This window comes from Dickeya sp. MK7 (genome assembly GCF_000406305.1).
GTDB classification, from domain to species: Bacteria; Pseudomonadota; Gammaproteobacteria; order Enterobacterales; family Enterobacteriaceae; genus Dickeya; species Dickeya fangzhongdai.
The window spans coordinates 469,150-526,058 of sequence record NZ_CM001984.1 but is presented as its reverse complement, the minus strand read 5'-3'; the positions used below and the strand labels follow the sequence as shown (position 1 = coordinate 526,058).

53 protein-coding genes and 1 other RNA gene (2 of these 54 only partly in view) are annotated in these 56,909 nt (G+C 58.2%); 28 read left to right on the top strand and 26 right to left on the bottom strand.

What is annotated here, in order from left to right; genetic code table 11:
• The 8 genes from DXXMK7_RS02475 to prfC form a co-directional block, all read right to left on the bottom strand.
• Positions 1 to 363, bottom strand: the 5' portion of a protein-coding gene (locus DXXMK7_RS02475; protein WP_038917714.1) for a methyl-accepting chemotaxis protein. Its footprint begins 1,356 nt before the window's first position; the window shows 363 of its 1,719 coding nt (coding positions 1–363); its start codon is at positions 361 to 363; its stop codon lies off the left edge, out of view.
• A gap of 371 nt (positions 364 to 734) precedes the next feature.
• A complete protein-coding gene (locus DXXMK7_RS02470; RefSeq protein WP_038917713.1) occupies positions 735 to 1,493 on the bottom strand; it encodes an SDR family oxidoreductase in 759 nt (252 codons plus the stop codon).
• A gap of 41 nt (positions 1,494 to 1,534) precedes the next feature.
• Positions 1,535 to 2,254 carry a 4'-phosphopantetheinyl transferase gene (locus DXXMK7_RS02465; RefSeq protein ID WP_038917712.1) on the bottom strand — a complete coding sequence of 240 codons (720 nt, stop codon included), beginning with the start codon at positions 2,252 to 2,254 and terminating at the stop codon, positions 1,535 to 1,537.
• A gap of 245 nt (positions 2,255 to 2,499) precedes the next feature.
• Positions 2,500 to 3,336: a TatD family hydrolase gene (locus DXXMK7_RS02460; RefSeq protein WP_049842610.1), complete on the bottom strand. Its 837-nt coding sequence runs from the start codon at positions 3,334 to 3,336 to the stop codon at positions 2,500 to 2,502.
• 40 nt (positions 3,337 to 3,376) lie between these two features.
• Positions 3,377 to 3,565, bottom strand: coding sequence for a stress response protein (locus DXXMK7_RS02455; protein WP_038920779.1), 189 nt, complete (start codon positions 3,563 to 3,565; stop codon positions 3,377 to 3,379).
• A gap of 88 nt (positions 3,566 to 3,653) precedes the next feature.
• Positions 3,654 to 3,815, bottom strand: coding sequence for a DUF1328 domain-containing protein (locus DXXMK7_RS21540; RefSeq protein WP_071605144.1), 162 nt, complete (start codon positions 3,813 to 3,815; stop codon positions 3,654 to 3,656).
• Between the two features lie 164 nt (positions 3,816 to 3,979).
• Positions 3,980 to 4,618, bottom strand: coding sequence for a molecular chaperone OsmY (osmY, locus tag DXXMK7_RS02450; protein ID WP_038917711.1), 639 nt, complete (start codon positions 4,616 to 4,618; stop codon positions 3,980 to 3,982).
• Between the two features lie 339 nt (positions 4,619 to 4,957).
• On the bottom strand, positions 4,958 to 6,547 hold the full coding sequence (gene prfC, locus DXXMK7_RS02445) for a peptide chain release factor 3 (RefSeq protein WP_038662740.1): 1,590 nt from the start codon (positions 6,545 to 6,547) through the stop codon (positions 4,958 to 4,960).
• Positions 6,548 to 6,956: 409 nt separating this feature from the next.
• Here prfC and DXXMK7_RS02440 point away from each other — a divergent pair, with 409 nt between their 5' ends.
• From DXXMK7_RS02440 to tam, 3 genes are all read left to right on the top strand, one after another.
• The gene (locus tag DXXMK7_RS02440; RefSeq protein WP_038917709.1) at positions 6,957 to 7,847 is read left to right on the top strand and encodes a hypothetical protein; all 891 of its coding nucleotides are present in this window, start codon (positions 6,957 to 6,959) and stop codon (positions 7,845 to 7,847) included.
• 119 nt (positions 7,848 to 7,966) lie between these two features.
• Positions 7,967 to 8,917, top strand: a complete 951-nt coding sequence (locus tag DXXMK7_RS02435) for a hypothetical protein (protein ID WP_038917708.1) — start codon at positions 7,967 to 7,969, stop codon at positions 8,915 to 8,917.
• Positions 8,918 to 9,049: 132 nt separating this feature from the next.
• A complete protein-coding gene (gene tam / locus DXXMK7_RS02430; protein WP_038917707.1) occupies positions 9,050 to 9,826 on the top strand; it encodes a trans-aconitate 2-methyltransferase in 777 nt (258 codons plus the stop codon).
• 14 nt (positions 9,827 to 9,840) lie between these two features.
• Here tam and DXXMK7_RS02425 read toward each other — a convergent pair whose 3' ends face one another.
• Positions 9,841 to 10,521: a YtjB family periplasmic protein gene (locus DXXMK7_RS02425; protein ID WP_038917706.1), complete on the bottom strand. Its 681-nt coding sequence runs from the start codon at positions 10,519 to 10,521 to the stop codon at positions 9,841 to 9,843.
• Positions 10,522 to 10,650: 129 nt separating this feature from the next.
• On the opposite strand from DXXMK7_RS02425, the gene serB reads away from it, so the two are divergent.
• From serB to nadR, 3 genes are all read left to right on the top strand, one after another.
• A complete protein-coding gene (gene serB, locus DXXMK7_RS02420) occupies positions 10,651 to 11,628 on the top strand; it encodes a phosphoserine phosphatase (protein WP_038917704.1) in 978 nt (325 codons plus the stop codon).
• Positions 11,629 to 11,732: 104 nt separating this feature from the next.
• Entirely contained in the window at positions 11,733 to 13,118 is a 1,386-nt protein-coding gene (gene radA, locus DXXMK7_RS02415) for a DNA repair protein RadA (protein ID WP_038917703.1), read from the top strand.
• 103 nt (positions 13,119 to 13,221) lie between these two features.
• Entirely contained in the window at positions 13,222 to 14,478 is a 1,257-nt protein-coding gene (gene nadR / locus DXXMK7_RS02410; protein ID WP_038917702.1) for a multifunctional transcriptional regulator/nicotinamide-nucleotide adenylyltransferase/ribosylnicotinamide kinase NadR, read from the top strand.
• 13 nt (positions 14,479 to 14,491) lie between these two features.
• Here the strand turns inward: nadR and DXXMK7_RS02405 are convergent, their stop codons facing one another.
• From DXXMK7_RS02405 to zapA, 3 genes are all read right to left on the bottom strand, one after another.
• A complete protein-coding gene (locus DXXMK7_RS02405) occupies positions 14,492 to 15,106 on the bottom strand; it encodes a 5-formyltetrahydrofolate cyclo-ligase (protein ID WP_038917701.1) in 615 nt (204 codons plus the stop codon).
• A gap of 52 nt (positions 15,107 to 15,158) precedes the next feature.
• A non-coding RNA gene (gene ssrS / locus DXXMK7_RS21535) (6S RNA) lies at positions 15,159 to 15,341 on the bottom strand.
• Between the two features lie 82 nt (positions 15,342 to 15,423).
• Complete coding sequence (gene zapA, locus DXXMK7_RS02400; RefSeq protein ID WP_012883229.1) at positions 15,424 to 15,753, bottom strand: cell division protein ZapA; 330 nt, start codon at positions 15,751 to 15,753, stop codon at positions 15,424 to 15,426.
• A gap of 334 nt (positions 15,754 to 16,087) precedes the next feature.
• On the opposite strand from zapA, the gene DXXMK7_RS02395 reads away from it, so the two are divergent.
• Genes DXXMK7_RS02395 through ubiI form a run of 4 tightly spaced genes read left to right on the top strand, consistent with a single transcriptional unit; the run spans position 16,088 to position 20,449 of the window.
• The gene (locus DXXMK7_RS02395; protein ID WP_038917700.1) at positions 16,088 to 16,672 is read left to right on the top strand and encodes a YecA family protein; all 585 of its coding nucleotides are present in this window, start codon (positions 16,088 to 16,090) and stop codon (positions 16,670 to 16,672) included.
• A 39-nt stretch (positions 16,673 to 16,711) separates the two neighbouring features.
• Complete coding sequence (gene pepP, locus DXXMK7_RS02390; RefSeq protein WP_038917699.1) at positions 16,712 to 18,040, top strand: Xaa-Pro aminopeptidase; 1,329 nt, start codon at positions 16,712 to 16,714, stop codon at positions 18,038 to 18,040.
• Positions 18,037 to 19,215, top strand: coding sequence for a 2-octaprenyl-6-methoxyphenyl hydroxylase (gene ubiH, locus DXXMK7_RS02385; protein ID WP_038917698.1), 1,179 nt, complete (start codon positions 18,037 to 18,039; stop codon positions 19,213 to 19,215). The genes pepP and ubiH overlap by 4 nt, the downstream gene beginning before the upstream one ends.
• A gap of 22 nt (positions 19,216 to 19,237) precedes the next feature.
• Positions 19,238 to 20,449 (top strand): FAD-dependent 2-octaprenylphenol hydroxylase, encoded by a 1,212-nt coding sequence (gene ubiI / locus DXXMK7_RS02380; protein WP_038917697.1) that lies wholly within the window; start codon positions 19,238 to 19,240, stop codon positions 20,447 to 20,449.
• 38 nt (positions 20,450 to 20,487) lie between these two features.
• Here the strand turns inward: ubiI and DXXMK7_RS02375 are convergent, their stop codons facing one another.
• The gene (locus DXXMK7_RS02375) at positions 20,488 to 21,522 is read right to left on the bottom strand and encodes a hypothetical protein (protein ID WP_038917696.1); all 1,035 of its coding nucleotides are present in this window, start codon (positions 21,520 to 21,522) and stop codon (positions 20,488 to 20,490) included.
• A gap of 408 nt (positions 21,523 to 21,930) precedes the next feature.
• On the opposite strand from DXXMK7_RS02375, the gene DXXMK7_RS02370 reads away from it, so the two are divergent.
• The 7 genes from DXXMK7_RS02370 to DXXMK7_RS21525 all read left to right on the top strand — a co-directional run bounded on the left by DXXMK7_RS02370 (position 21,931) and on the right by DXXMK7_RS21525 (position 28,614).
• The gene (locus DXXMK7_RS02370; RefSeq protein WP_038917695.1) at positions 21,931 to 22,473 is read left to right on the top strand and encodes a DUF1440 domain-containing protein; all 543 of its coding nucleotides are present in this window, start codon (positions 21,931 to 21,933) and stop codon (positions 22,471 to 22,473) included.
• A gap of 218 nt (positions 22,474 to 22,691) precedes the next feature.
• Positions 22,692 to 24,320: an ABC transporter substrate-binding protein gene (locus DXXMK7_RS02365; RefSeq protein WP_038917693.1), complete on the top strand. Its 1,629-nt coding sequence runs from the start codon at positions 22,692 to 22,694 to the stop codon at positions 24,318 to 24,320.
• A complete protein-coding gene (locus DXXMK7_RS02360; protein WP_038662791.1) occupies positions 24,298 to 25,263 on the top strand; it encodes an ABC transporter permease in 966 nt (321 codons plus the stop codon). The genes DXXMK7_RS02365 and DXXMK7_RS02360 overlap by 23 nt, the downstream gene beginning before the upstream one ends.
• Positions 25,264 to 25,294: 31 nt before the next feature.
• Positions 25,295 to 26,134, top strand: coding sequence for an ABC transporter permease (locus DXXMK7_RS02355; RefSeq protein WP_107760757.1), 840 nt, complete (start codon positions 25,295 to 25,297; stop codon positions 26,132 to 26,134).
• Positions 26,131 to 27,831, top strand: coding sequence for an ABC transporter ATP-binding protein (locus tag DXXMK7_RS02350; RefSeq protein WP_038917691.1), 1,701 nt, complete (start codon positions 26,131 to 26,133; stop codon positions 27,829 to 27,831). Before DXXMK7_RS02355 ends, DXXMK7_RS02350 begins: the two co-directional genes overlap by 4 nt.
• A 313-nt stretch (positions 27,832 to 28,144) precedes the next feature.
• The gene (locus DXXMK7_RS22965) at positions 28,145 to 28,303 is read left to right on the top strand and encodes a hypothetical protein (RefSeq protein WP_231348833.1); all 159 of its coding nucleotides are present in this window, start codon (positions 28,145 to 28,147) and stop codon (positions 28,301 to 28,303) included.
• A gap of 26 nt (positions 28,304 to 28,329) precedes the next feature.
• Positions 28,330 to 28,614 (top strand): hypothetical protein, encoded by a 285-nt coding sequence (locus DXXMK7_RS21525; RefSeq protein WP_071605142.1) that lies wholly within the window; start codon positions 28,330 to 28,332, stop codon positions 28,612 to 28,614.
• 18 nt (positions 28,615 to 28,632) lie between these two features.
• Here the strand turns inward: DXXMK7_RS21525 and rhaR are convergent, their stop codons facing one another.
• Both rhaR and rhaS read right to left on the bottom strand, forming a co-directional pair.
• Positions 28,633 to 29,487 (bottom strand): HTH-type transcriptional activator RhaR, encoded by an 855-nt coding sequence (gene rhaR / locus DXXMK7_RS02340; protein ID WP_038917689.1) that lies wholly within the window; start codon positions 29,485 to 29,487, stop codon positions 28,633 to 28,635.
• A gap of 37 nt (positions 29,488 to 29,524) precedes the next feature.
• A complete protein-coding gene (gene rhaS / locus DXXMK7_RS02335; RefSeq protein WP_038917687.1) occupies positions 29,525 to 30,361 on the bottom strand; it encodes an HTH-type transcriptional activator RhaS in 837 nt (278 codons plus the stop codon).
• A 347-nt stretch (positions 30,362 to 30,708) separates the two neighbouring features.
• Between rhaS and rhaB the strand changes: the two genes are divergently transcribed.
• The 5 genes from rhaB (at position 30,709) to DXXMK7_RS02310 (ending at position 36,699) form a co-directional block, all read left to right on the top strand.
• Entirely contained in the window at positions 30,709 to 32,181 is a 1,473-nt protein-coding gene (rhaB, locus tag DXXMK7_RS02330) for a rhamnulokinase (protein ID WP_038917686.1), read from the top strand.
• The gene (locus DXXMK7_RS02325; RefSeq protein WP_038917685.1) at positions 32,178 to 33,434 is read left to right on the top strand and encodes an L-rhamnose isomerase; all 1,257 of its coding nucleotides are present in this window, start codon (positions 32,178 to 32,180) and stop codon (positions 33,432 to 33,434) included. The genes rhaB and DXXMK7_RS02325 overlap by 4 nt, the downstream gene beginning before the upstream one ends.
• A 9-nt stretch (positions 33,435 to 33,443) precedes the next feature.
• Complete coding sequence (gene rhaD, locus DXXMK7_RS02320; protein ID WP_038917684.1) at positions 33,444 to 34,271, top strand: rhamnulose-1-phosphate aldolase; 828 nt, start codon at positions 33,444 to 33,446, stop codon at positions 34,269 to 34,271.
• Between the two features lie 178 nt (positions 34,272 to 34,449).
• On the top strand, positions 34,450 to 34,764 hold the full coding sequence (rhaM, locus tag DXXMK7_RS02315) for an L-rhamnose mutarotase (protein ID WP_038917683.1): 315 nt from the start codon (positions 34,450 to 34,452) through the stop codon (positions 34,762 to 34,764).
• A gap of 345 nt (positions 34,765 to 35,109) precedes the next feature.
• Complete coding sequence (locus DXXMK7_RS02310; RefSeq protein ID WP_038917681.1) at positions 35,110 to 36,699, top strand: methyl-accepting chemotaxis protein; 1,590 nt, start codon at positions 35,110 to 35,112, stop codon at positions 36,697 to 36,699.
• A gap of 86 nt (positions 36,700 to 36,785) precedes the next feature.
• Here the strand turns inward: DXXMK7_RS02310 and DXXMK7_RS02305 are convergent, their stop codons facing one another.
• Complete coding sequence (locus tag DXXMK7_RS02305; RefSeq protein WP_038917680.1) at positions 36,786 to 37,592, bottom strand: IclR family transcriptional regulator; 807 nt, start codon at positions 37,590 to 37,592, stop codon at positions 36,786 to 36,788.
• A 1,326-nt stretch (positions 37,593 to 38,918) separates the two neighbouring features.
• On the opposite strand from DXXMK7_RS02305, the gene DXXMK7_RS02300 reads away from it, so the two are divergent.
• On the top strand, positions 38,919 to 39,557 hold the full coding sequence (locus DXXMK7_RS02300) for a carbonic anhydrase (RefSeq protein ID WP_038917679.1): 639 nt from the start codon (positions 38,919 to 38,921) through the stop codon (positions 39,555 to 39,557).
• Positions 39,554 to 41,023, top strand: coding sequence for a SulP family inorganic anion transporter (locus DXXMK7_RS02295; RefSeq protein ID WP_038917678.1), 1,470 nt, complete (start codon positions 39,554 to 39,556; stop codon positions 41,021 to 41,023). The genes DXXMK7_RS02300 and DXXMK7_RS02295 overlap by 4 nt, the downstream gene beginning before the upstream one ends.
• A gap of 56 nt (positions 41,024 to 41,079) precedes the next feature.
• Here DXXMK7_RS02295 and DXXMK7_RS02290 read toward each other — a convergent pair whose 3' ends face one another.
• Complete coding sequence (locus DXXMK7_RS02290; RefSeq protein WP_038917676.1) at positions 41,080 to 41,790, bottom strand: HD domain-containing protein; 711 nt, start codon at positions 41,788 to 41,790, stop codon at positions 41,080 to 41,082.
• 418 nt (positions 41,791 to 42,208) lie between these two features.
• Here DXXMK7_RS02290 and DXXMK7_RS02285 point away from each other — a divergent pair, with 418 nt between their 5' ends.
• The 3 genes from DXXMK7_RS02285 (at position 42,209) to DXXMK7_RS02275 (ending at position 45,041) form a co-directional block, all read left to right on the top strand.
• A complete protein-coding gene (locus tag DXXMK7_RS02285) occupies positions 42,209 to 43,441 on the top strand; it encodes an MFS transporter (RefSeq protein ID WP_038917675.1) in 1,233 nt (410 codons plus the stop codon).
• Positions 43,442 to 43,832: 391 nt separating this feature from the next.
• Complete coding sequence (locus tag DXXMK7_RS02280; protein WP_038917674.1) at positions 43,833 to 44,363, top strand: chorismate mutase; 531 nt, start codon at positions 43,833 to 43,835, stop codon at positions 44,361 to 44,363.
• A 174-nt stretch (positions 44,364 to 44,537) separates the two neighbouring features.
• Entirely contained in the window at positions 44,538 to 45,041 is a 504-nt protein-coding gene (locus DXXMK7_RS02275; RefSeq protein WP_033568499.1) for an Lrp/AsnC family transcriptional regulator, read from the top strand.
• 60 nt (positions 45,042 to 45,101) lie between these two features.
• Here DXXMK7_RS02275 and DXXMK7_RS02270 read toward each other — a convergent pair whose 3' ends face one another.
• The 8 genes from DXXMK7_RS02270 to DXXMK7_RS02235 form a co-directional block, all read right to left on the bottom strand.
• Positions 45,102 to 46,118, bottom strand: a complete 1,017-nt coding sequence (locus DXXMK7_RS02270; RefSeq protein ID WP_038917673.1) for a 1-aminocyclopropane-1-carboxylate deaminase — start codon at positions 46,116 to 46,118, stop codon at positions 45,102 to 45,104.
• 242 nt (positions 46,119 to 46,360) lie between these two features.
• Positions 46,361 to 47,293, bottom strand: a complete 933-nt coding sequence (locus tag DXXMK7_RS02265; protein ID WP_038917672.1) for a LysR family transcriptional regulator — start codon at positions 47,291 to 47,293, stop codon at positions 46,361 to 46,363.
• 392 nt (positions 47,294 to 47,685) lie between these two features.
• Positions 47,686 to 49,104 (bottom strand): M20 family metallopeptidase, encoded by a 1,419-nt coding sequence (locus DXXMK7_RS02260; RefSeq protein ID WP_038920778.1) that lies wholly within the window; start codon positions 49,102 to 49,104, stop codon positions 47,686 to 47,688.
• Between the two features lie 40 nt (positions 49,105 to 49,144).
• On the bottom strand, positions 49,145 to 50,008 hold the full coding sequence (locus tag DXXMK7_RS02255) for an ATP-binding cassette domain-containing protein (protein ID WP_038662849.1): 864 nt from the start codon (positions 50,006 to 50,008) through the stop codon (positions 49,145 to 49,147).
• Positions 50,005 to 51,030, bottom strand: coding sequence for an ABC transporter ATP-binding protein (locus tag DXXMK7_RS02250; protein ID WP_038917671.1), 1,026 nt, complete (start codon positions 51,028 to 51,030; stop codon positions 50,005 to 50,007). The genes DXXMK7_RS02255 and DXXMK7_RS02250 overlap by 4 nt, the downstream gene beginning before the upstream one ends.
• Before the next feature lie 37 nt (positions 51,031 to 51,067).
• Positions 51,068 to 51,994, bottom strand: coding sequence for an ABC transporter permease (locus DXXMK7_RS02245; protein ID WP_038662855.1), 927 nt, complete (start codon positions 51,992 to 51,994; stop codon positions 51,068 to 51,070).
• A 9-nt stretch (positions 51,995 to 52,003) separates the two neighbouring features.
• Positions 52,004 to 52,921 carry an ABC transporter permease gene (locus tag DXXMK7_RS02240; RefSeq protein ID WP_038917670.1) on the bottom strand — a complete coding sequence of 306 codons (918 nt, stop codon included), beginning with the start codon at positions 52,919 to 52,921 and terminating at the stop codon, positions 52,004 to 52,006.
• A gap of 46 nt (positions 52,922 to 52,967) precedes the next feature.
• A complete protein-coding gene (locus DXXMK7_RS02235; RefSeq protein ID WP_038917669.1) occupies positions 52,968 to 54,500 on the bottom strand; it encodes an ABC transporter substrate-binding protein in 1,533 nt (510 codons plus the stop codon).
• A 743-nt stretch (positions 54,501 to 55,243) separates the two neighbouring features.
• On the opposite strand from DXXMK7_RS02235, the gene DXXMK7_RS02225 reads away from it, so the two are divergent.
• Positions 55,244 to 56,680, top strand: coding sequence for an alpha/beta hydrolase (locus DXXMK7_RS02225; protein WP_038917667.1), 1,437 nt, complete (start codon positions 55,244 to 55,246; stop codon positions 56,678 to 56,680).
• A 92-nt stretch (positions 56,681 to 56,772) separates the two neighbouring features.
• Here the strand turns inward: DXXMK7_RS02225 and DXXMK7_RS02220 are convergent, their stop codons facing one another.
• Positions 56,773 to 56,909: the end of an MFS transporter gene (locus DXXMK7_RS02220; RefSeq protein WP_049842612.1), read on the bottom strand. 1,201 nt of this gene lie beyond the right edge of the window; only the last 137 of its 1,338 coding nucleotides appear in the window; the start codon falls outside the window, past its right edge; its stop codon occupies positions 56,773 to 56,775.

Genomic DNA, 56,909 nt, shown 5'->3' with positions numbered 1-56,909 from the left:
TTCACGATTCTGGTAGGCGGCAAAGCTGTCCGCCGACTGCTTCAGGCGACCTTCCGCCTGCTGAATACTGCTGCTGGCGGTGTCTTTATCGCCCTCTTTGGCGGCGGCGGCGGCCTGAATCAACATCAGGCGAGCGGTACGTAAATGGTTGGAACTGTTGGAAACCCCCAGACGGACCTGAATTTCCGCCGTCACGTCGTTAAGGGAGCTGTTGCTGCGCATCAGAAAATGGACGGAAAAGCCAATCGCCAGTGCAAACAGGATCAGGATAACGCCGATAATCGAGCTGAACATCGGCATCAGCCGCCAGTTGTGCCAGAAACTCACACCGGACGACGAAGGAGGCAGAGTAGTTGTATTCATCATTTTTTCCTTTAAGAGGGCACATGGTCGCTGAATTTATACAAAACATTACATTAGTTATCGGCGTGTTAACGTCAGAGATTAATCTGTCCAACGGGAAAAAAACCGGAGAAAAGCCGCATTCGTAGAATAAGGAAATGAATAAATAGACATCAAACAACTGATTTTAAAAGATAAAATAAAATCACTACAAAATATATGGAAAAAACACCGGCAATAGCAGATTAAAATTAAGGCGGTTGCCCAAACCGTAACTCATCAGAAAACATGAAATATTACATCCGGACACAATATTACCCCCAGATACCGTGTTGCCTCCGGATAACCGACCGGGAGAGAGGCCGTCAGCCATCCCCCTAACCGACTACGTTTTAATTGCCTGTGTCCGGGTCAAGATTGAATGCCCGAAAACGCTCGGCGTAAGCGCCTTCCCGTTCGGCAAATCGCAACGCGCGAGCGCGTTCCACCACGATCTCGTCGGCCTCCGGCTGCTGCGACAGCAAAGCCAGCGTTTCATCAATAAAGTCCGGCAACGGCATGGCGCGCGGGTCATAGCCCCATTCGCCCTGCAATCCGGTCTGCACCCAGGGCGGAATAATTTCGATGACCTGCACCGGCGTCTGGCGCAACTGACAGCGCAGCGCATCGGTATAGGCATGCAGCGCCGCCTTGCTGGCACAGTAAGTCGGGGTAATCGCCTGCGGCAGAAACGCCAGTTCCGACGTCACATTCAGCACTGCCGCGTGCGGCTGATGCAGCAGATGGGGTATCAACGCGCCGGTCAGCCACAGCGGCCCCAGCAAATTGGTCGACACCGTGTCGTTGATAAGTTGCGGATCCGGTTGGGTAAGATCTTCACGCCGCTGAATACCGGCGTTATTGATCAACACATTGAGCGCCGGATAATCCCGCGCCAGCTGATCGACAAAGGCGCTGATGGCCTCAGGATCGCGCTGATCCAGTACCTGCCAGACCATGCCGGGGAAGGCGGCGGCGGCCTGGCGCAGCGTCGCCTCGCGCCGCCCGGCGATGATCACCTGGTTGCCGCGCTGGTGAAACGCCGCCGCCAGCCCCAGCCCAATGCCCGAGCCGCCGCCGGTAATCAGTATCGTGTTGCCGGTCATCTTCATGTTCGTCGCTCCCTGTTGTCATGACGTCAATGGCATCCTGTTCAGTCAAACAGAAACGTGGTGATATCGCTTTCCCGCAATTGGTAGGTTCCCGAGAAACGGCGCCCCGCCAGATAATCTGGCGACAGGTCGGTCAGCAACTGCAACGTGAAGGTCTGCTGTACGGTATCCAGCCCGACCATGCGGACATCCAGAAAATCGAAGTAACGTTTTACCTGTGGATACAACGCCTTGTACAGGCTCTCTTTGGCGGAAAAACTCAGCGTCAGCATACTGGCGAAGCTGATGGGGTTGTGGGAATGCAGCCAGTCATACTCAATCTCATCGGCGATGCCGGGCCACAGGTTATTGGCGCGCTCGGCGTTCATCCGGGTTTCGATATCCAGCCCGACGCAGGACGCATCGTGGCGGCATTGATGCGCAGCGCACAGCACACTGTCGACGTTGTGGCTGAGCGATCCGATGATACGCTCCGGCCACTGCGGCGAGCGATCGGCCGCGCTGGTCAGCACATAGCCATTCACCCCCAGCCGGGACAGCACCATTTTTGCCAGATAACGCCCCGCCAGATATTCCGCCCGACGTTTCGGCACCGAGCGGGTGATTTCCGCCGGGACGGGAATACCTGCCCGGGAAAACAGATCATCGCGGTACGCCGACAGGTCGAAATAACAGCGCGCACAATGCCCAGGGTAAGTGGTTTCATTCCCGGCCTGACGGACAGTCAACCATTCGATATTTTTGATAAATGAAGAAAGCATGTCACTGCACTCTGCAACCGGGTGTGAGCCGTCCACGAGCAGGCCCTCCGGTAAATAAGACGATGTATCGCCGACTGAACGTGAACGCATCCGGCGAAACACCAACCGCCGCCAGCGGCGAGAAAACCCAGCCCAGCATCCGTTTAATCGACAACCGGGAGTCATTGACCCCGTCGCCGATGTCGCCAAGGATACCGTAAAGTAAAGCAACTAATGCAATAAACGCCAATAGTATGGCGGCGGCATCAGGCGGATTGATGCGGCTCCGGCGACTGCAACCCCGGGAACAGCCGCAGGGTATTGGCGAGAATGGCGCCCGCAATGACCTGCGGCCATTCCGGACGTAATTCGCACAGCGTTTCGAACACCGAAGTAATACGCTCCGGGCGATTCGGTTGCCCCTGAAACCCGCACACCGGCATATCCGGCGCATCGGTTTCCAACAGCAGCCGGTCGAGCGGCAGGCGCGCAATCGCCTGCCGAGTCTTGTTGGCGCGCGGATAGGTAATAGTGCCGCCCACGCCGATGTAGTAGCCAAGGCGGATAAACGTCATGGCCTGATCGTAGCTGCCGGCAAAACCATGCACTACGCCGGTACAGGGAACCGGGTAACGGCGCAGTATTTGCGCCAGTTGATCGTGACTACGACGGGAATGGAGAATAACCGGCAGATCGCGCCGGGCCGCCAGCTGAAGCTGCGCGCCCAGAAACGCTTTCTGCCGTTCAAATTGCGGTTCCGGCATGTAGAGATCCAGGCCGATCTCGCCCACCGCCACCAGACGGGGATGCGGCTGCGCCAGCAGGGACGCCAGTTCGGCCAGATGGGCGTCCTGATGCCCGGCGATATACAGCGGATGCAGCCCCAGCGCGGCGTACAGGGCAGGCCAGCGCTGGCTGAGTTCCAGCACCCGTTCAAAATGTTCGGCGGCCACGGCCGGCACAATCAGGCGGTGTACGCCCGCCTGCGCCGCCCGCGTCAGGCTGCCCGCGTCATCCTCAGCGAACAGGGGAAAATCAAAATGGCAATGGGTATCGATAAACCCGACGCTCGCTGCCTGCGCGCGATCGGGCTCGGCCGCCATCGCGTCATCGGATAAAGAGTGGGTGGGCAACGGTTATCCCTCAGTGCAAACGGTCATGCTCCGAGGATACCTTGTCCTGCTCTTTTCCGTAATATTCCTGCATCACACCGGCCAGAAAACCGTGGTTTCCCGACACCCAGGCGCCGTCGCTGTCAAAGCACTCGGCCCACAGTTCCCACAGACACCCTTTCCACTGCTTCCATCTGCCGATGGCGACATCCAGATTCATCATGATGACCCCCAGAACAGGACAAACGTCGGACAAAAAACAGCACGGACAGTGTGGCGGAAAAATATGACAACCGTATGGCTTCAAGCTATCGCCGGCGTCGCCCCATAAACAGGCTGAGCAGGAACAGGATAATCCCCACCACAAAGACGATTTTAGCCGCGGCGGCGGCAGTACCGGCGAGGCCGCCGAACCCGAAAGCGGCGGCAATGACCGCAATAATCAAAAAGATAATGCCCCAGCGAAACATCAGACCTCCTGGCGAGCGAACAGGCGAGGGAGTCGCCGCCAGTACGTACGCCCCTGAACCGGGCTGCGTATGCCGGGCGGCGTCCATAGTCAGTCAGAAAGGGAATAACGGCGGCGAGCATCGCGCCGCCGCTCTGCCGCCGGTGCTCCCGGCGGCAGAGCGCATCAGGATTTCACCGTCAGCGCGTTCTTGACGCTTTTGACGCCGCTTACGGCTTTAGCGATGGCTTCCGCCCGATCGGCCTGCGCCTGACTCGTCACCTGACCGGTCAGCAGCACCACGCCGTCGTGGGTTTCAACCTTAACGTGACGGGAAGGAACAATGTCATCCGCCAGCAGTTTGGCCTTGATGGTGCTGGTGGTGAGGGTGTCGTCGGCATACGCGCCGACCGACTGCACGCCGCTGTTATCCTTCACCTGCAATTTATCACTGACCGACTTGACCCCTTCGGTCTGGGCGGCGATTTTCACCGCGCCGGTCGCCATCTGCTGGCTGCTGATAAAACCGCTGAGCGTCACCACGCCATCGCGGGTGGAAACGGAAATGTCATTGCTGTCGAGCGTTTCATCTTTCAGCAGCGCGCTTTTCACCCTGGCGGTGAGGGTGCTGTCATCCACAAAGCCCGCGGCCTGTTGTACGGAACTATCGATTTTTTTACCGGCGGTATCTGCGATACGCTGCGCCTGTTGCACCAGCGTTTGCTGCTCAGCCTGCGCCTGACCGCCCGCCAGTACCGTCCCCAGAACCACCGTCGCCAGCGAAAATGCAAATTTAGTCGAAAGTGCAATCTTGGTCTTTTTCATCGATACCTTCCTTATCGTTATTGCCTGTTTCACAACAGGTTTACCCATTAGCCCGAAGCGATTCGTCATGATTCGTCAGATTATCTCGTTAACTAAAAGTATAAAATCAACATAACAAACCACTACGAAAACCAATAGCAGTTAAATAAACCAAATACGTAACACACCGTTAACTATAGCCAATGAGAGTGAAAAGCCCAGCGCAGAGCGGCCGGCTGGCGGTGATTTCAGATTTGTCCGTGGCGGAAAAACCGCGGGGAAGGCAGCAACAACAGATTGATCGTTAAGGAATAAGCAGAAAGCAGCCCACTCCGGACGGAGTGGGCGATAAACCGGCGATTAATGCTCGCGGGTTTTATGGAACCGTACGTCAGGATAACGTTCCTGCGCCAGGTTGAGGTTAACCATGGTCGGCGCCACATAGGCCAGATTGTCGCCGCCATCAAGCGCCAGATGCTGTTCGTTCTTGCGCTTGAACTCCTCGAATTTCTTCACGTCGCCGCACTCGACCCACCGGGCCGTGGAGACGTTCACCGACTCGTACACCGCTTCCACGTTGTATTCGGTTTTCAGGCGCGCCACCACCACGTCAAACTGCAGCACCCCAACCGCACCCACGATCAGATCGTTGTTGATCAGCGGACGGAACACCTGCACCGCGCCCTCTTCGGAAAGCTGCACCAGCCCTTTCAACAGCTGTTTCTGCTTGAGCGGGTCACGCAGGCGGATACGACGGAACAGTTCCGGCGCAAAGTTGGGAATACCGGTGAATTTCAGCTCTTCGCCCTGAGTAAAGGTATCGCCGATCTGGATCGTACCGTGGTTGTGCAAGCCAATGATGTCGCCCGGATAGGCTTCTTCCACGTGGGAACGGTCGCCCGCCATGAAGGTCAGCGCGTCGGAGATCACCACGTCTTTGCCGGTGCGCACCTGACGCAGTTTCATGCCTTTATCGTACCGGCCGGACACCACGCGCATGAACGCCACGCGGTCGCGGTGTTTCGGGTCCATATTGGCCTGAATCTTGAACACAAAGCCGCTGAACTTCTCTTCGTCGGCGCTGACCACGCGCGCGTCGGTCTTACGCGGCATCGGCGCAGGCGCCCATGCCACCAGCCCATCCAACATATGGTCCACGCCGAAGTTGCCCAGCGCGGTGCCGAAGAACACCGGCGTCAGTTCGCCGTTCAGGAACGCGTCCTGTTCAAACTCGTGGGAAGCGCCTTTTACCAGTTCCAGCTCATCGCGCAACTGCGCGGCCAGATCCTCGCCCACCGCCTGATCCAGTTCCGGATTATCCAGCCCTTTGACGATGCGCACGGCCTGAATGGTGTGGCCCATGCCGCTCTGATAAAGATAGGTTTCATCTTTGTAGAGGTGATAGACGCCCTTGAACAGCTTGCCGCAGCCGATCGGCCAGGTAATCGGCGCACAGGCGATGTTCAGCTCGCTTTCCACTTCATCCAGCAGCTCCATCGGGTCGCGGATGTCGCGGTCGAGTTTGTTCATGAAGGTCAGGATCGGCGTGTCGCGCAGACGGGTAACTTCCATCAGCTTACGGGTCCGATCCTCAACGCCCTTGGCGGCGTCGATCACCATCAGGCAGCAGTCGACGGCGGTCAGCGTACGGTAGGTATCTTCGGAAAAGTCTTCGTGCCCCGGCGTATCCAGCAGGTTGACCAGACATTCACGGTAAGGGAACTGCATCACCGAGGTGGTAATCGAGATACCACGCTGCTTTTCCATTTCCATCCAGTCGGATTTGGCGTGCTGGCTGGAGCCGCGTCCTTTCACCGTACCGGCGACCTGAATCGCCTGTCCGAACAGCAGCACCTTTTCCGTAATGGTAGTTTTACCGGCATCGGGGTGAGAGATAATGGCGAATGTCCGACGTTTCGAGACTTCGCGTGCGTATTCACTTGGAGACATGTTATTCAGGCTTCTTAATAGTTAGCCGCCCGACACGCGCATCGCACGCCGCATCAGGCAAAGCGGAAAATACAGACATCAAGCTGTATAATGCCAATCAGTTAAGCCATCAGCACACGCAGTAAGCGCAGCCGCATGGCTGAGAGATTCTATTAAGCATTTTTACACGCGTTTTCCCCCACACAGGCTTAAATGACAGGCATAAGTAGCGACAGACATAAATAAGCCGTCCATTTTCCCCGATTTGCCAGCCCGGCACAATCAATCATAACGTAAACACGATCGACCATAACGCAAACAGCGCATTAGGCCCGTCGCCTGATAATAACATTCAGAAACATTTGTAAAGATCTGTTTTACACTTACCGATAACAGACAGGTTAACGCTTATCATAATTAAGGAGAGAGCATGAGCCTGTCTGTCGACAATACGGGTTATAGCAGTTCTCAGACCCAGATTAACGCACCATCCGCCGGCGCTTCGTCCAACGGCGATCCGGTAAAAATCGATCCTCTGACCGGAAAAACGATTGAACTCCCTACCAGCATCAAAGTATCCGAAGAAACGCTGGCGCGCTGGCGCAGCGCCACGCCGCTGAATGAAACACTGAGTAAAGAAACACTGAGTAAAGAAGAACAGGAAAAACTGACGCTCGCCATTCGCGACCTGCGCAACGATGTGATTACGCGCACCTCCTCCGGCGTCAGTCTGAACAACCTGCTGTTTCGCGACCCCATCACGTCCAGCGACGGCCTGACGTTTAGCAGCTGGGCCAATAACATCAAAGCCGACAGCGGCATCAGCAAGGAAGACCTCCTGACGCTGGTCCACGATGTGCTGGCCTACGGCTTCGCCAATCAGCAGAGCAATATCACCAGCGCCATGCAACTGAGCGTGAAAAAAGCCGAACTGACCGCGATCAAAGACAAGTATCTGGACAGCAGCTACCAGCAGCAGGCGGAAGCGGCCATCAACAGCTACGTCAATCAGAAAATCAGCGATGAAGACACCATCGGCAAGGCGTTGATGGAAGGCGAATACCGCATCGGCATCGAAGTGGGCGATACCGCTCGCGCGGTGTGGGCACAAAGCCAGCTACAGAAATACGACGCCGGCACCAGCGATTTTCAGGTCAAACGCCAGCAAATCTTTGCGCTGGCGAGCGGCGGCAACGTGGACGGCTGGTTCGACAGTTTCAGCCATTACCTGCAGGCCTCGTCCTACGGCAGCGACTGGGAACAGCAGAACATCGATGCGCTGCAGAACCAATGGCAGCAGTTCCGCCAGCGTCTGGGGTAATACGCATCACGCTATTAACGATCCACGCCGATAATAACATTTAGAAACATTTGTAAAGATCTAATTTACACTTACCGATAACAGACAGGCTAACGCTTAATTGCATTTAAGGAGAGAGTATGAGCTTGTCTGTTATCAATACGGGTTATAGCAATTCTCAAACCCAGAGCCTTACCACGTCAGCCACTAACACCTCAGTCGGCAATCCGGTCAAAATTGTCGATCGGAATGGAACCACGGTTGACTCCGCCGCTACCGAGCTATCCGAAGAAGCGCGGGCTCACCTGCGCGACCTTATCGACAAGGCAAACACCAAGTACGCACAGCAAGGCACGTCTCTTGAAGAGGAACTGGCGAAACAGCTGCGCGATCGCAGAGAGGCCAGTGCGATCCCTACCGGCAATTCCGGCGATCCGACGCAGTCAGTCAATCTGGTTGGTACGCCAATCGTGATGATCCCGGGGGTTAATATGAACCACCCGCTGTTCACCGACCGTTTTCTGACCGACGAATCCGCGGTATTCGGCGTCTGGGCCAATAACCTCAAGGCCGACAGCGGCATCAGTAAAGATGACTTTCTTGATCTCGTTCACAGCGCCTTGTCTGATACCCCACTGCCCACCTGGAGCAGCGTCACCGACAACCTGGAGTTGCCGATCAAACAAGCCAAGCTGGAAGCGCTGAAAAACCGCTACATCGACAGCAATTACCAGCAGCAAGCCAGTCAGGATATTACGCAGTACGTCAGTGACCGGATCGCCGCTTTCGACAGGATGGAGAAAGGCACGCTGGAGAGTGTATATCAATACAGTACCGACACCGGCGATACCCAACGGGCAGAGGCGGCACAGCGTGAGCTGCAGAAAAACAGTGAGGGTATCTCGACCAGTCAACTGGAACGCAAGAAGGTGTTTGCGCTGACCGAATCCGGCAGCGTCGATAGCTGGTTCGATCAATTCCGCAATTATGTATCCAGAACCTTCGCCGACCCTTACACCAAAAGCGACTATCTGTCGGCCATCGGCCAGTTCCAGGCGCAATGGCAACAGTTCCAGCAACAGTTGGGGTAACCGGCGCCCCGCAGCGCAATCAAAGATCGATTGTGCTGCATTCCCCGACGGCGGATGGAAAAAACCGCCACAACTTCTTATGCTGCTATTCCTCGGCTTTACCCATCGCACCCACCTGCAGAGGATATGGCTATGCAAGACTGGAACCCCGAGCTTTACCTGCGCTTTGCCGGCGAACGTACCCGCCCCGCCCTTGAACTGTTATCCCGCATTTCACACCCTGCTCCTATTGCCATCACCGATTTGGGCTGCGGCCCCGGCAACAGTACCGAGCTATTGCATCAGGCCTGGCCGCAGGCGCGGGTCACTGGCGTGGATAACTCAAGCGCCATGCTGCAACAGGCGCGACAGCGTCTGCCGGGCTGCACGTTTCAGGAGGCGGATATCGCCAGTTGGCAGCCGGATACGCCGCAGGACATCATCTACGCCAACGCCTCGCTGCAATGGTTGCCGGATCATGACCAACTGCTGCCTGCGCTGATCGAACATCTGACGCTGGGCGGAGTGCTGGCGGTGCAAATGCCGGATACCCTAAGCCAGCCCACACATCAACTGATGCGCAAAATCGCCGCCGAAGGGCCGTGGTGGGAACGATTCGGTGATGTGGACAAGGTCAGGCAGGCGTTGCTCAGCACCGGGCAGTACTACGATCTGTTGGTCAGTCACGGCTGCGACGTGGATATCTGGCACACCACCTACTATCACGTGATGAGCGGGCCGCAGGCAATCATCGAGTGGTTGAAAGGCACCGGTCTGCGCCCGTTTCTGGCGGAACTGAACGAGCAGGAACAGCAGGATTTTCTGCAACAATACCAGCTGGGCCTGCAAACGGCCTACCCGGCTCAGGCGGACGGCAACAGCCTGCTGACCTATCCGCGCCTGTTTATGGTGGCGACCAAACGCCAGTGATACGACAGCCCAACTCAGGGTTTGCGGGTCTGATCGCCATCCTGCGTGGACGGCTCATCGTCGTTAGCCGGTTCATCATCCTGCGCCGACGCGTTGGCAGTCAGCAAATAAGGAGACTGCTGCCAGCGGGAACGGCGATGCTGCAGCAGGGTGCGGGCCAAAATAATGCCGATGGCCAGCGCCATCAGAATCATCAATCGCAGAATGTTGGTGGTGTTGTCCACCTGGCGGGCTTCGGTCGCCAGCACGTGGGTATCCAGCGTGATGCGCAGAAAACCGATCGGCCCGTCCTTACTGTTGATCGGCTCCACCAGTTGGTGGTTGAAGTAGCTGCCGGCGCGGCTGCCATCCAGCGCCAGCCGGTCGCGCACCTCAATCTGTTCGCCGGCGCGCGCCACCAGCGTGCCGTCCTGCTGGTACAACGCGGCATCCAGAATACGGTTGTGGTCGGTGAGCTGTCGCAGCGTTTCCCCGATTCTGCCGCTGTTGTCACTGTTGCTTTCCATCAGCGGCGTCAGACTGAACGCCACCTGCTTCACCAGCGTGCGCGCCAGTTCTTCCACCTGCTCGGAACGGGCCATTTGATGACTGAGGCTGAAATAGGACGCGCCCTGCAGCAACACCACCAGCAGAGCCAGACAGATCAGCACAATGGCCGTACGATGTAAGCGAAATTTTATCCGGGCCCGAACCATGGGAATACCTGCGCGATTTGGATACTTTCATGTTGCCAGAAGCGTTGGCGATAGGATAGCTTGTTGCGTTGATTTGTGACCGTCCACCCCGTCAATTCTTCACTACCCGCAGGAAAGGATATTTAACCCATGTCGAACCGTTTGACCTATAGCGATCTGCCCGATGAGATCAACTGCTGGCCAAATTTACCGCTGTCGTTGAGTGACGACGAGGTGATGCCGCTCGACTACCGCGCCGGCAATACCGGCTGGCTGATGTACGGCGACGTGCTCGACAAATATCTGTTATCCCGCATTCAGCGCCGTCTGGATGAGCCGCTGGTGATCGTCAGCGCCTGGAGCGTAGATGATTATCAGGTGGTACGGTTGGCCGGCATCCTGACGCCGCGCATCACCAAGGTAGCCCACGAACTGGGGCTGGACGTGACGCCAATGTACAACACCCCGAGTCTGCGCTCGCCCGGTCTGCTGGTCATGGACATGGATTCCACCGCGATCCAGATCGAATGTATCGATGAGATCGCCAAACTGGCGGGCACCGGCGAGCAAGTGGCCGAGGTCACCGAGCGCGCCATGCGCGGCGAGCTGGATTTCTCCGCCAGCCTGCGTCAGCGCGTCGGCACCCTGAAAGACGCGGACGCCAACATTCTGCGCCAGGTGCGGGACGCCCTGCCGCTGATGCCCGGCCTGAAAAGCATGGTCAAACAGTTGCAGGACGCGGGCTGGCATCTGGCCATCGCTTCCGGCGGCTTCACCTATTTCGCCGACTACCTACGTGATGAACTCGGGTTGGTGGCGGCGGTCGCCAACGAAATGGGCATGCGCGACGGCAAACTGACCGGCGACGTGGTCGGCCCGATCGTCGATGCGAAATATAAAGCCGATACGCTGCGTCAGCTGGCGGAAAAGCTTTCGATCCCGCTGCACCAGACAGTCGCCATCGGCGACGGCGCCAACGACCTGCTGATGATCAAGGCGGCCGGGCTGGGTATCGCTTACCACGCTAAACCCAAGGTCAACGAACAGAGTGCGGTCAGCATCCGCCATGCCGACTTGACCGGCGTACTGTGCATTCTCAGCGGCAGCCTGAGGCATGAAAAAGGCTGAGCCACGCCATACCGAGATGCAGTGCAGTAAAGAGCACTGATGTAGTAAAGAGCAGATGCAGTAAAGAGCAGATGTAGTAAAGAGCAGTAAAAAGGAGGTAATTCATGGCCAAAGCCGTCAAACGCGCCTTTGTCTGTAATGAATGCGGGGCCGACTATCCGCGTTGGCAGGGGCAGTGCAGCGCCTGTCACGCCTGGAATACCATCACCGAGGTGCGTCTGGCCGCCGCGTCCTCCTCGTCACGCAACGACCGTTTCTCCGGTTACGCCGGGGACAGCGGCAACGTCAGCCGGGTACAGAAACTGTCGGACATCAGCCTGGAAGCGCTGCCGCGTTTCTCCACCGGTTTTCAGGAATTCGACCGGGTGCTGGGCGGCGGCGTAGTACCCGGCAGCGCCATTCTGATCGGCGGCAACCCCGGCGCCGGCAAAAGTACCCTGTTGCTGCAAACCCTGTGCAAACTGGCCGAACAGATGAAGACCCTGTATGTCACCGGCGAGGAATCCCTCCAGCAGGTGGCGATGCGCGCTCACCGTCTTGGCCTGCCCGCCCAGCACATCAATATGCTGTCGGAAACCAGCATCGAGCAGATCTGCCTGATTGCCGAACAGGAACAGCCGAAACTGATGGTGATCGACTCCATTCAGGTGATGCATCTGGCGGACATTCAGTCGTCTCCCGGCAGCGTGGCGCAGGTGCGGGAAACCGCCGCCTACCTGACACGCTTCGCCAAAACCCGCGGCGTCGCCATCATCATGGTCGGCCATGTCACCAAAGACGGCTCGCTGGCCGGCCCGAAAGTGCTGGAGCACTGTATCGACTGTTCGGTGCTGCTGGACGGCGACGCCGACTCCCGTTTCCGCACCCTGCGCAGCCACAAAAACCGCTTCGGCGCCGTCAACGAGCTGGGCGTCTTCGCCATGACCGAACAAGGGCTGCGGGAAGTCAGCAACCCGTCCGCCATCTTCCTGAGCCGGGGCGATGAAATCACCTCCGGCAGTTCGGTGATGGTGGTATGGGAAGGCACCCGGCCGCTGCTGGTGGAAATTCAGGCGCTGGTGGATCACTCGATGATGGCGAATCCGCGTCGGGTAGCGGTCGGGCTGGAACAGAACCGGCTGGCGATCTTGCTGGCGGTGCTGCACCGTCACGGCGGGCTGCAAATGTCGGATCAGGACGTATTCGTCAACGTGGTGGGCGGCGTCAAGGTAACGGAAACCAGCGCCGACCTGGCGCTGCTGCTGTCGCTGGTGTCCAGTTTCCGCGATCGGCCGCTGCCGCAGGATCTGGTGGTATTCGGTGAAGTCGGGCTGGCCGGGGAAATTCGCCCGGTGCCGAGCGGTCAGGAACGCATCACCGAAGCCGCCAAGCACGGCTTTAAACGCGCCATCGTGCCGTTTGCCAACATGCCGAAAAAACCGCCCGCCAACATGCAGGTGATGGGCGTGAAAAAACTGTCGGACGCGCTGGCGATCCTTGATGATCTGTAATTTCCATTAGGCTTTGCTCGTCAGAGCCTTAATATGGCAGAGCGTTAACATCGTAACGCGTTAATATAGCAGAGCGTTATCCGCCACATCGGAGTATCAGACCATGTCTCCCTACGATTACCTGAAAACAGCCATCAGACAAAAAGGCTGTACCCTGCAACAGGTCGCCGATGCCGCGGGTATGACCAAAGGCTACTTAAGCCAGTTGCTCAACGCCAAAATCAAAAGCCCCAGCGCCCAGAAGCTGGAGTCGCTGCACCGTTTTCTGGGGCTGGAATTTCCTTATCAGCAAAAAAGCATCGGCGTGGTGTTCGGCAAATTTTATCCGCTGCACACCGGCCACATTTACCTGATTCAGCGCGCCTGCAGCCAGATAGACGAACTGCACGTGATTCTGGGCTATGACGAGCCGCGCGACCGCCAACTGTTCGAGCACAGTTCCATGTCGCAACAGCCGACCGTCAGCGACCGCCTGCGCTGGCTGCTGCAAACCTTCAAATATCAGAAAAATATCCACATTCACGCCTTCAACGAACAGGGCATGGAACCCTATCCGCACGGCTGGGATGTGTGGAGCCGCGGCATTAAGCAGTTCATGTCGGAAAAAGGCATCGACCCTAGCTACGTCTACACCAGCGAAGAGCAGGACGCGCCGCAGTACAAGGAACATCTCGGCATCGAAACCGTGCTGATCGACCCTAAACGCTCCTTTATGAGCATCAGCGGCGCGCAGATCCGTCAGGATCCGTTCCGCTACTGGGAATATATCCCCACCGAGGTGAAACCGTTCTTCGTGCGCACCGTGGCGGTTTTGGGCGGCGAGTCCAGCGGCAAGTCCACGCTGGTCAACAAGCTGGCCAATATTTTCAATACCACCAGCGCCTGGGAATACGGCCGCGATTACGTGTTCTCCCACCTGGGCGGCGACGAAATGGCGCTACAGTATTCGGACTACGACAAAATCGCGCTCGGCCAGGCCCAGTACATTGATTTCGCCGTGAAATATGCCAACAAAGTGGCATTTATCGACACCGACTTCATCACCACGCAGGCGTTTTGCAAAAAATACGAAGGCCGTGAGCATCCGTTCGTACAGGCGCTGGTTGAGGAGTACCGCTTTGATCTGGTGATTCTGCTGGAGAACAACACCCCCTGGGTGGCGGACGGCCTGCGCAGTCTGGGCAGCGCGGCGGATCGCAAGGCGTTTCAGGACGTGCTCAAAAGTATGCTGGCGGAAAATAACGTGCCGTACGTCCACGTCACCGAATCAGACTACGACAGCCGCTTTCTGCGCTGCGTGGAGCTGGTGCAGCAAATGCTGGGGCACGACCGGCAAACGCCGATGCCGGCGGCGAGTTAATCCCGCCGCGCCTTCACCAGCGCCAACTGCGGGACGGGGTGATAATTTCCGGCAACGGCACATCCCAGCTTTCCACCGGCAGTACATCCACCTGCTGACAATCGTGCGCCAGCCCGATGGGATACGGACCGCGTGACCGCCAGTGCTGCAACGTGCGGTCATAAAACCCGCCGCCCATGCCAAGCCGCTGCCCGGTGGCATCGAACGCCACCAGCGGCGTCAGCAGCACATCCAGTTGCTCAACCGGCAACACCTGGCGCACATCCAGCCGCGGCTCCTGAATCTTCAGCCGGTTCCACACCAGTTCGGTATCCGGCGCATAACGCAAAAACAGCAGATGCCCGTTGCAGAACGGATGCAGCACCGGCAGGTAAACCTGTTTTTGTCGCTGCCATAACACGTCGATCAACGGCCGGGTATCCAGCTCGCCGTCAAACGACAGAAACAGCGCCACCCGACTGGCGTCGCCAAAACGCGGGTGCGCCATCGCCCGTTCGGCGGCCTGTGCGGCAAAAGCGGCTTGCTGTTCACGATTTAACGCGCGACGACGCTGACGAACCTGCTGACGGATTTGCTGGCGTAATGCCGCTACGGAAGAAAGGTCGGAAGAAGCACTGGCTGGATTCATGCGCAGTCACTTTCATGCAATTAACATGCAATCAAAGGGGAATAAACGAGAGGGAATCTCCGAGATGCCGCCGCAGGCTGTAACCCTTGAACCCTTGGTTCAAGGTGAACGCAACGTCGCAGTCTTAAGGCTTCTCGGTCGAACCGAGCATGCTCACCAACCACGGATCGTTACATTCTGTTGGTTGAAATATCGGCTCAGGGGACTTGCCCGCTGACGAACATCTCAGAGAAATTTTGTTCTTTCAAGGCTACCTTATCATGTCTGGCAGCGATGTGTTACCCCAAAAAACCGTACTTTTGTCAAAACGAGACACGCTACTCAAATTGCGCGCCCTGACGCTCGGTAATACGGCCCTGCTCCAGCAACGCCTGTTCAATCGTCTGCTGCAACATGCGAATACGCTGTTCCATATTGGCGGCATAATCGCGGGTTTTCAATCGCTCCTGCGCCAGCTCGTGGCACACGTTGAGCGCCGCGATGAACACCAGTTGCTCCGTGTTCGTCACCCGGGTACGAACCTTGAGGTCCTGCAACCGCTGGTTAAGATCCTCCGCAGCCTGATTCAGCGCATCCTGCTGTTCTGGCGGACAATTGACTCTTAACGAACGGCCAAAAATCTGAATATCTACCGGTTGTGCAGACATGTCACCTTCCTGCCTTATTTCGTTTCACGCCCGCATGAGGGACATCCGCTGCGCGGCCCGTGACGGGGCCGGGAAAAAGCGGGCGCTACTATATATATCCACAATAGAAGATACAAGCCCTTTATACCCGCCATACTTCAAGCCGCAGAGGCGTTGGCTGCGCTCACTCACCCGAATCACTTACCTGAGTAAGCTCATCGGGATTCGCTCACTTGCCGCCTTTCTGTCGCTTGAAATCTATTGGGTATCTGGTCTGGCGACGGAGCTTGCTGGTATAGCAGCGGAGCTTGGTGGTAGCATAACACGAACGACCTGCCAACGACGATGAATGCTCATGTCTATACAGAATACACTCCCCGGTTACGAAGCTATCGACCAGCTACTGCAACAGCATCAGGTGGCTCTGACCGCCGCCGAAATGCACGGACTGATAAGCGGCATGCTGTGCGGCGGCAACCATGATGATAGCTGGAAAACGCTGACGTTCGAACTGACCAACGACGGCATGGCCTTCCCGCAGACGCTGGCCCAGCCGCTGCAACATCTGTATCAGGCTACCCGCGACGCGCTGGAGGACGACGGCTTTCTGTTTCAGCTGTTCCTGCCGGACGACACGCTGGAGCACGTCAGCGTATTCGACCGCGCCGACGCGCTGGCCGGCTGGGTCAACCATTTTCTGCTCGGCCTCGGCGTCGTCCAGCCCCGCCTTGGCAAAACGCAGGGCGAGCTGAAAGAAGCGATTGACGATCTGCGCAACATCGCCCAGCTCGGTTACGACGAAGACGAAGATAAAGATGAACTGGAGCAGTCGCTGGAAGAAGTGATCGAGTATGTACGGGTAGCGGCCATCATGTGCCATAACGAATTTACCCGTCCGGTGGTCACTGCGCCGGAGCAAAAAAAACCGACACTGCATTAACACACATTCTGCATTTGATGCCCTTTTCAGGAGCAGGTAATGAATCAACAAGAATACCTCCGCCGCCGTCTGGCCCTGCTGGACAAGATGGCGCCCGGCAGCGCGGCTATCCTGTTTGCCGCGCCGGAAGCGCAACGTAACGCAGACAGCGACTACCCTTACCGCCAGAGCAGCGATTTCTGGTATTTCACCGGCTTCAATGAGCCGGAAGCGGCCGTGCTGCTGATCAAAAGCGACGAGAATCACCATCACAGCGTGCTGTTCAACCGGGTACGCGACGTCACCGCTGAAATCTGGTTCGGCCGTCGCCTCGGCCAGGAAGCGGCCCCCGCCAGGCTGGGCGTAGACCGCGCGCTGCCGTTCAGCGAAATCGGTGAACAGCTGCATCTGCTGCTCAACGGCCTGGATGTGGTCTACCATGCGCAGGGCGAATACGCCTATGCCGACAAGCTGGTGTTCGCCGCGCTGGAAACCCTGCGCACCGGCGGTACGCGCAAAGGCTTCCACGCGCCGGCGACGCTGACCGACTGGCGGCCGTGGGTACACGATATGCGCCTGTTTAAATCGCCGGCGGAAATCGACATCCTGCGCCGCGCCGGTGAAATCAGCGCGCTGGCCCACACCCGCGCCATGGAGAAATGCCGCCCCGGTATGTTCGAATACCAGTTGGAAGGGGAAATCCACCACGAATTCAACCGCCACGGCGCGCGCTACCCGTCCTATAACACCATTGTCGGCAGCGGCGAAAACGCCTGCATTCTGCACTACACCGAAAATGAATGTCAGATGCGCGACGGCGATCTGGTGCTGATCGACGCCGGTTGCGAATATCAGGGCTACGCCGGCGACATCACCCGCACCTTCCCGGTCAACGGCAAATTCACTCCGGCGCAGCGCGCCATTTACGACATCGTGCTGGAATCGGAAGTGCGCGCTATCGAGATGTTCGCGCCGGGCCGCAGCATCCGCGAAGTGAACGAGGAAGTGGTGCGCATCATGCTGCGCGGCCTGATCAAACTCGGCCTCCTGCAAGGCGACGTCGACACCCTGTTCGCCGAGCAGACGCACCGCCAGTTCTTCATGCACGGCCTGAGCCACTGGTTGGGTATGGATGTGCATGACGTCGGCGACTACGGCACCGCCGATCGCGGCCGTACGCTGGAGCCGGGCATGGTGCTGACGGTCGAGCCGGGTCTGTACATCGCGCCGGACGCCGATGTGCCGCCGGAGTATCGCGGCATCGGCATTCGTATCGAAGACGATATCGTCATCACCGAGAACGGCAATGAAGTGCTGACCGGCGACGTGGTGAAAGATCCGGACGAGATTGAAGCATTAATGGCAAGGGCGGCAGGACAAGCCTCATGACCGTCATGATTGTCGGCGGCGGAATGGCGGGCGCAACGCTGGCACTGGCGATCTCCCGCCTGTCGGGCGGCCGGATCCCGGTGGATCTGATCGAAGCTCGCTCGCCGCAGGAACACCACCACCCCGGCTTTGACGCCCGCGCCATCGCGCTGGCGCAGGGCACCTGCATGCAACTGGACGCCATCGGCGTCTGGCAGGCGCTCGCGCCCGTCGCCAGCCCTATCGCCAGCGTGCACGTCAGCGATCGGGGGCATGCGGGACGGGTGCGGTTACAGGCCAGCGATTACCGGGTGCCGGCGCTGGGCCACGTGGTCGAACTGCACGACGCCGGCAAACGGCTGTTTTCACTGCTACAGAACGCGCCCGGCGTGCGGCTGCACTGCCCGGCAACGGTGGTGGAAGTCAACCGGGAGGCTGACGGCGCATCGCTGCTACTGGACAACGGCGCCCGCCTCAGCGGGCAACTGCTGGTGGCGGCCGACGGCTCCCGTTCCCAACTGGCGCAACACGCCGGCATTCAGTGGCAGCAGGCGCCGTATGGACAGGTGGCGATCATCGCCAACGTCGCCACCGCCGAAGCGCATCAGGGTCGCGCCTATGAGCGCTTCACCGAGCACGGCCCGCTGGCGCTGCTGCCGATGAGCAAAGGCCGCAGTTCGCTGGTGTGGTGCCACCCGCTGTCACAACAGGCCGAGGTGGATAACTGGAGCGACGCGCAGTTCCGCCAGCAGTTGCAGCGCGCTTTCGGCTGGCGGCTGGGTGCGATAACCCAGGTCGGCGATCGCCACAGTTATCCGCTGGCGCTGGTGACCGCCAGTCAGCATATCAGCCACCGTCTGGCGTTGGTGGGCAACGCGGCGCAAACCCTGCACCCCATCGCCGGGCAAGGATTTAACCTCGGTCTGCGCGACGTGATGACGCTGGCGGAAACGCTGACGGCCGCTGTTGAACAGGGCGAAGACCCGGGCAGTCAGGCGGTGTTGCAACGTTATCAGCGCCGCCGCCAGCCGGATCAACACACCACGGTAGCCTTGACCGACGGGCTGGTGCGTGTCTTCTCCAACCACCTGTTCCCGATGGAAGTCGGGCGGAATCTGGGGCTGATGGCGATGAACAGCCTGCCGTTGCTGCGGGATGTGCTGGCGCGGCGCACGCTGGGTTGGGTGGAACGTTAACACAGACAGGAATTCATGCTCTATGCAATCATTTGATGTGGTCATCGCGGGCGGGGGAATGGTTGGACTGGCGCTGGCCTGCGGTCTGCAAGGCAGCGGCCTGAGCGTCGCCGTGTTGGAAAAACAGACCGCGACCGAACCGCTGGCGAACGGCCCGCACGCGCTGCGCGTCTCCGCCATCAATGCCGCCAGCGAGGCGCTGCTGCGCAAGCTCAACGTCTGGCCGGGTATTGCCGCGCAGCGGCTGAGTCCTTACAACGAAATGTATGTCTGGGACAAAGACAGCTTCGGCAATATCCGTTTTTGCGGGGAAGAGTTCGGCTTCTCCCGTCTCGGCCACATTATTGAAAACGACGTCATCCAGTGGGCGCTGTGGCAGCAGGCAAGCCAGTCGCGGGACATCACCCTGCTGGCGCCCGCCGCGCTGCGGCAGGTCGCCTGGGGCGAAAACGAAGCCTTCATTACGCTGGAAGACGGCAGCATGCTCACCGCCCGGCTGGTGGTGGGGGCGGACGGCGCGCACTCCTGGCTGCGCCAGCACGCCGACATTCCGCTGACTTTCTGGGATTACGGCCATCATGCGCTGGTCGCCAACATCCGCACCGAGCGGCCGCACGGCGCCATCGCCAGCCAGGTGTTCCACGGCGACGGCATTCTGGCGTTTCTGCCGCTGAGCGATCCGCACCTCTGTTCGATTGTCTGGTCGCTGCCGCCGGAACGCGCTCAACAGCTGCGCGAGCTGCCCGCCGACGAGTTCGCCAGGCAGTTGGCGATGACCTTCGATATGCGGCTGGGGCTGTGCCAGCTGGAGGGCGACCGTCAAACCTTCCCGCTCACCGCGCGCTATGCCCGCAGCTTTGCCGCCCATCGGCTGGTGCTGACGGGCGATGCGGCGCACACCATTCATCCGCTGGCCGGCCAGGGCGTCAACCTCGGATTTATGGACGTGGCGGAGCTGATTGCCGAACTCAAGCGGTTGCAAGCGCAGGGCAAAGACATCGGCCAGCACCTGTATCTGCGGCGCTACGAACGGCGTCGCAAGCACAGCGCCGCGCTGATGCTGGCGAGTATGCAGGGCTTTCGCACCCTGTTCGCCGCGTCCCATCCGGTCGGCGGCCTGCTGCGCGACATCGGCCTGAAACTGGCGGACACGCTGCCGGGCATAAAACCGACTCTGGTGCGTCAGGCGATGGGGCTTAACGATCTACCGGACTGGCTGGATCATGCCGGCTGATCCATGCCGCATAACCTGAGAATATCAGGCCGCGTGCATTATGGCGCGGCCCGCAAATCCCGCAGTACGACCCGCTCGCCGGCAAAGAAATAGGTATATTCAAACAGTTGCTGTTTGCCATCGCCGTTCTTCCAGTCGGTATATTCCACGATGCCTCGCACCACCTTCTGACCGTTCACTTGATCCAGCAGCGAAAAAGAAAAATAAGGCCGGGTTCCCAATTTTTCCTGAATACGTTCGCGGATAACCGAATCGCCCAGATAAAAACCAAGCGGTGAAATATAGACGCCATAGGTGCGATAAAAATAATTTTCGCTAATCTGCCGGGCAATAACCTGATAGCAGCGATCATAGAGCGGGGTCTTTTTTTCTTCGACAATGCCCGGCGCGGGAGAAACAGTATTATCGATACCATAAGCGACAGCGCCGCCATCCGCCAGACTGATGCGATAGGTATAACGCTCGCCGCCGATCGGTTCATTAATGCCGTGATAGTGTTTTTTCAATACGCCGGCGTACTTGTCTTTCAGGCTGGCGTCGTAAATCCGGATCGTCGGTTTGGGATCGCGATTCTGCGCCAGCGCGGCCGCCAGCGCTTTCAGACTGGCGTCTGACATAAAAAACCGATCCTGACCAAGCTGTGAAAGATCGGCAAAATAAGCCACCAGCCACTCATCCCGATCCTGCAAATCCTCACCTGCCAGCGAGAAAAAATCGCCCGTCAGATTCAGTTTCAGCAACCGATCGAGGTACGCCTGCTGTCGTTTGACGAACGCTGTCTTCTCTGCCCGTTCCGCCTGCACCCGCGCCACAAACTGCGCCGGTGCGTCGGTTTCGGCAAAGCGGACCATAAAGGTCTGGTCGTCGCTGCGATCGAGCAGGTAGAGCGCATACGCGCCTTGCCAGGATTTAAACGGTTCCGAGGGGGAAAGCCGGGTCATATCGAGGTACTGCAACTGCTCGCCGAACTGGGCGCGCAGCATCTTTTTATAAGGAGCGGGATTGGAAAAACGGATACAGGACGCCAGTAACGGCACGACCAGCAACATTGCCAGCCACATCACTTTTCTCATTGATCATCCTTGTCAGGCGCAGATGTTATTTTCGTCTGAATAATGTCCAGGCAGTTACGCAGCATTCAGATTTCATAATAACAGTAAAATAAGCACCACCAATTATTTTCGCCACATTCGATAACGCATTAATATTTACAGACGGAATTATCCATTCCTCAGATAAATCACAATACATTTTCATTACAAGAAGCCACAGCATTTAATATCTGTCGCATTAAAAGAACATCTATCATGATTGGAAAAAACAATTAACACATCAGATAGATAGCCTTGATGACTAACACTCGAACATCGTGATTTAAAGGCGTATGCTATCGGCAAAGACGATCGTAACTATTTAAAGGAGAGTGAATTATTCACTGTTCGTCTTTTCTTTTTTTTGTTTTATTCCCAAGGAGAAATACCATGCAGGCTCGTACCGTTAAGGAAAAAATTATATTGGCGGTGATGATTGGCATTATTGCCGGCATCATTTGCGCGATCGCCAAATTCGGCTGGGAAATTCCCTTCCCGCCTCGTACCCCGGAAAGGGATCTTACCAACCCGCCTCAGCAGCTATTGCAACAGCTTGGCATGTCGTTTGATCTCTCGCATCTGACCTATCTGTTCAACGGCAATCCGCGGCCGATCATGAGTTTCATCATGCATTTCGGCTTCTCGATTACCTTTACCGTGCTTTATTGCGTAGCAGCGGAATTCTGGCCGCGCATCAAGCTCTGGCAAGGCGCTTTTTACGGTCTGGTGCTGTGGGCCGTCTTCCATGTGGTGCTGCTGCCGCTGTTCGGTACCGTACCGGCACCGTGGGACCAGCCGCTCGCCGAGCACTTCTCAGAAATCTTCGGCCACATGTTCTGCTTCTGGGTTGCCGAACTGGCGCGGCGCGATCTGCGTAACCGCATCACCCACCAGTCAGAAGACAACGCGCTGACTACACAACACGCGCACTGAGTTTCCTGCCTCATCAGGCCATCTATTCAGGATGGCCTTTGTTCTCATGCTTTATGAAGCAGCTTTATAAAAACGACCTTAATAAAAACAGTCTTCTTTTATATCCTTTTGGGAATTAAAAATAATTTTTTATGCTTTTACACACTTCCGGCAACTCCCTAGAGTAGGTTGTTAAGACTACACTCCTTATTACTATGCTAATTTCGAGGACTCAGGGAATGGCGACATTATCTCCGGCAAGCAAAACATCACGGATCTCCTTACTCACCGCAGGGCTGCTGTCTCTGGCGGTGGGCGCATCGCCTTTCGCCCACGCGGCGGACGCCACCGTTACGCCCGTGCAAGGCGGCACGCTGAATATCGGGCTGGGCAGCGATACCCCGGTCATCGATCCATCCATCACCGCTTATTCCGTGGCGGCGCTGGTCGCCCGCAACGTGGTGGATTCGCTGGTTGGTCAGGCGGAAGACAACCGTTTTACGCCCTGGCTGGCCGAACGCTGGGAAATCGGCGACAACAACACCCGTTATACCTTCCACCTGCGTAAGGACGTGACGTTCAGCGACGGCACCAAACTGGACGCGGCGGCGGTAAAATACAACCTGGACCGTATTCTCGACCCGAAAACCACCTCCAGCTACGCCAAGTCCCTGCTGGGGCCAATCGACAGCATTACCACGCCGGACGACTACACGCTGGTGATCAGCTATAAGAGCCCGTTCGCCGCGCTATTGCAGGGGCTGAGCCTGCCGTATTTGGGCATTCAGTCGCCGACGTACCTGAAAAACACTCCGAATACCAGCAACACCATCGTCGGCTCCGGTCCGTTCATTCTGGAATCCTTCGTAAAAGGCAGCGGCAGCCGCCTGAAAAAACGTCCGGATTATCACTGGGGACCGGGCTATGCCGCCCACACCGGTCCGGCCTATCTGGATAAAATCGAATTTAAATATCTGCCGGAATCCTCAGTGCGCCTTGGCGCGTTGAGCAGCGGCCAGGTGCAGGCGATTGACGCCGTGCCGCCCGCCAACGCCGCCGCGCTGAAAAAAGACAACCGTCTGGAACTGATCGCCCGCGAGAACCCTGGCGTTAACCGGGTGCTTTACCTCAACACCTCCAAAGGCCCATTCCAGGATGTCAGCGTGCGCCGCGCCTTCCTGCACGCGGTGGATGCCGCGTCAGCGACAAAAGTGGCGTTCTTCGGCACCCTGAAAGCCGCGGATAATATTCTTGGTCCTTCCACGCTGTATTACGACAAGTCAGCCGCATCGCTGGGCGGTTTTGATCTGAAGAAAGCCAACCAGTTGCTGGATGACGCAGGCTGGAAAACCAAAGACGGCGAAGGCTACCGCACCAAAGACGGCAAACGCCTGACCGTACATTTCGTCTACAGCACCGGTTCATCGGAAGCAGCGGAAATCACCCTGTTCCAGGCAGTGCAGTTCCAGGTGAAACAGGCCGGTATCGATGTCCAGCTTAATCCGGTGGACAGCGGGGGCTTCATCAGCCGCACCAACGATAACGACTACGACATCGCGTCCAACTACTTTGTGCGCGCCGAGCCGGATATCCTGCGTACCGTGTTTGATTCCAACTATATTCCCCCCAACGGCAACAACTTCAGCCGCACCCACTCGCTGGATGACAAGCTGAGAAAAGCCATCGGCGCCAGCGACGCCGAGCGTCAGCAGCTCTACAGCCAGATCCAGCACGAACTGCTCGACCAGGCTTATGCCGTGCCGCTGTTCGTCCCGGCCTACCAACTGGGCCTGTCGAAGAAAGTACAGGGCATCAGCTGGGCCACCAACGCTAAACCGAACTTCTATGATGTCTGGATTAAACCGTAACCTGGCCGTCACGGCTCTCCAGCGACTCTTCACCATCGTGGCTGTGCTCTGGGGCGCAGCCACGCTGACGTTTATTGCCGTCAAGCTGATCCCCGGCGATCCGGTGGCGATCCTGAGCGGCGGCGATAACGTGGTGGATGAGGCGTACCGGGCAGCGCTGATCAAGCAATTCGGGCTCGATCAGCCGCTGTGGATGCAATACCTGCGCTACTGCGGACAAGCGTTGCAAGGCGATTTCGGCATCAGCTATCAGTACCGGCAGCCGGTAGTGGCGTTGATTGGCGACGCCATGCGGGAAACCGTCCAGCTGGCGCTCAGCGCGCTGGTGCTGGCGCTGCTGCTGTCGATCCTCAACGCCTTGCTGACCGCCGGACGCCATGCCCGGCTGCGGGCGCTGATGTCCTGGCTGGAACTGACGCTGCTCAGCACGCCGGTCTACTGGGTCGGCATCGTGTTGCTCAGCGTTTTCAGCTTCCGTCTGCAATGGTTCCCGGTAATGGGCAACGACGGGTTGATATCGCTGGTGCTGCCGGTTGTCACCCTGAGTCTGCCGCTGGCTGCTCTGCTAAGCCAGGTGCTGCGCGACGGGCTGGAAGAGGCGCTATCGCAGCCGTTCGCGCTGACGGTGCGCACCCGCGGCGTCAGCGAAACCTGGCTGCGCGTTCGGCACGGCCTGCGCCACGGCGCGCTGGCGGCGTCAACCCTGACCGGCACCCTGCTGGCGGGCGTGCTGAGCGGCTCGGTGCTGACCGAAACCGTGTTCGGCCGCGCCGGCATCGGCCAGATTACCCTGCACGCCATCGAAAGCCGCGACATGCCGCTGGTGCTGGGGCTGGTGATGCTGTCCGCCCTGCTGTTTGTGGTCATCAACCTGCTGGTGGATGCGCTGTATCTGATTATCGACCCCCGTTTGAGAAAAAAGGCGAACGCCCATGAGCAGTGAACCTTTAACCAGTCGTGAGCCTCTGACGCTGATGCATACCCCTTATCGCACGGTCTATCGTAGCCCCTGGCTGGCGCCGGCAACCCTGCTTCCTGCCGCCGCCGTACTGCTTTTACTGCTGGCGGTGTTTTTCCCTACGCTGTTCACCCACCGCCTGCCGGATGAGATGGACATGGGGGCGGTGCTCCAGCCGCCCAGCGCGGACCACTGGTTCGGCACCGACCCGCTCGGGCGCGACGTGTTCACCCGCGTCGTCTATGGCACGTCACTGTCGCTGAGTATCGGCGTCGGCGCGATGTTAATCGCCTGCCTCGGCGGCGTGCTGCTGGGCACTTTGTCGGCGCTGGCGCCGTTGCCGGTACGCCGCGTACTGGTGCGGCTGCTGGATATCATGCTGGCGTTTCCGGAAATGCTGCTGGCGCTGCTGGTGATCGCGGTGCTGGGGCGCGGCCCGGAAAATACGCTGCTGGCGGTAGGGCTGGCCGGCGTCGCCAGCTATGCGCGGCTGGTGCGCTCGCAGGTGCTGCAGGTGAAACTGTCCGGCTACGTGGAACACGCTGTCGCGCTGGGCGAGCATCCACTGTACATCGTGGTGCGCCATATCATTCCCAACACATTACGGCCGTTGCTGATTCTGGCGACCATCGGCGTCGGCAACGCGGTGCTGTCCGCCTCTGCGCTGAGTTTCCTCGGGCTTGGCGTGGTGCCGCCCACGGCGGAATGGGGCGCGTTGCTGGCCGACGGCCGCAACTTCCTGGATATCGCCCCCTGGGTCAGCCTGTTTCCCGCCAGCGTCGTTGCGCTGTCGGTAATCGTCATCACCCTGCTGGGCCGGCGTTTGCAGGCCATTTTGGCTAAGGGGGCAGCATGAGTCAGTCTGCTTTGCAGCCGTTGCTACGCGTCGATGGATTAAACGTGACCTTCCCCAGCCCGCACGGGCCGGTGGAATCGGTGCTCAACCTGTCGTTTCAGGTTAATCCGGGTGAAATTCTGGCGCTGGTGGGCGAATCCGGCTCCGGCAAATCGGTCACCGCCCGAACGCTGGTCGGGCTGGCGGGTGAACGGGCGCAGATTCAGGCCAACGCTATCGAACTGGTGCGCCACGACGGCAGCCGGTGCGACCTGCAAAAACTCAGCGATCGGCAGTGGCAACAGGTGCGCGGCCGGGAGATCGGCTTCGTGCTGCAAGACGCGCTGGTGTCGCTCGATCCGTTACGGCGCATCGGGCAGGAGGTGGCGGAACCGCTGCTGACCCATAAACTGGCGTCGCGTAACGATGTGGCGACGCGCGTCGCTGAGTTGCTGGCCCAGGTCGGTATTCCCGATCCGGCCAACCGCGCGGCGCAGTACCCGCATGAACTGTCCGGCGGGCTGCGCCAGCGGGCGCTGATCGCCTCGGCGCTGGCCGCCGGGCCAAAACTATTGATCGCCGACGAACCCACCACCGCGCTGGATGCCACCGTCCAGCAGCAGGTACTGAAACTGTTCACCGCGCTGGCGCAGGCCGGACACGGCGTGCTGCTGATCACCCACGATCTGGCGGTGGTGTCGCAGGTCGCCGATCAGGTGATGGTGATGCAGAAAGGTACGCTGGTGGAACGCGGCCCGGCGCGACAGGTGCTGTCCGCTCCCCAGCACCCTTACACCCGCAGGCTGCTGGCCGCTATCCCGACCGCCGCCACCCGCGGCAACTGGCTGGCGGGAGAAAACCCGCTTAGCCCGCAGGCGTCGACTCTGCTCTCTTCCGCCGGCGAATCAGGCGAAAAGAACGGGCTGGCGTTGCAGGTAGACGGCGTATCCGTCTCGTTCAAACGCCCGGACGGCAGCCGTATGACGGCGGTGAACAACATTTCGCTGACGGTGGAACGAGGTGAGACGCTGGGCATTGTCGGCGAATCCGGCTCCGGCAAGACCACGCTGGGGAAAGTGATTCTGGCATTGCAGCAACCGGACAACGGTGAAGTGCGCCTGTCCGGCCAACCGTGGAGCTCGCTGGCCGAACGAGAACGCCGCCCGTTACGCGCCCGTATTCAAACCATCACGCAGGATCCGCTCAGTTCGTTCGATCCGCAGTTCACCATTGAGCAGATCCTACAACAACCGTTGCGCCTACGGCGCGATCTCAGCCCGCCTGTCCGCCAGCAGCGTATTCTTGCTCTGCTGGAACTGGTGGGGTTGTCGCCGACGCTGCTCTCCAGACGACCACAATCGTTATCCGGCGGGCAGCGCCAGCGCATCTCCATCGCCCAGGCGCTGGCGGCGGAGCCGGATGTGCTGATTTGCGACGAACCGGTATCGGCGCTGGATGTCACCACTCAGGCGCAGGTGCTGGACCTGCTGGTGGCGTTGCAGCAACGCTTGCAACTGTCGATGGTGTTTATCTCCCACGATCTGGGGGTGGTACAACACATGAGTCACCGGATTGCGGTCATGAAAGACGGCGACGTGGTGGAACGCGGCACCGTGGAGCAGATTTTTAACCAACCGCAACACCCGTACACCCGGCAATTACTTTCCACCGTCGCCCCGGTAGCGATTAACCGACAAAATAACGATATTTACGCCTGACGTTATTTCAGCGCGCCATCATGTACGTTACGTTTTCAATTAAAATGAAAATGTAGTGCATGATGGCGCCCATTACGTCCAGAACGGCAACCTAAAATCACTTCAGCATAAAATGCTCCAGCCACGGCAATAAATACCTTTGATAGACGTGCTAATCTATAGGCAGCGCGTTGTGACAACGCCAACAAGAATATTAAGGTCGTGACTGATGACAATATTTTCCCGTAGGGTGTTTAAGACTCTATTATTTTTCACCCTTTATTACCTATCACTGAGGTATATCCATCCCTACCCGATAACATTCACGCGGAACATGACCGACCGGCTTGTCACGGTTGCCAACGGTCTGGGATTCCATGATCCGGAGTGGTTTTACCTGCTGGCAGTACTGCTGATTAATATGGTTATCACCGTGGTGTTGTACGGGTTAGGTATGCGAGCATGGAAATACCATCAATCCATGAAACGTTAACCAGAAAAATAAAAATATAATCACTAATGACCACATTTACCCGCAGAGCACTAAAGTCGATTTTATTTATTATTTTATTTTTCTTATCGGTACGTTATGTTCATACCTACCCCGTTCCTATGACCAAAGATCAAGTAACGTTGCTGTTTAGGCTGTCTGATGCTCTCAGTATCCGCGATCCTGAAGATCTTTATATTTCGGCAATGATGGTTATTGAATTAATCACAGCAATACTGGCCTATTTACTTATCATAAAACTCTGGCGTTATTATCACACCTCACGCTCAACACGTCAGCCGTCATCGAAATAACGATAGCCGCCCACCATCTCACGCTTTGCCACCAACCTGAAAACGCTGCCGGTAACCGCTCGGCGTGACGCCGAACGCCTGATGGAACACCACGGAAAAATAGTTGCTGTCGTCAAAGCCGCATTCGGCCGCCACTTCGCTGATGGTCTGGCGATTGTGGCGCAGCAGCTCCATCGCCCGGCACAGCCGTAACTGGCGCAGATACTGCGCAACGCTCATGCCGGTCTGCTGTTTGAAGCGACTGCGCAGGCTGCGCATGCCGATGTCGTGCAACCGGCAGAAATCCTCCAGCCGGAACGGCCGGGCGATGCTGGCGCGTAACGCATTCATCAGCAGGTCCAGCTGTTGGGCGTCGGCCAGTTGCGTGCTGTCCGGCGCGTAGCGATAACGCAGCGCCAGCAACGCAATCTGCAACAGCAGCACTTCGCTGAGCTGTAACGACAGCGGGTCCGATTTCATGCATTCCTGCGTCAGATTTTCCACTTTGTCGCGCAAGGTATCCATGCTCTGGGTCGCCAGCCGCCAGTAGCGTTGTTGCTGCGGCACCTCGCCGCCCGGCAGCAGGTTTTGCCAGTCGGTGGGCAGCGTCAGGCGGTCACGGATATAAAGGATATTGTCCAGCTCCAGGTCATGCACCGATTCGTAGCTGTGACGGTCGCGGGCGGTGACATAGAACAGGTCGCCGCAGGTAATACGGTAGGGAACATCATTCCACAGGTGCAGGCCATTGCCGCGCCAGACGATCACCAGCTCGTCGAAGTCGTGATGATGCAACGGAAACGCCGGCTGCGGGCTGCGCTCCGCCACCGTGACCGTATTCTTGTCGGTAAGAAAGTAATCTTCCGTTCGTAACTTCAACCCGCGGGATGGCACAGCCTGTCGCCCCTATAACGCCTACTGGGATAGGCTCTTAGTCCTCACACAGCGCCTGATGGCGCAACGTTTTGGGGGCCAGCGAAAAGGCTTTGCGAAACTGCGTGGAAAAATGATTGCTGTCGCTAAAGCCGCAATCATGGGCGATGGTGGTGATGGAGTCATCGCTGTGCTGCAACCGACGCCGGGCCTCCAGCAGCCGCAACCGGTTCAGATAGCGCTGCGGCGTCATGCCGGTGTGCTGCTTCAGTTGCCGGTGTAGCGTACGCAGCGACAGCGAAAAGCGGTCCGCCAGCGTTTCCCAATCCACCTCTTCACAAAAGTTGTGCTGCAACCAGCCCAGCAACGCCTGGATGCCCTGCTGTGCGCTGCCGTCGCCCTGCGTCTGGAAACGCTTTTGCCGCAGCAGCACCAGAATTTGCAGGAACAGGCTTTCGCTGGCGGCGATATCCTCCGGCTGATCATGATGCGCCAGCGCCGCCAGTTGCAGGATCAACTGCTTGACCTGCTGCTGGGCGGCGGCGTTCACCTGCCACTGCCCCAGCCACTCGCCATTGGCGCCATACGGCAGAAACGGCGCGATGTCCGACAAAAAGCGAAACCCGCGCGGCGACCGATACAGCACATTGGTCAGGTGCAGTTCCTCCACCTGTTCAAACAGATGGCGATCGTTGTCCCGCACGAAGAACACCGCCCCGCTGCACAGGGCAAAAGGCTGGTCGTTGAACACGTGCACGCCGGCCCCCTGCTCCACCAGCACGATTTCCCAGAAGTCGTGATAATGCTCAGGAAAGGCGCACTGCGGCATGCGAGGTTCCACCGCCACCGTCGCCGCTTGTGAAGCAAAAAACTCTTCGCCATGAAGTTGTGTCATGCCGCGTTCCTCCCCTCAGCGACGCATCCGCATGTCCGGATAGTAGTCAGAAGGCAGGCCCCCGCGCCTTAAAATAGCGCCGCGACATCGCCGTCGCGAGGTCATTTTTTCAAGATCCGGCGGTTAAATCACTGAACTGTGTGCAGGATCACAAGCGTTTACAACTCGTTATTACAGGGTTACAAGCTGACTATCGCCATAAACTGTGAGCCGATTCACAGTCAACTTTGCCATTTTGCCAACCCCATTTTTCAGATGGCACTCACCCAAAGGTGCCGCCGTTCCAACTCTCCTACACTGCCGAACACAGTCACAAACACACCATAACGACAACGGAGAGAACGGCAATGGCGGCCAAGCATTACGTAGCGGTCGATCTCGGCGCATCCAGCGGGCGGGTGATGTTGGCGTCGCTGGAGGTCGAAACCCGGCGGTTGACGCTGGCGGAAACTCACCGTTTCAACAATCCGCTGCGGCACTGGCAGGGGCATCATCTGTGGGATCTGGACGAACTGGAACGCCAGATTCGCCACGGGCTTGAAGCCGTCGACGCGTGCGGCATTCACCCCGTCAGCATCGGTATCGATAGCTGGGGCGTAGACATGGTGCCGCTGGACCGGCAAGGCAACCGGCTGGGTCTGTCTTACGCCTATCGCGACCACCGCACCGACGGCCAGATGGCGCAAGTCATCGCCGAACTGGGCCGCGAGCGCCTCTACCGGCAGACCGGCATCCAGTTTCTGCCGTTCAACACCCTCTACCAACTGCGGGCGCTGCGCCAGCAGGATCCGGACGTCTGGGGGCAGGTGGCGCACCTGCTGATGATCCCGGACTACTTCCACTACCGGCTGACCGGCCAGATGGCCTGCGAATACACCAACGCCAGCACCACCCAGTTGCTGAATCTGGATAGCGGCGACTGGGACCGCTGTCTGCTGGATTATCTGGGCGTGCCGCCCAACTGGCTCGCCGCACCGCGCCAGCCGGGCCGCCGGGTGGGCGACTGGGTAGCACCCAGCGGCCGTGCCGTGCCGGTAGTGACGGTCGCCACCCATGATACCGCCAGCGCGGTGGTCGCCACCCCGCTGACCGACGCGGACAGCGCCTACCTCAGCTCCGGCACCTGGTCGCTGATCGGTATTGAAAGCCGTGAACCGTTGGCCGGTCCGGCGGCGCTGGCCGCCAACATCACCAATGAAGGCGGGGTCGGCGGCCGTTACCGGGTACTGAAAAATATTATGGGACTCTGGCTGTTGCAGCAGGTGTGTCAGGAACAGCAGATCGCGGACCTGCCGGCGCTGCTTGACGCCGCGGCGGCGCAGCCGGGCTTCGTCAGCCTGATCAATCCGAACGACGCGCGGCTGATTAATCCGCCGTCGATGAGCGACGCGCTGTATGAACTCTGCCGCGAACACGGCCAGCCGCGGCCTGCCAATACCGCCGCGCTGGCGCGCTGCATTCTGGATAGCCTGGCGCTGTCCTACCGTCAGGGCCTGCTGACGCTGGGCGAGCTGCGCGGTGCGCCGCTGCGCCATCTGCATGTGGTGGGCGGCGGCAGTCGTAATAGCCTGCTGAACCAACTGTGCGCCGATGTCTGTCAGGTGCCGGTACTGGCCGGTCCGGCCGAAGCCTCGACCTTCGGCAACATCGGCTGTCAGCTGATGGCGCAGGGCGACGTGGCGGATCTGGACGCCTTTCGCCGTCTGCTCACCGACAACATTCCGCTGCAACCGTTTATCCCCCGACAGGATAGTGATTTTGCTGGTCACTGGCGCCGTTTTCAGGCGCTGTGCCAGGTTAACGAGGAGCTTACCGTATGAATACCGCGATAGAAACCGCCTGGCGGCTGGCCAGAGAACGTTACGCCCGACTGAATATTGATGTGGATGCCGCGCTGCGCCAGCTGGATCAGATTCCGGTCTCCATCCACTGCTGGCAGGGCGACGACGTCGCCGGCTTCGAGCACGACAGCGGCGCGCTGACCGGCGGTATTCAGGCCACCGGCAACTATCCCGGCAAAGCGCGCAACGCCGCCGAACTGCGCGCCGATCTGGAGCAGGCGTTCCGCCAGATCCCCGGCCCGAAGCGATTGAATCTGCACGCCATCTATCTGGAATCGGATACGCCGGTGGCGCGCAACGCCATCGAACCGCACCATTTCAGCCACTGGGTAGCCTGGGCCAAAACACATCAACTGGGGCTGGACTTCAACCCCACCTGTTTTTCGCACCCGCTTAGCAGCGACGGTTTTACCCTGTCGCACCCGGATGAAAACGTGCGCCGTTTCTGGATTGAGCACTGTCAGGCCAGCCGCCGTATTTCCGCCTGGTTCGGACAGGAACTGGGCACCGCGTCGGTAATGAATATCTGGATTCCGGACGGCATGAAGGACCTGACCGTCGACCGGCTGGCGTTCCGTCAGCGGCTGCTGGCGTCGCTCGACGAGGTTCTCGCCGAAAAACTGGACCCGGCGCACCATATCGACGCGGTGGAGAGCAAACTGTTCGGGCTGGGGGCGGAAAGTTTTACCGTCGGCTCCAGCGAGTTTTATCTGGGCTACGCCACCAGCCGCCAGACCGCGCTGTGTCTGGACGCCGGTCACTTCCACCCCACCGAAGTGATTTCCGACAAAATCTCCAGCGCCAGCCTGTTCGTACCGCGCCTGTTGCTGCACGTCAGCCGACCGGTGCGCTGGGACAGCGACCACGTGGTGCTGCTGGACGACGAAACGCAGGCCATCGCCCACGAAGTCGTGCGCCACCGATTGTTCGATCGGGTGCATATCGGGCTGGATTTCTTCGATGCTTCCATCAACCGCATCGCCGCCTGGATTATCGGCACCCGCAACATGAAAAAAGCGCTGCTGCGCGCGCTGCTGGAACCCACCGACACCTTGCGTACGCTGGAACAAAACGGCGACTACACCGCCCGGCTGGCGCTGCTGGAAGAGCAGAAATCGCTGCCGTGGCAGGCGGTGTGGGAACACTACTGCCAGCAGCATGACGTCACGCCCGGCGGCGACTGGCTGCAGTCCGTGCGTCATTACGAAAACACCGTTCTCTGTCAACGTTAAGGATTTGCCATGCAATCACTACTCACCTCCTGGTTTGTACAGGGAATGATCAAGGCCACCGGCGACATGTGGCTCAAAGGCTGGGATGAACGCAACGGCGGCAACATCAGCCTGCGCCTGACCACAGACGACGTGACGCCGTTCGAAAGCGACTTTTATCCGCAGCCGCGGCACGAAGCGCTGTCCCAGCCGATGCCGGAACTGGCAGGCTGCTGGTTTATCGTCACCGGCTCCGGCAAGTTCTTTCGCAATGTCCAACTGGACCCGGCCGACAGTCTGGCGCTGTTGCAGGTGGATGACGACGGCCGCGGTTACCGTATCTTCTGGGGGCTGACCCACGGCGGCCTGCCGACCTCGGAGCTGGCGGCGCATTTTCAGTCGCACATCGTGCGCATGAACCTCAGCGACGGGCGGGATCGGGTCATCATGCACTGCCACGCCACCAACCTGATCGCCCTGAGCTACGTGCTGGAACTGAACAGCGCGGCGTTTACCCGCGAGCTGTGGGAAGGCAGCACCGAATGTCTGGTGGTATTCCCGGACGGCGTCGGCATTGTTCCGTGGATGGTGCCGGGCACCGACGCCATCGGCAGCGCCACCGCTGAGCAGATGCAACACCATTCGCTGGTGCTGTGGCCGTTTCACGGCATCTTCGGCACCGGTCCGTCGCTGGATGACGCCTTCGGTCTGATCGATACCGCCGAAAAATCGGCAGAGGTGATGGTCAAGGTGCGCGCGATGGGCGGGAAGAAGCAGACGATCTCGACTGAAGAGTTGATCGCGCTCGGCGAGCGGTTTGGAGTCACGCCGATGGCGTCCGCCTTACGTGTCGGGTAAATGGCGTTATGCCGGGTGAATATAACCATCAGGATACCATGCGGGCAGAAACGCCGTCGGGGTTCACCGGTAATGGTGAAAAGCAGGCGGAACCCTGACGTCGTGCGCGGCCGGCATGGAACACAAGGATGTTTCCCGACGAATGCGGGCCACTGCCACTGTCTACAGGATGACGAATATGTTGAAAAAAACCTTTGTGATGCCGGTCTTTCCGGATTGCCACGAGGAATACCAGCGTCGCCACAACCCAATCTGGCCGGAGCTGGAAGCGGAACTGAAAGCGCACGGCGCACACCACTACAACATCTTCCTCGACCCGGCGCGCAACCTGCTGTTCGCGTACGTGGAAATCGAATCGGAAGAACGCTGGAACGCCGTCGCGCAAACCGACGCCTGCCAGCGCTGGTGGAAATACATGAAAGAGGTGATGCCCGCCAACCCGGATAATAGCCCGGTCAGCACCGAGCTCAAGGCGGTTTTTTATCTGGATTAATTCGCGTCAGCACGCCAGCCGCTAAAATTAATAGCGCCGAATCATACGATTATTTATTTTGTATGAATTCGTCTCGCAAATAGAAAACTTCCCTTTCTCCCCAATAACTTGAGGCGCAGGACAACGCGCCCGCGCCTTGCACAGCGTGACGTGCTGCTCCTGCAACCTGCATTATTTTGGGCATATTCACAGAAAGAACAAAAAATCATAAATCGGCATCACAAAATCACCATTCAAAAAATAAAAAACAATTCGTCAAAATGACGACTCCCCCCTATGAAGGGAATAAATTTTTGAATTACCCTGCCGTTATTAAAGATACTTTCCCTTGCCAAGAAAAAAACTATGAAAAAATTCTCGCAATTAACCGTCTTTTCCAAGCTGCTGTTCGGTTTTTCCGTGCTGATCGTGATGATGTTGCTGATTGGCGCCGTTTCCATCTATCAACTCAGCGCCAATAATGACCGTATCGACGCCTACCGCGACAATCGCCTGCCGGGGGTGCGCTATACGCTGGAAATGCGTGGCGTCCTGTCTGAATTACGTCTGCAGCAGATACAGTACATCTCTTCCAAAACGCCCGACGAGCGAGAGGGCCATCGCAAGGAACTGTTGCAGAATCAGGATGTATTTCTGAACGCCCAGGCCAATTACGCCAAACTGGTGAAAAACGACGCACAGGACAAACAAGCGCTGTTCGGCCAGGTAACGGATAATTTCAAGAATTTCGTGGACGTCAACGCCAAGGTGATTGACGCGGTCAACAGTGAAAAACTGGACGATGCCAGCAAAATCAGCGGCGCGGTTTCGGCTAAATACCGCACCCAGTTGATGAAGGATCTGGCGAAACTGGTGGAAATGGAGATCGCCAGCGGCGATCAGGCCGCCGTTGAGGCAGCAACGGGTTATCGTACCGCGCTTTATATTCTATCCGGTTTGTTACTGCTGGCGCTGATCGCAACCGGCGTTATCGCCACGCTGATTGCCCGCAACCTGTCCCGTCAGCTTGGCGGCGAGCCGGCCTATGCGGTATCGATCATGAACCAGATCGCCGCCGGGCACCTCAATACCGCCATCAACCTGCGCGCTGGCGACACCCAGAGCCTGCTGGCCACCATGAAGAACATGAATGAAAAGCTGGCTGACATCATCCACAACATCGTGAACGGCAGCGAATCCATCTCGCTGGCGGCCAGCGAAATCGCTCAGGGCAACAGTGACCTGTCGCAGCGTACCGAGGAACAGGCGGCGTCGCTGGTGCAAACCTCCTCCAACATGCAGCAGATCACCGAAACCGTGAAACGCAACGCCGATAACGCCCATCAGGCCAGCGAACTGGCGCGTCAGACGTCGCAAACCGCGGTGCACGGCGGCAACGTGGTGGACGACATGCTCAAGCGTATGCATGAAATTTCCGACAGTTCGCAGAAAATCGTCAACATTATCTCGGTGATCGAAGGCATCGCCTTCCAGACCAACATCCTGGCGCTCAACGCCGCGGTGGAAGCGGCGCGTGCCGGTGAGCAAGGCAAAGGGTTCGCCGTCGTTGCCGGGGAAGTCCGCAATCTGGCGCAGAAGAGCGCGAACGCCGCCAAAGAGATCAAAACGCTGATCGAAGGCACGGTGGAGAAAATCACCGATGGCTCCCGCCACGCCGACACCGCCAGCCACGCGATGGAAGAGATCGTCAGTTCGGTCACCAAGGTCACCGACATCGTGGCGGAAATCTCGATGGCTTCCAACGAACAGCATCAGGGGATCAAGGAAATCGGCATCGCCATTGACCAAATGGACCGCGTGACCCAGCAGAACGCCGCGCTGGTCGAGCAGGCCGCCACCGCCGCCCAGTCCATGACGGAACAGGGCGAGCAGTTACGCGACTCCGTGCGCTTCTTCCATCTGGAAGCACAACAGTCTCCGCTGCGCCTCAACTGATCCATCCCGCCGGGTCGTCGCGTCGACGGCCCGGTTTTCCTGCCTTCCTTCTTACCCCTCGCCCCGCTGTACGGATTCGCGCTTATTTACATGTCGTCGGGCAGGGTTTTCAGCGCCTGAGAAAGCACGTCAGCGGTCTGGCGCAACGGCGTCAACAGAGTTTCCTCATCGATTTGGCACAGCTTGGCCGAAGAAAGCGATAACGAAATGGCGTATTTCACGCGCTGCTGCGCATCAAATACCGGCGCCGCCATGCAGGACACCCCGACTTCGTGCTCTTCCCGATCGAACGCCACCTTGCGCTGGCGCACGTCTTCCAGCTCTCGCTGCATGTGTCCCGGGTCGGTAATGGTATACGGGGTTAGCTTGCGGATATGCGGTTGATGGCGGCCCCAGTAGGAAAAGAGCGCGTCTTTGGTGTCGTCAGCCAGAAACAGTTTCCCCATCGCCGAACTGAACAAGGTCATCTGCTGCCCGAGGTAAGCGCGGGTGCGCAACATACCGGTGGTGGGCTCCAGCTTGTGGAGCAGAATGCAGTAATCGCCGTCGCGCCGGGAAAAATTGACGGTTTCTCCGGTCGCGGCGTTCAGCGCCTGCAACGGCGGTGTAATCAGCCGGATCACCTCTGGCGGCGCCAGCGATGTCAGCCCAACCGTAATGAACCTGGTGGTCAGACGATAACTGCCTGCGGCGGGCGCCGGGGTGACGTAGCCACACGCCTGCAATCCCTGCAACAGGCGATGCACGGTGCTTTTGTTGAGCCGGGCCAGCCCGGCCAAATGCGCCAGCGGGCACCCGTTCGGGTAATTGCTTAAAATCTCAAGCAGCAGAAATCCCCGCAGCAGGCTTTGGTTCCCCGCGGGTTTGTCATGACCGCGCGACATCGTTTCCATGCATCGCTCCCTCTGGCTAAACATTAGCGTCTATCGATACCACGATTCAGCGCAACATGACGTGATCCCAGCCCGCTCTGCTTCACATCGTCAGAAAAAAAGCCGCCTAAGTAGTACGGACACTTTCTACGCGGCGCGACAATAGCTGACAATCATTTACAACGAAAAAGAAAAAATTATCTATTTCCGCAATACCGAATAAATTCTCGTCGCCTTTTTTATCTTCAAAAAAGAAGATAAACATATTATCCGTTATTTATTCGATAAGAAAAATAATACACATCAGGAACAAAACCAGTCCAAAGTCAATTCACTTTCCGGATTAACCGTCTTAACTAAAAATAAAACCCGTCTCTTGATGTGGATTTATTGAAAATAAATTTTATCATCGGACTGGTATTGTCAGATTATTGTTGCTATACATTTAGGCAGTGTTGAAAATAAGGGTGACAGTCAAACCGTGACAGGACGACGACGTAAAAGGACAACAACACAACAGAAAAACACATTGTCACCCTGGTGATAATCGCTGTGTTAAAACGGGTAAGGATGCCTTTCCCTCCGGCGTATTTCCGCTGTACATACGATGATTTTTACAGAGAAATCCGATACTTAAATTAGAAGATAATTTGATAAAAATCATACTGTTAATTTTTTATGACATCCCCACAGGCTTATCTGCTATCGCCTGCGGCGGCTGGCGCTTGCCATGAATAAACCAGACGGCGATCCACGATGCAGGACGACCGGCGCCGTAAAATAACTAAATAAAACAAAGCATAACGAGCGTATCCAACATAATTCGAGTTGCAGAAAGGCGGCGACGCAGCGAATCCCCAGGAGCTTACTCGATTAAGTGACTGAGATGAATGATAAATATTCCGTTAGCAGCGTTAAACGCCGCGTGCTGCGGCCCCGAAGGGGCGAGGCTCATGTATGGCCGAGATGGATGGCTGGGTAATGTAATAAAGCCAACGTACCTGCGACTTGAAGTATGAAGGGTATAAAAATAATGCTGACTGGGACTGGGTAATATTATTACCTCCTGAACTGTCGTTATTTCCCCACAGCAGCAACTGACAGATGCCGTCATTCTTTTTTCTTATTGAATAAAGAATGACAGAGATAAACCGCAGTAATTACTGATCGGAATTATCTTATTTAACAGAAAAAATCATTCCGAATAAGAACGGATGTGACAGTTCCGGTATCGGATAAATACGCGCCGTGAATATGCGACGCGTTAATTAGGCCGTGTCCCGCCATTATCCGGCGAGGCACCTTCTCATTGTGAGTTATGTTCAACCTGGTAGAGAGAGTTCTGTTGTGACGACGCTAAAACCTTTGCTCGCCAAAAACCGCAGTTGGGCACTGCAACGGCGGCAGCGCCACCCCCACTATTTCAGGAAGCACGCGCTGGTGCAAAAACCTCACTCGCTGTGGATCGGCTGTTCCGACAGCCGGGTGCCGGCGGAAGTACTCACCGGATCCGATCCGGGCGAGCTGTTCGTGCACCGCAATATCGCCAACATGGTGAGCCACGACGACGACAACTTCATGAGCGTACTGCAATACGCGCTGGAATACCTGAAAGTGTCGCGCATTGTTCTGTGCGGCCACTACGGCTGCGGCGGGGTGCAGGCGGCGGTCAACCTGCCGGGCATGCCACTGGTGAATGAAGATTCGCCGCTGTCCCGCCGCATCCGATCGTTGCGCGCCTCGCTGGCCCACCATATCGCTTTGCCGGACGACGGTGCGGACGACGCGGACGACGCAGCCCAACGTCAGAATCAACTGGTGGAAGCCAACGTGCTGGAGCAGTTCGCCCGGCTGGTGAACGCGCCGCCGGTGCTGCAAGCCTGGCGCGACGGCGTCGAACTGGGCGTCTATGGCTGCGTTTACGACCTGCACAACGGTCATCTGAAAGAGCTTATTCATCAATACGCCGTGGAGGAATCGACATGAACCTGAGTACGCTTCGGCAGGATATTCCCGCCGGTCTGGTGGTTTTCCTGGTGGCGTTGCCGCTGTGCCTCGGCATCGCCCAGGCCAGCGGTCTGCCGCCGTTCGTCGGCCTGCTGACCGGCCTGATCGGCGGGCTGGTGGTCACCCTGTTCAGCCCATCCCGTTTCGCAGTCAGCGGCCCGGCCGCCGGGCTGGTCACCATTGTTTCCGGCGCTATCGAAACGCTGGGCTCATTCTCCGCGCTGTTGCTGGCGATCATGCTGGCCGGCGTGTTGCAGTTCCTGATGGGGGTCGCCCGCGCCGGACGCTTCATTTCGGTGATTCCCGGCAGCGTCATCCGCGGCATGCTGGCCGCCATCGGTCTGCTTCTGATCATCCAGCAGTTCCCGCTGGCGCTGGGGGCGGACGCCAAAGCCAAATTCAGCAGTCTGTGGCAAAACCCGGCCGCGGCGCTCTCTATCGGCGCTATCGTCGTCGCGGGCGGCGGTTTGCTGCTGCAATGGCTGTGGGGAACCTCGGCGGTAAAAAACCACCGCTATCTGACCTGGCTGCCAGGGCCGCTGGTCGCGGTGCTGTTCGGCGGGATATTCACCCTGTATGGCGCGCAGGCGATGCCGGAAATCCTCGGCAGCATGCCGCGCATCGTACTGCCGGAATTCGCCGGCTTCACCGAAATGACCGACGAGCTGCTGCGCCCGGACTGGCTGGCATGGCGTAACCCGGCCGTCTACATGGTGGCGGTTACGCTGGCGCTGGTCGCCAGCCTGGAAACCCTGCTGAGCCAGGAAGCATTGAAGAAAATCAAGCCGCAGACGCCGCCCCCATCGCCGGACAAGGAACTGCGCGCCCAGGGGATCGGTAATTTTCTGAGCGGCTTTCTCGGCGGTCTGCCCATCACGGCGGTGATCGTGCGCAGTTCGGTCAACGTCAACGCCGGCGCGCGCAGTAAAATCTCCATCCTGCTGCATGGCGTGCTGTTGCTGTTGAGCGTGCTGTACCTGACCGACCTGCTCAACGCCATTCCGCTGGCCAGCCTGGCGGCGGTACTGCTCTATACCGGCTACAAACTGGCGTCGCCGTCGCTGTTTGTCGAACAGTGGAAACAGGGCTGGCAACAGTTCATACCGTTTATCACCACCATCGTCGGCATTATCGCGCTGGGCATGCTGGCGGGGATCGCGCTGGGGATGGTGACGCAATTGCTCATCAATTTCTACGGCAGCCACCGCAACGCGCTGCAGCTCACCCGCTACAGCGATCACTTCGTGCTGCGTTTCCAGCAGAACCTGACGTTTGTCCACAACCCGCGTCTGCAGGGCCTGCTGAACCGCATCCCGGCCAACAGCGTGGTGATTGTGGAACACGACAACGCGGACTATATCGACCCGGATGTACAGGCCGTGTTGCAGGATTTCCGCGATAACGCGCCTGCGCGCGGCATCCGGCTGGCGCAGTGGCCGGTGTGAGATAAGCGTCGTACCGGCAACAGCCGGTACGACGCTTCGGGATTAGCTGGCGCGCGTCAGGTCAGCCAGGGATGCCAGGCGCTGAATTGCGCGCGAACCAGCGGATCCAGCAAGGTCGGGTCGCCATTGACTTCCCCGGCCAGCTTGGCCAGAAAGTCAACCAGCCAGGATGCATTGGCTTCGGCGATGCGTTTGCCTTCCGCCGTATTCATGGTTTCCGGCAAGCGCATCAGTTTGACGCGGAAGTGATCCAGCGTGTAGAGGCGATCGTCCAGCTCGCGATCGCAAGCGAACAGATCCTGCGGATCAAACAACGGCCGCCCCATCATGCCCGCCACATAGAACACCCGCGCCAGCCCCAGCGCGCCGAGCGAATCTAACCGGTCGGCATCCTGCACGATTTTGGCTTCCAGCGTTTCCGCCGTAATGCCGGCGCTGAAGCTGTGCGCCTCAACCGCATGAAACACCGCCGGGTACAGCGCGTAGGGAAAATCGGGGAAATCCAGCGACAGGATACGCACCGCTTCTTCCGCCGCCATGCGCGAAGCCCGGCTGCGATCCGGGTGATTTTTCGGAATCAAAACAATGTCATGCAGCCAGGCGGCGGCGATAATTACCCGCAGGTCGCCCCCTTCCGTGCGCTGAATGTGCCGGGCGCTGTTCGCCACCCGCACCAGATGGTGGTGATCGTGCGCGCTATCCACGGAGTCCGCCAGATGCCGGGCGACGTACTGACTGAGCGTCTGTTCAAAACCAAGTAAATCCATGCCGTTCTCCTGCACCAATCCATTTAGATCACCACAGAATAGCCAAAAAGTAATGACAGCAACATGACTGATGTGGGCAGCGCATTTTTCAAAATTGATAATAAGCGGTAAAATTATTTTAAACAAAAAATGTTTACCCCGGTTTTGTCAATAAATAAACATTTACTTTCCCGACGACACATTATTATATTGAGGCGCTTATACGGTGCCGTAGCGTTTATTTTTTGTTTCCGCTTACGTCATTTTTTTAATTTACAAAACATGACCTGATATACCCGAAATAATTCGAGTGGCAGGACGACGGCGACGCAGTGAATCCCCAGGCGCTTACAACAGCAGGCGGCCGGGGTGGCGGAGAAAACCGATGTCCCCGCAACTTGCAGCTATGGAGGGTTATGCTGTCAGGGGTATTTATCCCATGAGTCCGGTTTTGCTTTTTTTTCTTGCATTGGTGTTTATCGCCGATGGTTTGATGGTGTTCCTGATTCCGGTGCTGGTCTACGCCGAAACCCAAAGCCTGACCTACTCCGGTTTGTCTTATACGTTATGGTGGCTGCCGCGCATTGTGCTGATCCCGGCGCTGGGCGCGCTGATTGATCGCTGGGGCGTCCGCCCCATTTCTATCGCGTCCGACGCGGTCAAGGCGTTTGGCTGCCTGCTGCTCTGTCTGGTGCTGAATTTTGCCGAACAACCGTTGACGCTGGCGCTGGCCTGCGGGCTACTGGGCGCCGGGGTGTCTATCGGCAACGCGCAAACCCTCACCGCCGTGGAAAAGCTGATCGCCGCCCATAGCCGCCACATCGATCGGGACGCCAACCTGCTGACCCGGCTGGATTTACTCGGCATGGTGCTGGGGCCGTTGATTGGCATACTGTTGTATGAATACGGTTTTTTGACGCTTTTGTATATCGCCGCCACATTCTATTTATGCAACGCTTATTATTTCCTCACCTCTCGCTTGTTTTCTTTCACCCCGGACCCGGCGTCGGAAAATAAAATCAACTCGCCTCGCCCAGCGCCAAAAAAATTATTCCCGCTACTGATGATAATCAGAAATCCATTTATTATTTTGATGATCGTATTGGCGGCCGGAAATAATATGTTCGATGGGCTGGTGGAGTCCGGCGGCGCCGCCCTGATTGAAAATCAGATGGGGTTATCAGTGAAATATTTTGGTTTCATTGATATTTGCGCCGGCGCGGCAGGATTTTTATCCACGCTGGTTTACGGCGCGGCGCTCAGTCGCCTGAGCCGGGAAGCGCTGCTGGCGGCAGGACTCGGCCTGATTGTCGTCGCTTCGTTGTTGCTGACCACCACGCTCGATCACCTGGGGCCGTTTCTGACGTTCTACGCGCTGGGCATCGTCGGTAAGGTCTTCACCGGCAATATCATGCGCACCCTGCGCCTGACGCTGATTCCCTACGAGCGGCTGGCCAGCGTTTCCTCGCTGATCCTGATGCTGAACCAGTCGGTGCTGCCGCTGATGGGCGTGTTCCTGTTTCTGTCCGAGCGCTACGACTGGCCGCTGACCTGGTTCATGCATATCGCCATCGCGCTCTCGCTGCTGTCCGGCATCGGATTGCTGATCGGTCTGCGGCGCAAACTGGCGGACACCTCGCTGCCATCGCCCCGTCCCGACCACTCCGGATGACGCCGCGTTCCGCCACGCCCGCTGGCGGAACGTATCAATATATGTCCAACAGTATGAAAATTTTATAAAAATGCAGCGGCTTCCACTATCGCTTCCCTTTCCGGCTCCAGCGGTTACGGGTGAAATAATCTACGGCAGCGCGCGTGGAATCAGGGTAGCCGCATCGGCTGATAACACGAATTCATACAATCACATCCAGTAATCACCGCACAGAATGCAAAACAACATGTACGTCTGGTTACGAATCCGCCATCGCCGCGTTGATCACAACGCTATGCCATGCACTTAAGATGGTGGCGCGATGATTGCCGTGTTCGCCGCAGGCGTCCGTGGCGACGGCAGGGTCGATATGGCGGCTTTGCCTTCTTACTTTCAACCATCTGGAGACAATATGTTACGGACAATGTGTCTGGTAGCCTGCCTGATCAGCACCAGTGCGCTGGCAGCGGAAAGCGCCGATCTGGCATCACTGGTTAACCAACGCCTCGGCTACATGAAGGATGTGGCGGGCTACAAAGCGGCTCATCATCTGGCGATTGAGGATCTGCAACAGGAAGACAACGTACTGAAAGCCAGCCGACAGCAGGCGACGCAGTACGGGCTGGACGCCGACTCGGTTACGCCGTTCATTCAGGCGCAGATGGATGCCGCCAAGGCGATTCAGTATCGCTACCGCGCCGACTGGTTGGCTGTGCCGGAGAAAGACTGGCAGCCGCGCCCGCTGGACGAAGTGCGCGCCCAAATCGCCAAACTGAACGGCGTGCTGCTACAGCAACTCGCCGATACCCTGCACAAACAGGGCGGCAGCCTGAGCCGGCTGAATCACGCTGCGTTTATGCACGCCGTGACCCAGAAGAACCTCAGCGAGCACGACAAGGCGCGGTTATATACCACGCTGAAGCAGGCCAGATTACAGAAATAACCCTCAGACGGCGCGCCCCATGCGCGCCGTTTTACGCCGTCCGCACATCCCCTTATCCGCCATCAAGCGCGTCGCCCTGAAATAGTCGGTGTTATGTTGAAGGAAATTGCGCCATACTCATCTAATGCGCAATTTTGCTGCGTCAATGTGACTTCCAGTGGAGATTAAACCACCATGAAAACCAAAACCGCCGCCGCCGATAGCCCGGACGAAAAAAGCCTCAATCTTGACCGTTTTGATCTCGCTATCCTGCGTTATCTCCAGTCCGACGCCTCCATCTCCAACGTGGCGCTGGCGGAAAAGGTCAAGCTCAGCGCCCCGGCCTGCCTGCGCCGGGTGGAGCGATTAAAACAGATAGGGCTGATCAAAGGTTATGTCGCCCTGTTGAACCCGCAGGCGCTGAATGTCGGCATGGTGGTGTTAATCGGCGTGGTGCTTGACCGCTCTACCCCGAAAAGCTTTGAAGACTTTGAAGCGGCGGTGCAGAAAATCAGCGGCTGTATGGAGTGCCACGTGGTCACCGGCGAGTTCGATTACATCCTGATGATCCGCACCAAAGACAACCAGAGCTTCAACAAACTGCACGCCGAACAGTTACTGTTCCTGCCGGGCGTACGTCAGATCCGCTCTTTTATCGGCCTGCGGGAAGTGCTGTCGACAACGCAGTTGGTGTTTTAAAGGCGAGCATACAAAACAACAACGCCGGGATATTCCCGGCGTGGTACGTCGCAACGACAATCAGCCATTGCGGAAAATATAGCTGTAAGCGCTCAATGCCGGCGCGCCGCCGAGGTGGGCGTAGAGCACTTTGGAGCCTTTCGGGAATTCGCCGTTGCGCACCATGTCGATCATGCCGTGCATCGACTTGCCTTCATACACCGGGTCGGTCAGCACCCCTTCCAGACGCGCGCACAGGCGAATCGCTTCCAGCGTGCCGTCGTTCGGCAAGCCGTATTCCGGGCCGCCGTAGCGGGTATCCAGCACCACGTCTTCTTCAGTGATCTCGCGGCCCAGCTCCACCAGCCCGGCGGTGTTCTGCGCGATGCGCAGGATCTGCGCCTTGGTTTTTTCCGGCTTGGCGGAGGCGTCAATGCCGATCACATTGCGGGAACGGCCGTCGGCGGCAAACCCTACCACCATGCCGGCCTGGGTGCTGCCGGTTACCGAGCACACCACGATGTAGTCAAATTTGAAGCCCAGCTCTTTTTCCTGCTGGCGCACTTCTTCAGCGAAGCCAACAAAACCCAGACCGCCGTAAGGGTGCTCGGAGCAGCCGGCCGGGATCGGGAACGGTTTGCCGCCGTTCTGCGCCGCTTCGTCCATCGCCTGCTTCCAGCTTTCGCGGATGCCGATGTCGAAACCGGCCGGATCGAGACGCACGTCGGCGCCCATAATGCGCGACAGCTCGATATTACCCACCCGGTCGTACACCGCGTCGGCGTAATTCACCCAGTTTTCCTGCACCAGAATGCATTTCATGCCCAGATGCGCGGCGACGGCGGCCACCTGACGGGTCTGGTTCGACTGCACGCCGCCAATCGACACCAGCGTGTCGCAGCCCTGCGCCAGCGCTTCCGGAATCAGGTACTCCAGCTTGCGGGTCTTGTTGCCGCCGAACGCCAGACCGCTGTTGCAGTCTTCACGCTTGGCGTAGATCTCCACATCACCGCCCAGGTATTCACTCAGGCGTTTCATCGGGGTAATCGGCGACGGTCCGAAGGTTAAGGGGTGACGCGGAAATTTTTCCAGGTTCATAGTCAGGCTCCGGTGGCTAACGTGGGTCAATCAGGCATCAGATGACCGCTTTCCGGCAGGAAAACCGCGTCATCGCTTACCCCTGATACTACACAAAACCAACTTGATTTAAATTGCGTTTTTAACCATTAATTTTTAAAAAAATTAACCAATTTATATTTTTATGAAACTTAAAATAAAAATAAAAACGAAAAATAGAAATAAAATTAAATCACAATTTGATGCATTAAAACCGATGCCGCTCAACGCAGCGGCAGCCCAAAATCCTGCCGGCATTGCAGGTCATATTGCTGCAACGCCTGCTTCAGGAAGGTAAAAAAGCTGTTGAGAATGGCGGTGCGGGGTTTCCCCATTTCGGTTTGCAGTTGCAGCGTGCGCTGGCTCAGTTGATCCAGATTGACCGCCTTCATCGTCAGGCCGTCGCGCCGGGCGCTGCACAGAATGGAGAAATGACTGCACACGCTGACCGCCGCCGGCGTGTTGCGCACATACTCGTACAACGAAGAAAAGTGATTACAGGTGAATACCGGTTCGATAAAGACGTTGTTCATCCGGCAGGAGAGATCAAACAGTTGCCGAATGGTGGCGGACTGATCCGGCAACACCACCGGCCAGGCGTTGAGATCCGCCAGTTGGAAATCCCGGTTGGCCAGCGGGTGGTCCGCCGCCATAAACACCAGCACCGGCGCCGGAAACGACGCCAACACCTCCACACCATGCTCCGGCGCCAGACTGAACTTGATGGCGACGTCGCATTCGCCGTTACGCAGCAGCTCCGGCACCTGCCGGGCGCTGCCGACCGTCAGGTAAAAATTGACGCGCGGGTGCTGTTCGCGAAAGCGCGACATGAGGGCCGGCAGTAGGTTGAGCGCCAGACCGTCGGTGCACACCACCCGCAGGGTAGTCTGGCGCGCCGACTTCATACCTTCGATTTCCGCCATCGCCAGTTCCATGTCGGCCATACTGCGCCGCACATGATTCGCCAGAATGTGCCCGGCGTCGTTCAATACCATGCCGCGGGTGCTGCGTTCAAACAGCGGCATACCCAGCCGGGTTTCCAGCCGCTGGATCTGCCGGCTGATGGCGGACACCGCCACAAACAGCTGCTGACTGGCGGCGCTGATGGAGCCGGTACTCACCACCGCCATGAAGTAACGAATTTCGCTATTGTGCATGGTTACCCTCCCCATACGATGGGCGTGGATTATTCTCTGTGGTCGGTAGCGGCTTATTGGGATATTAGGGTGGGCTTATAAAAGTACAGTGCGTAATTTCGTGCGGAATAAACCAAATTATTCCTTTGCTATATCATCGCACGCACGACAAGGAGAGGCTCAAACGCCGCCTCTCCTTGACCACTGGCTGGAGGCTAAACTGTGCCGCTACGCGGTCCCTTCGGCGTTCGCCTTCGCTGTTCGGGCCGCCCGTGACGTGCTCCCGGCACGGCACGGGCTTTCGCGGCATCCATGCCGCTCACCCGGCGAAGTCGCCCGCCTCAGCACAGTTTTTGACGCCCGAAAACCACCCTAATCCTGTACTTAACGAGTTTGTCGCCGACCTAAGAAACTTAAATTTCTGCAACTTGCCTTCGGGAGTGCAGCACCTTGCTGCCCTCTTCCGCCAGATCCCAAAATAGGCCGGTCATGATTTGCAGCGCTTCGCGCGCCACGTCCGCCAGCAGGTGTTCGTTGGGGGCGTGCTGGGAGCAGGCGGGATAGGAGTGCGGCACCCACAGCGTCGGCAGGCCGAGCGTGCGCAGGAAGCAGGCGTTGGGCAGGCCGCCGCCGAAGTTGGGCAGTACCGCCGCCTGCTTGCCGACCGAGCGTTCGATAGAATCCACGCCCCAGCGCACCCAGAGGTCGTCCGGGTCGATGCGGGTGGCTTCGAAACAGTTATCCGGTTTGACGATCGCCACATCCTCGAACCCGCAGGCATCAAGACGGCGGCGAATATGTCCGGCAAAATTATCGACATCGCTGCCCGGCACGTAGCGCATATGGCATTGCGCGCGGGCGCTGGGCGGAATGGCGTGTTCCGGTTTGTCCGGATTGCCGGTAACGAACGCCAGCACATCCAGCGTGTTCCAGCCGTACACCTTTTCCGCCGCGTTCAACCCCGGCTCGCCCCAGTGCGGATCGATAGCCGGGTCGCCCGGCGCGCCGCCAAGAGCCAGATCCGATAACGCGCTGCGGATCGACGCCGACAGCGGCGGCGGCAGTAATTCCAGCACCAGAATACGGCCGTTGGCGTCCACCAGACAGCCGATGGCGTGCGCCAGCCGGATACCGGGATTGCTTAACAACCCGCCCCAGTTGCCGGAATGGTGCGCGCCGTCGCGCAGCGTCAGTTGCAGGCCGAAGTTGAACACCCCGCGCGAACCGAGAAATAACGTCGGCCGGTCGGCGGAGACTCGCGGGCCGTCCGAGGCGATAAACAGGTCCGCCGCCAGCCAGTCGCGGTATTGCTGGCACACCGCCTCCAGGCCGGGAGAACCGCACTCTTCGCCCATTTCCAGAATCAGCTTCACGTTGTAGCCCAGCCGGCCGCCGCGCGCCTCCAGCACCAGCGCCAGCGCCGCCAGATTGATGGTGTGCTGGCCTTTGTTGTCGGCGGTGCCGCGCCCGTACCAGCGGTTGCCGTCCGGCGTCAGTTCCCACGGCGACAGCCCGCTGCGCCAGCGCGACGCGTCCCCCATCACCACATCGCCGTGACCGTAGCTCAGCACCGTCAGCGCCGCGTCCGGTTCAATGCGCCGCGCCAGCAGGAATGGCCCACGGTCCGCCACTGGGTTGGGAACAATCCGGCACTCGAACCCCATTTCCTGCAGTAACGGAATCATCTCGTCGGTCAGGTAGGCCATCAGCGCCGGCGCGCGATCCGCGTTCTGACTTTCGGTCTGGCAGGCCACCCGGCGCGCCAGAGTGTCGCGAAATGCGCCGGATTCGAAATACGCCGCCGCGGCCTGCATCATCTCTTCACGTGTCATCATCTGTCCTTTTTTGTTCACGCCATACCGGCTTTGCGGCTTACGCCGCCCCAATATCCGGAATGCCCAGCCCCGGCTCCGGCGTCAGTACCGACGCCAGCAGCGCGCGGGTATAAGGATGCTGCGGCGCGCCGAATACCTGCTCGCGGGTGCCCTGCTCCACAATCGTGCCTTTGCTCATCACCGCCACGTGATCCACCAGATGTTCCACCACCGACAGGTTGTGGCTGATGAACAGGTAGGTCAGGCCGAACTCTTTTTTCAGCGTCAGCAACAGGTTGAGGATCTGCGCCTGCACCGACACATCCAGCGCGGAAGTCGGCTCGTCGCAAATCAGGATCTCCGGCTGCAGGATCAGCGCACGGGCGATCGCTACCCGCTGGCGCTGACCGCCGGAGAGCTGCCCGGGATACTGGCCGTGGGTACGTTCCGGCATCCCGACCACGTCCAGCATCTCGCGCACCCGTTGTTTGCGCTCCGCCGGCGTTCCGATGTCGTGCAGCCGCAGCGCCACCTCTACGATATCCGCCACCGTGCGGCGCGGATTGAGCGAGGAATAAGGATCCTGAAAGATCGGCTGGATGCGCGACGCCAGCTCGCGGCGATCGCCGGCGTCGATCTCGCGCCCTTCGATCAACACGTTGCCGGAGGTCGGCGGCAGCAGGCCGAGCAGCATTTTCGCCAGCGTGCTCTTGCCGCAGCCGGACTCGCCCACCAGCCCCAGCGTCTCGCCCCGGCGAATGCGCAGCGATACATTGTCCACCGCGCGGATCTCGCCGGGCCGTGAGAACAGCCCGCGATTAAGGCGAAACACCCGGCTTAACGCGCACAGTTCCAGCGCGATATCGTCGTTGCCTGGAATGTGCGGCAGCGGGCGACCGCGTTCTTCTGCCATCTGGCTCATACCGGCTCCTCCGTCATCAGCGCATCGACACAGCGCACCGCGTGCTGCTCAGTCACCGGCACGTAGGGCGTTTCCTGCGCGCAGCGATCGCGGCACTGGCTGCAACGGTTGCGAAACGCACAGCCGTGCTGCGGGCCGATCAGGCTCGGCACCACGCCGGGAATGGCGTGCAGCGGCTCACCCGGCACGGTGCGCCCGGCCACCGGAATGCATTCCAGCAGCCCGCGGGTATAGGGGTGACACGGCTGGTGAAACAGCTCCATCACCGGCGCGGTTTCCACCACCTGCCCGGCGTACATCACCGCCACCCGGTCGGCGATACGCGCCACCACGCCCAGGTCGTGAGTAATGAAGATAACCGCGGTGCCGAACTCCTGTTGCAGTTCACGCAGCATCCGCAGGATCTGCGCCTGAATGGTAACGTCCAGCGCAGTCGTCGGTTCGTCGGCGATGATCAGTTCCGGGCCGCACATCAGCGCCATGGCGATCATGATGCGCTGGCGCAGGCCGCCGGAGAGCTGATGCGGGTACTGCCGCAGCCGCTCCGCCGCCATCGGGATGCCGACGCGATCCATCAGGTACACCGCCCGTTCGCGCGCCTCGGCTTTAGAGACCTTGCGGTGCGCCAGCAGGGTTTCGCACAGTTGGTCCCCCAGCGTGAACGACGGGTTGAGCGAGGTCATCGGCTCCTGAAAGATCATCGCCATCTGGTTGCCGCGCAGCGCCGTCCGTTCACGCGGGCGCAGCGACAGCAGGTCGGTATCCCGAAAGCGCAGCGTATCGGCGGTGCGCACCGCGTTGCGCGGCAGCAGGTCCATCAGCGCCAGCGAGGTCATCGACTTGCCGCAGCCCGACTCCCCCACCAGGCACAGCATTTCGCCGCGCCGTACCGAAAAATCGATGCCGCGCACCGCGTGCAACGTGCCGCGCGGCGTCGTCAGATCGACCCGCAGGTTCTTCACTTCCAGCACCACCTCGTCCGAGCGACTGGCCGACGGGTTTGTCTCAACAGCAGAATGCATAGCGACCTCCTTAGCGCCTATCCCAATAGGCTCTTAGTTACGCACGCCCGTCCAGCGCGGTAATATCGCGCAGGCCGTCACCCACCAGATTGATGCTCAGCACCAGCAGCGCCAGCACCACGCCTGGAATCACAATCACCCACGGTTGGAAGAACATGTAGGCTTTGCCTTCCGCCACCATCAGTCCCCAGGACGGCATCGGCGGCTGTACCCCGAGGCCGAGGAACGACAGCGTCGCCTCCAGCAAAATGGCGTGGGCGATCTCCAGCGTCGCCACCACGGTGAGCGGCCCCAGCAGGTTGGGCAGAATCTCGCGCAGCATGATGAATAGCGACGAGGCGCCGAGCGTGCGGGCGGCGGCGATAAATTCCGCCTCGCGCAGCTGGCGCGTCACCGAGCGGGAGACGATCAGAAAGCGGTCCCACAGCAGCAGGCCCAGCAGCATGATCACCACCTTGACCGAACCGCCCACCAGCGAGGCCAGCGCCAGCGCCACCAGAATCACCGGCATCGACAGACGCACGGTGAGGAGATAGCTCACCGCCGCGTCCACCCGGCCGCCGAAATAGCCCGCCAGCACCCCGAGCGCAATGCCAATGGTGCCCGCCAGCATGACCGACACCAGCCCGATGGTCAGCGACACCCGCGCGCCGTACAGCAGGCGGCTTAAGTAATCCCGCCCCAGCTTGTCGGTGCCGAGCCAATGTTCCCAACTGCCCTTTTCATGCCACACCGGCGGGATCAACCGGCGGCTGACCTCCTGCGCGTAAGGGTCGTGCGGGCTGATGAACGGCGCCAGCACCGCCAGCAGCACGATCGCCCCCAGAATCACCAGCCCCAGCGTCATGCCGTGGTGACCCAGCACCTTGCGCTGCCAGCGCCGCCACGGCCCAGGTTCCGGCAGCAGGCCCGGCTGCGGAGCGGTTTTCATCATCACGGCCAGTCGTGCCATTGCAGTTCTCATCACGGCTCCTTATTTGCTGCGCAGTCGTGGATCCAGCGCGGCGTTAAGCACATCCGCCAGAAACGTCAGCCCGATATAAAACACGGCGATAATCAATACGATGGCCTGCACTACCGGAAAGTCGTTGCGCGAGATGGAGTCCCACGCCAGTTGCCCCAGCCCCTGCAACGAAAACACCGATTCGATCACCACCGAGCCGCCGAGCATGAACCCCAGTTCCACCGTCGCCAGCGCCACTACCGGAATAATGGCGTTGCGCAGGCCGTGTTTGACCACCACCTTAAAGGCGCTCAACCCTTTGGCGCGCGCGGTACGGATGTAATCGGAGCCGAGCACGTCCAGCATGCCGGAGCGGGTCAGGCGCATCAGCGACGGCATGGCGTAGTAGCCGAGCGCCACCGCCGGCAGCACGAAGTTCTGCCAGCTGGCGTTACCCGCCACCGGCAGCCATTTCAGCCCGACGGCGAAGATAAGAATCAGCACCAGAGCGAACCAGAAATTAGGCATCGCCTGACCGAGCACCGACACCAGCATGGCAAGGCGATCGACCCAGGTGTCGCGGAACACCGCCGCCAGCACCCCGAGCGGGATCGCCACCGTCAGCGCCAGCAGCAGCGATACGCCGCCCAGCTTGAGGGTGACCGGCATCCGCTGGCCGACCAGCTCCATCACCGTGTTTTCAAAGTAGAACGAGCGACCAAAATCCAGATGCAGCGCCGACCACATCCAGCTGGAAAACTGGCTCAGCAGCGGCTTATCCAGCCCGTTCTGCACCCGGATCTGGGCGATGGTTTCCGCGGTGGCGTCCGGCCCGGCGATGGCGGTCGCCAGATCGCCGGACAGGTGCAGCAGCGAAAAGCTGACCGCCGCCACGGTGAACAGCACCGCCAGCGCCACCAGTAACCGATGAAAAATGTACTTCACCATAAGCGAACTCCTTACAACTCAAGCGCGGCCGGTTCCCCGACGGCGGTTACTTCCAGCTCGCTTCGGCGAAGCGCGGCAGTTCGTCCGGCCAGTCCTGGAAGTTCAGATCGGACGTAAAGGCGTAATGGGTGGAATAGGAGAACAGCGGCGCCATATACGCCTGCGACGAAATACGGCCCAGCAGTGCGGCGTACAGCGCGCTGCGCTGCTGCGGGTCCACCACTTCATCCGCTTTCGCCAGTTCGGCGATGACTCTAGGGTCTTTCCAGATATCGCTGCCTTTACCGCCGAAATAGGGGGTAACGAACGCAGTGGCGTCGTTGATGGAGAAGGAACCCCAGGTGCTGAACGCCAGCGGCGCCTGACCGGACGCCAGCGCGTTAGCCATCACCGGGTATTGCACGAAGTGCAGACGGGCGCGGATGCCGACCTTGCGCAGATCGCCGATAATCGCTTCGGCGTAATCACGCTCGCGGTAGGCCCACAGATCGGTGTCGAAACCGTTGGCGTAGCCCGCCTCCGCCAGCAGTTGTTTGGCTTTGGCCGGGTCGTAGGGGTATTGGATCACCTGGCTGGCGTCGCAGGCGGTCTGGGTGCGGAAGCAGGCGGAATACACCGGTTTGCTGCCGCCGCGCACCAGATTATCCACCATCGCCTGGCGGTTGACGGCGTAATTGATGGCCTGACGCACGCGCACGTCTTTGAACGGCGCGCCTTCCGGGCCGCTGGCGTTAGTGTTCAGCTCCAGAAAGCCGACGCGCATGGTTTCGCCGCTTTTCACCGCAATGTTCGGCATGGCGGACAGCGATTCCACCTGATCCGACGCCACGCGCCAGATCCAGTCCACCTGGCCGGTCATCAACTGGGCTACGCGCGCTTCCGGGTCGCGGATCACAACAAACTGCAGCTTGCCGATTTTCGGCTGCCCGATCGGACTGTCTTTGAAATAGTCCGGGTTTTTCACCATCGACACGCCCTGCCCCGGCGTCACCTTGACGATTTTGTACGGGCCGGTGCCGACAGGCGCTTTGCTAAAGCCCTCCAGCTTCACCTGCTGGAAATATTTGGCGGGGTAAATCGGCGTCGGGCCGGAGAGGTATTCCAGCGCCGCCGGGAACGGTTTTTTCAGATGCAGACGCACGCTGTAGTCATCGACTTTTTCCACATGGTCGATCCAATCGACGCTTTGCGGGATCACCGAGGCGGTATTCGGCCCGGCGATACTCTGAAAGGTATACACCACATCATCGGCGCTAAAGGCATCGCCATTATGGAAAGTCACGCCTTTACGCAGATGCAGCAGCAACACCGTCGGCGACTCCCATTTCCAGTCGGTCGCCAGTTCACCTTTATATTCCCCGGTTTTCGGATCGCGATAGATCAGCGTATCCCAGGCGAGATGCGCCAGAATCACCCCTTCGCGCATGTTATTGTGGTACGGGCTGACGTTTTCCACCTCGCTGTCGGAGGCGTAAACCAGCGTGTCATTTTGTTTGCCGGCATAACTGGCGCAGGCAAAACCTGCCAGTAACGCGGTTAATGCATATTGACGGATATGTCTTGCCAGATTACGAGCCATGCTGTTCTCCACCACAATAAAGGACGAATAAAAATGGTCACCAACAAAAACATTCGTCCGTTACGTTGCAAGAGCAGCGCCAGATAAGGATTATTACCGTTACCGATTTTCGACACACACTTTCTCAAAAAGAGAAACCACCGATAACAGCTGGATTCATTTGTCCAGACAATAATAAAAATGAATGGTATTGATTACGCGGCAAGCCGCTGCCGACGCCGCATTGACAACGCCGGGTACTATTTCAGTGCAAAAACCCACCAGCCTGCACCATTTGCGTGATTATCGATAAGGGGAGGTTATTTCTTGTTTTGCGAAAACAGCGTTACGAGAGAAGGAAAGGAAAGCAAAACAGCGCATATAAAAATCAGGAATAAAAATAACTCGCTGATGGTTAATTTATATTAACCTCACCAATAAAATTAAAACTAAAAAAATCATTTAAAATCAAATGCATTTACAAAACTCCCGCTAACGCCTCACTTCTCACCCCCCAAAGACATATCAACATTAAAGCCAACGTTCAATCTAAACATTATGAAAAATAAATAAAAAAAAACTCTGTTTTGATGGAAGTAATCATACCTCACGCCAATGGATAAAAAACAAAAAGCATATAGTCTAAATTTAAAAACCCCGACAACAGGAGATCTCAGCGGCACAAAAAATAGCATATTAATAAACGCAGAAATTATTTCATTTTTTCCATTCATATTAATTCATTGCAGGTGAGGAAGACGACTATGCTGACTACCACTCAATACCGCTCGTTATTATTCATATTTATTACCTCTTGTCTGCTGTTAGCCGGTTGTGTTAATACAATCCCGGATAAACAATGGCAACACGTATGTAAAAGCGGCGTGTGTGCCAAAGAGGAGTTGACCAATTTTATTCAAACAAAGTATTGCACTATAGACACCAACAACAGGAATGCTAAATGCCCTGATAATATCATTACCAACACACGTACCATGACCGCCTTCCAAAAGAGCTACCTTGAATACAACGCAGTGGATGGTTCTCTCAGAGACCCGCAACAACTCAAGGCAATTAAGGGATATATTCAACAAAAGGTCGATAGCGGAAAAAATATACTGATCGCCGTTTATATTCATGGCTGGCACCATAATGCCGCCCCGAAAGACAGTAATCTTATCCAGTTCGATAATCTGCTGGCTCGCTATGTCGGCGGGCTGCAACAGCTTGGCAAAAAAGATGTTGAGGTGCTGGGTATTTATGTCGGCTGGCAAGGTGAGATATACAAAGGGGCATTTAATTTTCAAACGATTGGTAACCGGGCTAACGTTGCCGACGTCATCGGCAGCCGGGGAGCGGCTATCAATCATCACGGCCGGGGTTTAAAGCAGGATTTGACAGAACTGGCCGACACCATGCGTAAAGCCAACGCCGACAATCATATGATTGTCATGGGACATTCGCTTGGCGGTCGAATGATCGCACGCGCATTTTTGCCGGGTCTGGTCCATAACGCTCAGACCCTCGGCGATAATACGTTACTGGTCACGATTAACGCCGCCGTCGATTCCACCACGTTCGACGATGCCTATCGCCCGGATCAGCTCTCATCGCAGCCTGACTACCCAATATGGCTCAACCTGACTTCAAAGGAAGACACCGCGACCAAAGTCTATTATCCCTGGGCTCATAGAATGGGATACCTCGCTCCCTGGGGGTTCTCCAATATAAAAACCTTAGGTCATACGACGGAGCGCATCACGCACCAGCTCGGCGTGCAGTTTTGTTCACCGGATAAAAATACGCCGTCTCAATGCGCGCCGTGGGAAAAATTGTTCAGCGCCATTCAACCCGTCTGGACCACAGCGGAGCCCTATCACTTCAGCGTTCTGACTTATGGAGCCAAGCCACGGTTGAACAAACGCCCACCGCTAACCCAATGCGTGCTGTTAACCCGCTATCCATTAACGGAGCAGTCAAAAGCGGCGCTCAATAACTCCCCCCTCTGCCCTGGATTAAGAGAAGATTTTGATACGGCCGCACAGCCCAACCCGCTACCTGCCAGGGGAAAAATGTGGAATATACGTACTGACGCCAGCGTGATTGATAATGAAACCGCTAAGCGAAGGGAATATCCTGACCACAACGCGTATATCCAAACCGATCTGGTGACCATGCTATTACAGCTGGTATATCGCTAAGAAAAGGCAGGGAATGGATCAAATCATCCTTTCCCTGCCACCAGCGGTTGCATCCGTCACCTATTGGCGCATTTACCTGCCGTTGACACACCTCAGGACGAAGCCAGACGCGAAATCCGCTGACCGCTGACCACGGCGGCCAGCGTGGCGAATATCCCGGCGGCGATCAGCGATGCATGGGTGCCTTGCGCGCCGAACAGGTTGAACATCAGCGCCACCAGCGCCGCGC

What these genes read in the sequence shown, in the direction of transcription:
- DXXMK7_RS02470 (WP_038917713.1), bottom strand. Translation starts at nt 1,493, where the DNA reads ATGAAGATGACCGGCAACACGATACTGATTACCGGCGGCGGCTCGGGC.
- DXXMK7_RS02465 (WP_038917712.1), bottom strand. Translation starts at nt 2,254, where the DNA reads ATGCTTTCTTCATTTATCAAAAATATCGAATGGTTGACTGTCCGTCAG.
- DXXMK7_RS02460 (WP_049842610.1), bottom strand. Translation starts at nt 3,336, where the DNA reads ATGGCGGCCGAGCCCGATCGCGCGCAGGCAGCGAGCGTCGGGTTTATC.
- DXXMK7_RS02455 (WP_038920779.1), bottom strand. Translation starts at nt 3,565, where the DNA reads ATGAATCTGGATGTCGCCATCGGCAGATGGAAGCAGTGGAAAGGGTGT.
- DXXMK7_RS21540 (WP_071605144.1), bottom strand. Translation starts at nt 3,815, where the DNA reads ATGTTTCGCTGGGGCATTATCTTTTTGATTATTGCGGTCATTGCCGCC.
- osmY (WP_038917711.1), bottom strand. Translation starts at nt 4,618, where the DNA reads ATGAAAAAGACCAAGATTGCACTTTCGACTAAATTTGCATTTTCGCTG.
- prfC (WP_038662740.1), bottom strand. Translation starts at nt 6,547, where the DNA reads ATGTCTCCAAGTGAATACGCACGCGAAGTCTCGAAACGTCGGACATTC.
- DXXMK7_RS02440 (WP_038917709.1), top strand. Translation starts at nt 6,957, where the DNA reads ATGAGCCTGTCTGTCGACAATACGGGTTATAGCAGTTCTCAGACCCAG.
- DXXMK7_RS02435 (WP_038917708.1), top strand. Translation starts at nt 7,967, where the DNA reads ATGAGCTTGTCTGTTATCAATACGGGTTATAGCAATTCTCAAACCCAG.
- tam (WP_038917707.1), top strand. Translation starts at nt 9,050, where the DNA reads ATGCAAGACTGGAACCCCGAGCTTTACCTGCGCTTTGCCGGCGAACGT.
- DXXMK7_RS02425 (WP_038917706.1), bottom strand. Translation starts at nt 10,521, where the DNA reads ATGGTTCGGGCCCGGATAAAATTTCGCTTACATCGTACGGCCATTGTG.
- serB (WP_038917704.1), top strand. Translation starts at nt 10,651, where the DNA reads ATGTCGAACCGTTTGACCTATAGCGATCTGCCCGATGAGATCAACTGC.
- radA (WP_038917703.1), top strand. Translation starts at nt 11,733, where the DNA reads ATGGCCAAAGCCGTCAAACGCGCCTTTGTCTGTAATGAATGCGGGGCC.
- nadR (WP_038917702.1), top strand. Translation starts at nt 13,222, where the DNA reads ATGTCTCCCTACGATTACCTGAAAACAGCCATCAGACAAAAAGGCTGT.
- DXXMK7_RS02405 (WP_038917701.1), bottom strand. Translation starts at nt 15,106, where the DNA reads ATGAATCCAGCCAGTGCTTCTTCCGACCTTTCTTCCGTAGCGGCATTA.
- zapA (WP_012883229.1), bottom strand. Translation starts at nt 15,753, where the DNA reads ATGTCTGCACAACCGGTAGATATTCAGATTTTTGGCCGTTCGTTAAGA.
- DXXMK7_RS02395 (WP_038917700.1), top strand. Translation starts at nt 16,088, where the DNA reads ATGTCTATACAGAATACACTCCCCGGTTACGAAGCTATCGACCAGCTA.
- pepP (WP_038917699.1), top strand. Translation starts at nt 16,712, where the DNA reads ATGAATCAACAAGAATACCTCCGCCGCCGTCTGGCCCTGCTGGACAAG.
- ubiH (WP_038917698.1), top strand. Translation starts at nt 18,037, where the DNA reads ATGACCGTCATGATTGTCGGCGGCGGAATGGCGGGCGCAACGCTGGCA.
- ubiI (WP_038917697.1), top strand. Translation starts at nt 19,238, where the DNA reads ATGCAATCATTTGATGTGGTCATCGCGGGCGGGGGAATGGTTGGACTG.
- DXXMK7_RS02375 (WP_038917696.1), bottom strand. Translation starts at nt 21,522, where the DNA reads ATGAGAAAAGTGATGTGGCTGGCAATGTTGCTGGTCGTGCCGTTACTG.
- DXXMK7_RS02370 (WP_038917695.1), top strand. Translation starts at nt 21,931, where the DNA reads ATGCAGGCTCGTACCGTTAAGGAAAAAATTATATTGGCGGTGATGATT.
- DXXMK7_RS02365 (WP_038917693.1), top strand. Translation starts at nt 22,692, where the DNA reads ATGGCGACATTATCTCCGGCAAGCAAAACATCACGGATCTCCTTACTC.
- DXXMK7_RS02360 (WP_038662791.1), top strand. Translation starts at nt 24,298, where the DNA reads ATGATGTCTGGATTAAACCGTAACCTGGCCGTCACGGCTCTCCAGCGA.
- DXXMK7_RS02355 (WP_107760757.1), top strand. Translation starts at nt 25,295, where the DNA reads ATGCATACCCCTTATCGCACGGTCTATCGTAGCCCCTGGCTGGCGCCG.
- DXXMK7_RS02350 (WP_038917691.1), top strand. Translation starts at nt 26,131, where the DNA reads ATGAGTCAGTCTGCTTTGCAGCCGTTGCTACGCGTCGATGGATTAAAC.
- DXXMK7_RS22965 (WP_231348833.1), top strand. Translation starts at nt 28,145, where the DNA reads ATGACCGACCGGCTTGTCACGGTTGCCAACGGTCTGGGATTCCATGAT.
- DXXMK7_RS21525 (WP_071605142.1), top strand. Translation starts at nt 28,330, where the DNA reads ATGACCACATTTACCCGCAGAGCACTAAAGTCGATTTTATTTATTATT.
- rhaS (WP_038917687.1), bottom strand. Translation starts at nt 30,361, where the DNA reads ATGACACAACTTCATGGCGAAGAGTTTTTTGCTTCACAAGCGGCGACG.
- rhaB (WP_038917686.1), top strand. Translation starts at nt 30,709, where the DNA reads ATGGCGGCCAAGCATTACGTAGCGGTCGATCTCGGCGCATCCAGCGGG.
- DXXMK7_RS02325 (WP_038917685.1), top strand. Translation starts at nt 32,178, where the DNA reads ATGAATACCGCGATAGAAACCGCCTGGCGGCTGGCCAGAGAACGTTAC.
- rhaD (WP_038917684.1), top strand. Translation starts at nt 33,444, where the DNA reads ATGCAATCACTACTCACCTCCTGGTTTGTACAGGGAATGATCAAGGCC.
- rhaM (WP_038917683.1), top strand. Translation starts at nt 34,450, where the DNA reads ATGTTGAAAAAAACCTTTGTGATGCCGGTCTTTCCGGATTGCCACGAG.
- DXXMK7_RS02310 (WP_038917681.1), top strand. Translation starts at nt 35,110, where the DNA reads ATGAAAAAATTCTCGCAATTAACCGTCTTTTCCAAGCTGCTGTTCGGT.
- DXXMK7_RS02305 (WP_038917680.1), bottom strand. Translation starts at nt 37,592, where the DNA reads ATGGAAACGATGTCGCGCGGTCATGACAAACCCGCGGGGAACCAAAGC.
- DXXMK7_RS02295 (WP_038917678.1), top strand. Translation starts at nt 39,554, where the DNA reads ATGAACCTGAGTACGCTTCGGCAGGATATTCCCGCCGGTCTGGTGGTT.
- DXXMK7_RS02290 (WP_038917676.1), bottom strand. Translation starts at nt 41,790, where the DNA reads ATGGATTTACTTGGTTTTGAACAGACGCTCAGTCAGTACGTCGCCCGG.
- DXXMK7_RS02285 (WP_038917675.1), top strand. Translation starts at nt 42,209, where the DNA reads ATGAGTCCGGTTTTGCTTTTTTTTCTTGCATTGGTGTTTATCGCCGAT.
- DXXMK7_RS02280 (WP_038917674.1), top strand. Translation starts at nt 43,833, where the DNA reads ATGTTACGGACAATGTGTCTGGTAGCCTGCCTGATCAGCACCAGTGCG.
- DXXMK7_RS02275 (WP_033568499.1), top strand. Translation starts at nt 44,538, where the DNA reads ATGAAAACCAAAACCGCCGCCGCCGATAGCCCGGACGAAAAAAGCCTC.
- DXXMK7_RS02270 (WP_038917673.1), bottom strand. Translation starts at nt 46,118, where the DNA reads ATGAACCTGGAAAAATTTCCGCGTCACCCCTTAACCTTCGGACCGTCG.
- DXXMK7_RS02265 (WP_038917672.1), bottom strand. Translation starts at nt 47,293, where the DNA reads ATGCACAATAGCGAAATTCGTTACTTCATGGCGGTGGTGAGTACCGGC.
- DXXMK7_RS02260 (WP_038920778.1), bottom strand. Translation starts at nt 49,104, where the DNA reads ATGACACGTGAAGAGATGATGCAGGCCGCGGCGGCGTATTTCGAATCC.
- DXXMK7_RS02255 (WP_038662849.1), bottom strand. Translation starts at nt 50,008, where the DNA reads ATGAGCCAGATGGCAGAAGAACGCGGTCGCCCGCTGCCGCACATTCCA.
- DXXMK7_RS02250 (WP_038917671.1), bottom strand. Translation starts at nt 51,030, where the DNA reads ATGCATTCTGCTGTTGAGACAAACCCGTCGGCCAGTCGCTCGGACGAG.
- DXXMK7_RS02245 (WP_038662855.1), bottom strand. Translation starts at nt 51,994, where the DNA reads ATGAGAACTGCAATGGCACGACTGGCCGTGATGATGAAAACCGCTCCG.
- DXXMK7_RS02240 (WP_038917670.1), bottom strand. Translation starts at nt 52,921, where the DNA reads ATGGTGAAGTACATTTTTCATCGGTTACTGGTGGCGCTGGCGGTGCTG.
- DXXMK7_RS02235 (WP_038917669.1), bottom strand. Translation starts at nt 54,500, where the DNA reads ATGGCTCGTAATCTGGCAAGACATATCCGTCAATATGCATTAACCGCG.
- DXXMK7_RS02225 (WP_038917667.1), top strand. Translation starts at nt 55,244, where the DNA reads ATGCTGACTACCACTCAATACCGCTCGTTATTATTCATATTTATTACC.